The organism is Desulfatibacillum alkenivorans DSM 16219, from assembly GCF_900142135.1.
In the GTDB taxonomy this organism is placed as follows: Bacteria; Desulfobacterota; Desulfobacteria; order Desulfobacterales; family Desulfatibacillaceae; genus Desulfatibacillum; species Desulfatibacillum alkenivorans.
Genome location: NZ_FQZU01000001.1, coordinates 1 through 57,671 on the forward strand (window position 1 = coordinate 1; position 57,671 = coordinate 57,671).

Below are 57,671 nucleotides of genomic sequence, written 5' to 3' on the forward strand. Positions count from 1 at the left end.
TTTTGACAGCCATCGCTTTCGTTTTTTGCCGAAATTCTCAATTTGCTCGTATGTGTCAGCCCCGGATACCACGGCGCATATGGCCATGACGATGATGTCTATTAGTTTATGCAGCGCGTTATGATGCCGGGGATCTTGCACGGTCTCGAAATACTGGTCTATGGTGCGTTCTTCCATGAGCGCCTCCTTTGTTTAAGTCGCCCACAGACCTTACACCAGTGCTTTAAAAAAGTCTAGTTGAAAAATATTTATAAGTATTTCAAGTTATTATAGATGTGCTACCATATACTGCACCCTGAAGCCCGTCTTTTTTTACATGCGTATGCCCTGCAACGAAAATCGGTTTTGAGGGCCTTTGAGCCCCCTCGACTTTCTTAAGAAATTGGGCTGTTTGGAACAGGGCGGGTTCAAAATAACATTTAATTGCATGGCGTGGCGCCTAAAGCCGAAATATGTGTAACGGCCCATAAAACGCCCCCCAAAAAAAAAGGCGTGACATGAAGGGCGAATTATGACATATTCCACCCTTTCATCAACCGGTTTTCCGCCGCTTGTGAAAATCGATTTCTGAAAAGGCTTGAACTAAGGTTGCGTTGTTGACTAAGCTGCTGGGAGTAAGGCTTTCCGGCCTTAGCTGAATAATATGGACCCCCGTTTATTTCGGGGGCTGGATAAGGGAAAAAGGAGAAAGCATGTTATTCGGTGACAAACTGCTTACCGTGATTTTCTACGCCTCGTTGGCTGTGTTTGTCTTGGGGACTATTTATAAGGTCTACGGGTGGTTTAAAGCAAAGGTCGGCGCTCAGGCGCCGGACGCCGCCCCCGGGGAACGCATGGGCGCCGCCTTCAAGGGCGTTGTAGGAATGATTTTCAGCAAGAAGCTCTTCACCTTTCTGGAGGCCCTGTTCCTGGACGTGATTTTGGGCCGCCGTCAATTCCAGGTGGACAAATTGCGCTGGATCATGCACTCCATGATCTTATGGGGCTTCACCTTGCTGGTGATCTTCCACGCCTTTGGAAAGCTGGTCAACCCCTGGTTTGTGGGAGAGTATTATTCGACCCTCAATCCGTTCTGGGTGCTTAGGGACGTTTTCGCAGTCATGGTCTTTGCGGGAATCATCCTGGCCATCGTCCGCCGCGTCGCCAAAAAGAGCCCGCGCCTCAGCTCCAGCCCCATGGATATTTACGCCATCATCATCGTGGCTGTTATCATGTGCTCCGGCGTCTTGTATCAGGCCGCCCAGATGACTTCCTATTCCCTGTTTGTGGAAATGGTGGAATATTGGGCCGGCTTGGACATGTACGATGACGAGGAGGACGTCCAGGCCATTGAGGCGTTCTGGGTCGCCAACTACGGATTGGTCTCCCCCAATATTGAGGAGCCGGATCCGGACATGGTGGAAATGGGAATCGACGCCAATGACAGCTATTGCGCGTCCTGCCATACCGCTTCCCCCAAAGCCTTTTTGAGCTACGGCTTCGCCAAGATGCTCAGCCCCATGGCCGGCGTCTTGGACGGCTCCCGCAAAGCCTTGAAGTACTTCCATTTGCTGGCTTGCTTTTTGGGGCTGGCATATCTGCCTTTCTCCAAGATGTTCCACCTGATTTCCACGCCCATCAGCCTGATCGCCAGCCGCGTGATGGACGAGAATTCCCTGCCCGAGAACATCGCCACCAGGCAGGCCATGGAGTTGGACGCATGCGTCCACTGCTGCACATGCAGCAACACCTGTTCAGCCATGATGGCCAGCGTCACTTCCGGCAATAAGCTGGTGCTGCCTTCCGAAAAGATGCAGAGCCTCAAGAAATTGGCCAACGGCGGCGAGCTGAACGCCGATGAGCTGGAAGCCGTGAGCTACGGCGTATATATGTGCACCAACTGCAACCGCTGCACCGCGGTCTGTCCGTCGGGCATCATTCTTAAAGACCTGTGGATGTCCGTGCGCGAGTCCCTGATTCAGAAGCAAAAGGCCCAGCCCATGGTTCTGACGCCTTTGTCTTTCTTCCGCGGGTACAACCGCGCCAGGATCGCCCCGGAAACCTACGGCGCTCCGGCTCAAAAAGCCCAGGAAGCCGTGGCCGGCAAGTTCGAGCAACTGGCCGCCAAGGATGTCTCCATAGACATCACCCAGGCGTCTTCGGCAAAGGCCAATCCCATGTTTGCCTATTGCTTCGGGTGCCAGACCTGCACCACGGTTTGTCCTGTGGTGGGCGGGTTTGAGAATCCCGAAGAGGAGCTGGGTTTGGTTCCCCATCAGATCATGTGCTCTCTGGCCATGGGCCTGGAGGAAATGGCTTCCGGCTCCAAGATGATCTGGGACTGCCTGACCTGTTACCAGTGTCAGGAGCACTGCCCCCAAAAGGTTCCGGTTGCGGACATCCTTTATGATCTCAAAAATTTGGCTGCAGCGCGGGTGTTGCCCGAAAAGCAGGCCGAGAGCAGGAAGACCAAGTAGCAACAGGGCTTCCCGGGCGGACTCCGCCCGTATATATAAAAGTTTTTACGAACAACCAGGCAAAATAGGACATAGATTATGAACTACGCATTGTTCTTGGGATGCAATATTCCGGCGCGGGTCCCCCAATACGATCAGGCGGCTCGTGCAGTGCTGAACAGACTGGGCGTCGAGGTTCTGGATATACCGGATTTCAACTGCTGCGGATATCCCATGCGGGACACGGATTCTCAGGCCTTTTTGCTTTCCTCGGCCCGGAACCTGGCTTTGGCCGAACAGTCCGGCTTGGATATGATGGTGCTGTGCAAATGCTGTTTCGGCGCCCTCAAAGCCGCAAGCTACGCTCTGGCGCAGGACTCGGCCCTTAAAAATGAAATCAACGCCTTGCTGGAGCCGGAAAAACTGTCTTACCAGGGGAAGGTGAAAGTAAAGCACTTCTTTTCCGTACTCCAAGACTCCGTGGGCCTTGACGAAGTGAAAAAGAAGGTGGAACGGCCTTTCCAGGGCCTTCGCATAGCAACCCATTACGGGTGTCACGCCTTGCGCCCCAGCGCCGTCACGGAATTTGACGACCCCGTCAATCCCAGCTTGTTCGATAAACTGGTGGAGGCCACCGGCGCTGAAAGCGTGGATTGGGCGGAAAAAACCGATTGCTGCGGCGCTCCCCTGATGGGCGCTAATGACGAGTTGTCCCTGAAGATCACCGGGAAAAAGCTCAAGGGCGCACGCAAGGCGGGAGCCCACTTCCTGTGCGCAGGCTGCCCTTATTGCCAGATGCAATTTGACACGGTGCAGGCTTCCTTTATAAAATCGGAGCCGGGCAAAGGACCGATGGCGTCCATCCTGTATCCCCAACTCCTGGGCCTGTCCATGGGCATCGACGCCAAGGACCTGGGGTTGGATAATAATTGTTTGGACATCAGCAGCATCAAGCTGTTTCTAAAATAAGTAAAGGAGAAAACGATGGCTGACCAGACTGTAGGTTCGGTCCTGGTGGTGGGCGGCGGAATTTCCGGCATGCAGACCGCCCTGGACCTGGCCGATTCCGGCTATTACGTGTACTTGTTGGAAAAAAGTCCGTCCATTGGCGGGGTGATGTCTCAGTTGGACAAAACCTTCCCCACCAATGACTGCGCCATGTGAATCATCTCTCCGAAACTGGTCGAGGTCGGCCGGCATCTGAACATAGAGTTGATTACATATTCCGATCTGGAGTCCGTGGAAGGAGCTCCGGGAAAATTCAAAGTCAAGGTTCGCAAAAGAGCGCGCAGCATCAGCACGGACCTTTGCACGGGTTGCGGCGCCTGCCTGGATGCATGCCCGGTTACCAATATAGTCAATGCTCCGGCCTGATTCGACGCCGGACAAAGCCTAGGGTGCAACATGAAAAAAACAGATATTGACTGGCCCAAGATTACAAAGATCGTTCAAGACTATAATTCAGACCCCGAGTGCCTGCTTATGATTATGCAGGATATCAGCGACATATATAATTATGTGCCGCCTGAGGTCATTCCCGTTCTGGTGGAAAAGCTGGGCGTCAGCGAAAGCCTGATATACAGCGTGGCGACCTTCTATAAAACCATCAGCCTGGAGCCCAGGGGTAAATACATCATCAACGTGTGCACCGGAACCGCCTGCCACGTCCGCGGAGCCGAGAAGATCACCCATGCTCTGGCCGAGGAATTGGGCATTGAAGAAGGCCAGACCACGGCCGACGGCATGTTCACCCTGGATGCGGTGCGTTGCGTTGGCGCTTGCGCCTCCGGCCCGGTGGCCATGGTGAACCACGACACCCACGGCGCCCTGAACCGCTCCAGCGCCCTGGAAATGCTGGATCAGTACAGGAAGTAGTCCCTGTAAATTTGCAGCAACCAATTTGGTTTTGAAAAGGCCCGCGCTTGCGCGGGCCTTTCTTTTTTTTCAGGTTTGCTTGATTTCCAACCCCCGCCTATAGGATAATACGGCCATTAATTGTCCTGAAGCATCCCAAGGGGAGGGTAAATATGAAAATCGCCATTGTAGGAGGCGGAAGCCGCTGTTTGTTTTTCATCAACATTTTGGCGACCTACAGGTTTTCTTCGGAAGTCCAGCCTCAAATTGTAGCCATAGCGGATATTAACCCGGACGCGCCGGGCGTAAAGCATCTGGTTGAGCGCGGGGTTTATTACACCGATGACTATTCCGAGTTTTTGACCAGGGAGGACCTGGACGTCGTGCTGGACCTGACCGGGGACGAAGAAATTTTCACGTATCTTTGCAAGGAAAGAAACCTCCTCACCACCGTCCTCAACGACGAAACCGGCCTGATTTTCTTCGAAGGCTACCGGCCCAGGGAATGCGCGGGCAGCAGGCAGCTGAATTTCAAGCGCACCAAGCAGCTTTGCGATCTTTTTTTTACGGAGCTGGTCAATGAGGAAGTTTTTGTCATCGACACTTCGTTTACCATTATCGATGTCAATAATCTGCCCTTGCAAAAATACGGCCTGGAGCGCAAGGACGTCATAGGCAAGCATTGCTACGAGGTGACTCATCAGGTTAAGGAGCCATGCAGCAGCAAGGCCCATCCCTGCCCCATGGTGGAAATTCAAAAAACCAGGCAGCCATACCGCTGCACCCATATTCACTACGACAAGGAAGGCCACCGCATCCTCCACTCCATTTCGGCCTATCCCATATTCGAGGCCAACAAGATCGTGGGCATCGTGGAGCTGGCCCGGGACATCACCTGGGAAACCAGCCTCCAAAAATCCTTTGGAGACCAGGAGAAACTTTCCGCCATCGGCCGCCTGGCCGCCGGCGTGGCCCATGAACTGAACAATCCCCTGACTACGGTGCTCACCTCCACCATGCTCATTCAGGAGGACATGGACCCCAAACATCCGGATTACGAGGAACTGGACCTCATTAAAAACGAAACCCTCCGGTGCCGGAACATTGTGAACAACCTCCTGAACTTTGCACGCCAGTCCAAGCCCATCAAGCAGGAAGCGGACCTGAACGAGATCGTGCAAAGCAGCATGGCCCTTATCCGCAAACAGGCGGATTTCAAGAATATCGTCATGAAATGCGACACCTGCCCGGAAAGGCTCATGGTCTATTGCGACCGGGACCAGATCCAGCAATGCCTCATCAACCTGGGGCTGAACGCCATTGACGCCACAGCGCCCGGAGGCCGCATCACCTTCACCACGTCCCTGGTGGACGACGGCAAAATGGCGAAGATTTCCGTGGCTGACACGGGAGAGGGGTTGCCCCAAAACATCAAGGACAGCATTTTCGAGCCTTTTTTCACGACCAAGGAGACGGGCACCGGCCTGGGGCTTTCCATCACCCACGGCTTTGTCAAGCAGCATAAGGGATTCATCGACCTGGAAAGCACCCAGGGGCACGGCGCCACATTCTCCATAAGGCTGCCCTTTCAGAGGGAGGAGGCCCATGCCTGAACCCAAGGCCAAAATCCTCGTCATTGACGATGAAGAGGCCATCTGCAGGAATTGCGAAAAAATCCTCTCCCGCTCCGGCCATACCGTCAAATGGGCTTTGAACGGGTACAAGGCCATGGAGATGATGTACAAGGAGGCCTTTGACCTTGTCATCACGGACCTCAAAATGAATTCCATGGGCGGCCTGGAAGTCCTCTCCCGCGTCAAGGATGAGTGGCCCCAAACCCAGGTGATCGTCATCACGGGCTACGCCTCGGTGTCCTCGGCCGTGGAGGTCATGAAGACCGGCGCCTTTGACTACCTGCCCAAACCCTTCACCCCGGACGAACTCCGGGGCGCCGTGCGTCAGGCCCTGGCGCCGGAAGAGCTGTTCAACGACGCCAAGCCGGACGTCAAAAAAATCTCCCGAAAAATCACCACCCACCAGCTTGTGGGGGACAGCCCCCAGATGCAGGGCGTCATCCGCATGCTCGCCAAGGTGGCGCCCACGGATTCCAACGTGCTCATTTACGGAGAATCGGGCACGGGCAAGGAAGTGATCGCCCGGGCCATCCATGCCAACAGCAAGCGCAAAGGGGAGGTTTTTTTCGCCGTGGACTGCGGCGCCCTGGCCGAAAATCTTTTGCAAAGCGAGCTTTTCGGGCACACCAAGGGAGCTTTCACAGGCGCGGTCAAGGATAAAAAAGGCATATTCGAACTGGCCGACGGAGGCACGGTCTTCCTGGACGAGGTGAGCAGCATCAGCATGTCCATTCAAAGCAACCTGCTCCGGTTTTTGGAAACCAGGGAGGTGCTGCCCATAGGCGGAACCGCACCGGTCAAGGTGGACGTTAGACTGATCTTCGCCACCAACCAGGATCTTAAGGAGATGGTGAGCCAGGGGAAATTGCGGGAGGATTTTTACTACCGCATCATGGTGTATCCCATTTTCACCCCTCCGCTCAGGGAGCGCAGGGCCGACATCCTGCCCATCGCCTACCATTTTCTGGACTTGTTCTCCCACTCCATGAGCAAGGATATTCGGAGCTTTTCCCCGGACGCCGCGGAAATCCTCCTGGATCACTCCTGGCCCGGGAACGTGCGCCAGCTTCGCAACGCCATTGAAAGAGCGGTAATCCTGTGCGAAGGCCGCACCATCTCGGCCAGGGAGTTGGAGCATCTCCAGGACAGGCCCGGTCAGGAGCATCACCAGGGTGCGTACACCATCACCCATGACTATCAGGTTCCCGCAAACGCCGAAGAGCTTAAAGAGGCCAAAAAAATCATCCGGCAGTTGGCGGTGGAGCAGGTGGAGCGGGATTTTTTAACCCAGGCCCTGGAAAACGCCGGCGGCAATATCACCCGGGCCGCCGAGCAGGTGGGCATGCAGCGCAGCAATTTTTCCAACCTCATGAAAAAACACGGCGTCCGCGCCGTAAAAAAATAACTTTGGATTTGAAAAAGCGGATTTCTTTATAAATCCGGAACCATGCAGGGAGTTTTACAGAATGGCGAAGCAGGATGACAAAAAAAACCGGATTGTGGCCGACGCCCTGGCCTCCCAAAAGGAAAGGGAAAAAGGCTACCGGGAGAAGGCCCTCAAGATGTATCCCCACGTTTGCGGCAAGTGCGGCCGGTCCTTTGAAGGCAAGCGGATCCAGGAACTGACCGTCCACCACAGGGACCACAACCACGACAACAATCCCCCGGACGGCAGCAACTGGGAGCTTTTGTGCATCTATTGCCATGAGGACGAACACGCCCGCCACTCCGTGGCCGACGCCTACGGCGGCCGCAACACGGAGGAGGACGCGGCCGGCGGAGACATGGACAACAAGCCTTTCGCCAACCTGGCGGCCCTGCTGCAGAAGAAAAAAAGCAGATAGCCGGGATTCAAACCAGGGAAAAGGGGGCTTATGCAGGTCAATCCAAGGTTTTTCCCATAGGCTTGCGACGCTCTGGAAAGAATCCTACCGCTCGGTAAAAAAATCGCAAAAAAATATTTGACATAGTTTGGTATGCGAACTATATTTGCAGCCATGGAAACGAGATCAACATACACCGACATTCTTAAGCTCTTCAGAAGGGTGGTCAATAAATACCGCAGCCTGGAAAAAGCGCCCATCCTGTTCGGTACTGGCGACTCTCTTTTCAGACAGGAAGTCAGCGCCATTCAGGCCATCGGCGCAGACCCGGGCAGGAACGTGAGCGAACTGGCCCATATTCTGGGCGTCACCAAAGGAACCGCGTCGCCCATCGTGACGCGCCTGGCCAAGCGGGGTTTGGTGAATAAGTATAAGAACTTGGATAATAACAAGGAAGTGCTCCTGGAACTCACCGTTCGGGGCGAAAGCGTGTATCACGAGAATGAGCTTTTGCTGATTAAGCTGCGCCAAGCCCTTTTTGAACGCTATGAAAAGGAAAATCCTGAGTATTTGGAGTTCTTGAAGGATTTTTTAGTGCAGATGGAAGAGTTGATCGAAGAGCACTATGCCGAGCTTCGGAGCCAGTAGGCGGACCCCCTTTTTTTTGGGATATATGGTTTGGTATGCTAACAAAATCCTAACGGATTGGGGCGAAAGCAAACGTGGAACCCGCCGGAATAAGGCCCCCGGGCCGCCGGCTTTAACATACCGGAAAGAGATTTGTTCGGCCGGCAAATCTCAGCTCCGGGCAAAACATATTTAACCGTGCTTTATTTAAAGGAGTGGCAGCATGAAAAAGATGGTTTTTTTGTGTACATTGATCGTGGGATTTTGCGCAGCGCTGAGTCCCGCCATGGCTGGGGAGATCGCCTCCCTGCAGGTTGTTGATTTTCCCAAGGCCGACCTCATGATCGTATTCGCGGACAAGGACGCCGCTGTAGAAGCTCCCGCCCATGTGGATGTCAAGGGCTGCGGGGAATACTCTTTGGTCAGGCTGCTGGATTACTCGGCGGGAAAAGCCATGGTAGCCTCCATGCCTTGGGGCCACAAATCCGTCGCCAAGGAGGAATGGACCCAGTTGGAAGGTTGGTTTAAAAACGCCGTCATGGAAAAGAACGGTAAAGAGGGCTTCCTGGCCGCAGCCGTGCCTGAAGGCAGTTTTTACTCTGTGGACCAGGGCGCGGCCGGCGCCGTCGCCAAAGCGGGAACCGGAGAGGACGTTGCAGCGATCCTGGAAAACTCAAAGACCCCCGCAGTGGGCAAATACATCCTGGAAAAGGAGCATCACAGCTGGTGGCCGCCCAGGGCGCCGGAAGATGATATGATTCCCACCATCTAACGGCAGGATTTACCCGGAGTTGTAATTGCGGACCGGGAGATTCCCCCCTTTTCCCGGCCGCCCGGCGAATGCCGCCCCGGCTCCCCAGAGATCGCGCCCCTTCCGCGATCGTTGGCCGGCGCAATCATCCGCCTGACGGATACTGTTTCGGGTGTTTCACGGGCCTCTGATAATCAGAGGCCCGTGTTTATTTTAAGGAGGAGTCAAGGCGGCTGCTTGGGGCTTGGCCGCCGTCTATTCTGTAAGTTGAAAGCCTTGCCAAATCCCCGAAAATCCCAGGTCAAAAAACATAAAAGGGACTGTTTTCCTCAAAGACTTGTGATTGGCTTGCCAAAACGCTGCTTTTGTGATTAATGAAAGCCATTCCACTTCATCCCATCCACAATAAGACGGAACGCAGCTTTAGCCAGGGGAGGAAAAATGGACGGTTTAAACACCTTGGAGATCTTTTACCTGTTTTGCGCACTCTTGGGCGGAATTCTCGTCGTCTTCAGGATGATCATGCAAGTCCTGGGGGCGGCGGATGTGGATATGGATTCCGGCGGCGGCGTGGGCGGCGATATGGGCGGCGACGTGGGAGGAGACGTGGGCGGCGATGCTTCCGGCCATGACGACTCGGACGCGGGATTCAAGCTGCTGTCCATGCATGGGCTTTCCTCCTTCATGCTTATGTTCGGGCTGGTGGGTTACATTGTATATCATAATGAACGGGCCGGGGTCGCCCTGTCCCTGGTTGCAGGCTCGTTCGCCGGATATATCAGCGTATGGATTATCAAAAGAATTTTCGACTTCATGATCAAAATGCAGTCCAGCGGCACCTTGGAGATGTCAGCCGCCGTGGGCGCCGAAGGCGAGGTCTACCTGACCATTCCTAAAGGCGGGGCCGGCAAGGTGATGGTGAATTTCTGCGGGCGTCTGCGCGAGTTCGAAGCCATGTCCGAAAACGGCGAGGAAATGAAAACCGGAGTAAGAATCAAGGTGGTCCGCATCAGCGGGAGCACCTTAATGGTGGATCGAATGGTGTAATAGGTAAATCAATCCTTAATTAATAAGGGAGGTTTTTGAATTATGGGCGGAGAAGGGTTGTTGGGTTTCATAGGCTGGCCGCTTGTGGTGGTAGTGTTGGCGGTTTTTATAATCTCAACCTTGGTTTTTTTGGCGTCGCGCTATAAACGGTGCCCCTCGGACCAGATTTTAGTGATCTACGGCAAGGTCGGGGAAGGGCAGTCAGCCCGATGCATCCATGGCGGCGGCGCCCTGGTGTGGCCTTTGATTCAGGACTATTGCTACATGAGCCTCACGCCCATGACCATCAATATTCCTTTGAGCAAAGCCCTGTCCATGCAGAACATCCGCATCAACGTGCCCAGCACATTCACCGTGGGCATCAGCACGGAGCCGCAGATTATGACCAACGCGGCCGAGCGCCTTTTGAACCTCCCCAAAGAGGTCATCGAAGACATGGCCATGGAAATCATTTTCGGCCAATTGCGTCTTACGGTCGCCTCCCTGACCATCGAGGAGATCAACCAGGACCGGGAGCGCTTTTTGGAAGCCATCCGCCGAAACGTGGAGCCCGAGCTGAACAAGATCGGCTTATATCTCATCAACGTGAACATCACCGACATCACGGATGAGTCCGACTACATCGAAAGCATTGGGAAAAAAGCTGCGGCCGAGGCCATCAACCAGGCCAAGGTGGACGTGGCCGTCCAGGATAAGACCGGTTCCATCGGCGAGGCCGAAGCCTTCCGCGAAAAGGAAATCAAGGTGGCCGAAAACGTGGCCCAGGCGGAAAAAGGCAAGAAAGCCGCCGAAGCCGACCGCCGCGTTTACGTGCAGCAGCAGGAAAGCAAGGCCACCATCGGTGAGGCTGAAGCCAACAAGGAACTGAACATCAAGGTGGCTGAAAACGAAGCCCAGGCGGAAAAAGGCAAGAAAGCCGCCGAAGCCGACCGCCGCATCTACGTGCAGCAGCAGGAAGCCGAGGCCGTGGGCGGGGAAAACAAGGCCAAGGCCGACATCGCCGACGCCGACGCCCAACTGGCCATCAAGCAGGCTGAGGCCAAACGCCAGGGCGAAGTGGCCAAGCGCCAGGCCGAAGTGGAAATCCAAAAAGCCCAATACCTGGCGGAGCAGCAACGCTTGAACGCTGAGCAGATCGTCGTCCAGGAGACGGAAAAGCAAAAGATAGAAATCGCGGCCGAAGCCGAGGCGGAAAAAACCCGCCGCGAAGCCAAAGGCCAGGCCGACGCCGTCCTGTTCAAGTATCAGGCCGAAGCCCAGGGCGTCCGGCAGGTGCTCCAGAGCAAGGCCGAGGGCTACAACCTTTTGGTCAGAAGCTGCGCCGGAGACGCCAAGGCTGCAGCCACCTTCCTTTTGGTGGAAAAGCTGGAGGAGTTAGTCAAGGTCCAGGTGGAAGCCATCAAGAACCTCAAGATCGACAAGATCACGGTCTGGGACGGCGGCGGCCAGGACGGCGGAAAAACCGCCACGGCCGATTTTTTATCCGGCATGGTCAAAAGCCTGCCTCCCCTCCACGAAGTGGCGGGCATGGCCGGTGTGGATCTGCCCCAATACTTGGGGGATATGGCTGCGGAAAAGGAGCCTAAAGAGGAAAAGAAACCCGTGCAAAGTCCCAATACGGTCAGGGTTTCCGTTCCCAAGCCGGCGGCCGGGCTCAAAGCCCCGGAGCCGCCCAAAGAGCCGGAAGGCAAGGAATAGTACACCCGGTTTATCCAGTATGACGCATCGGGTTCAACGCCGGGCGAGGGCTGCTTTTAAGCCGCCCCGCCCGGCGAGTTGTTTTTGGCTTATGGATTCCTGTTGCAGTGCAGCGGCGCCTTCTTTGCGGGCGCCTTTCAAAAGAGCCCCTTATACACTCCCGTGGCCGTCCAAATCTTTTTTTCCCGGCGGCAAGAATTCCGTTTTGGATTTTTCACGGCCCCGTCAAAACCATTCCTGGGGAATGTTCTGCAATGTGTGGGAGTGGCTGCCGAAATCGCCGTTATAAGTGTCTATGGTTTCTATAATGACTTCCAGCAGCCTGTCCTTTTCCCGGTGAAAGAGGAGCGTGGGATCCTGGTAAAACATTTCGGCTCTTTGTATGTCCCGATTCAATCTTACGTTGTTCGCCAGGACGGCGGTGATTCCGTTTTCGTCCAAACTCTGAATGTGCCGCAGGGCCAAAATGTCGTCTTCCGCCTTTTCAAAAGAGAAAAACGCCAGGTCATTCAGGAAGCCGTAGCAGTGGCGGACCATATGCCATCCTTCGAACATGTCGTCCCAAAGGATCATTGCTCGCACCGTCTGGTAATCCGTGCCAAGCAGGTCGTCCTTGTGAATCCGCCCATCAATGGTGCAGCCGGATTGGATGCTGGCGATATCCAATAAGCGGGAGGTGTAGGCCACCAGATAATTCACGAAATTGTGCACCACGGAGCCAAGTTTCAGCACCGGATTCTTTCCGGGGGTGCACATGGTCGGTAAGGCGCCGTTGACGACCTTGGTTTCAGGGTTGATCCCAAAAGCAATCGCCATTCCCGCCAGAAATTCGGCAAAGGCCAGCAATGCAATGCCGTAAGGCGTCATGGGGCCGTTTTGTCCGCTAAAAGGCTGGGTGACAAGCATCACGGGTATTCGCCGCTGGACGCACTGGACGAACACATCGATATTTTCCTTAAAGGACAATGTCAGAGGGGAACTGAAAATCGTGTGATTCGTGATGATATACTGGCCCGACTGGATTTGTTCTTCAGCCTCTTGCACGCCGGAGTCCGTGGATATATTGAAAAACTTGGGGCCGCTGAATATATTGGATGTAACGCCGAATTGCTCCACTTCGTATTGGCTCAGCTGCCTGGCGCAGACAAATGAAAAGGGCATTTCATTGTCCCGGGCCAACATCGCCTGCTTGAGGATATGGTTCAACTGGGGATCCTTTAACTCATAATCCTCTTCCCCTTGTTTATGAATGAACGCCGCGACGCCGCCAGGCCCGAAAGCTCTGTCGACTATGGGAAAATCAAAGCGATACGCCTGATCAACGACGCTTTGTATATACGCGGGCTCAAAATGAATGCGGCTGGTCCCAGGGTCGTAAATCGCCCCGTAATCGGTTCCCTTGGTTGTACGACGGATGATTTCGGAGTAGTCGACAAAGGAGCCGTTTTGCTTTCTGTGGGGAATCTTGACTCCGCAATAGAGCAATACTTCCTTGGCGTCATATATCAGATTTCGAACCAGCCGGTTCCATAGGTTTTTATAATCATTGTAGCGTATTTTTTTTAGCAAGATTGTCCCCCCATTTGGATTCTCTTGTCGTTTTTCTTTTCCTCCGCATTCGATTTCGTTATGAGTTGTCCGCACGTCAACTTGTTCTGACTGAGCCGCAATCCGCCGCCGCCTGCTCAGGCGAAAACAGACCCCAGCATGGAACTACTTTAACATACGCAAAACGTTGCATCAAATTTTCGTTTTGTGGTTTTTTGAATGATAAATGGCGGGAAATGGATATTAATGCGATGCGGCCGCCCCCTTTGGGGACGGCTATGGAAGGAGGGTTGCGCGTCCTCGGCGTCCTCCCGGGGTCTGCTGCTTCCGTTAAATGTTACCCAGCGTTTTCGACAGTTCAAGCGCCTTCCATTTAACGCTTTGGGATTTCCAATAGAATCCGGTTGGCGCGCCTGTGCCTGGATTCGGCGTTTTACCCATTACCCAACCACTGCATCCCAGATCAGCTTAACAAGCGTTACGCCCACCACTGCAAGAAATACGCTCCGCACAAAGCTGACTTTACGCACGATCACCATTCGGGAACCCAAATAGGCGCCCGTCATCTGGCCTGTCCCCATGAGGACGCCAATGGTGAAAATGACGTTGCCGCCGATGATGAAGGCGATCAGGGCCACGATGTTGCTGGTGAAATTAACGATTTTGGTAAAGGCGGTGGCCTTTTTCAAATCCAGGCCGATAAGAAGGACAAGGCCGATGGTCCAGAACGATCCGGTTCCCGGGCCGAAGAAGCCGTCATAAAATCCAAGGAGCAAACCGGCCGCAACATAAAACGCGTGCTTTCCCATACGGGCTTTCCGGTCTTCCTGCCCTAGCTGGGGGGTGAGGAGGGTGTAAAAAAAGATGCCCGCCAACAAGAAAGGGATGATCACGCTCAGAAAGTCGGCCGACAGCATTTGAATGGACACGGTGCCGATGGTCGCTCCAATGGCGGTGAACAGCACCGGCATCCAGATTCCGGAAAGCGAAACCAATCCCTTGCGGCTGTAGTTCACCGCAGCCGTAAAGCTGCCGAAGCTCGCCTGGAGCTTGTTCGTCCCCAGGGCGAGATGCGGGGGAATCCCCATGGCGAGTAGAACGGGCATGGAAAGAATTCCGCCCCCGCCTGCAATGGAGTCCACAAATCCGGCGCAAAGGCCCGTCAATAAAAATACTGCGTAATGATATAGTTCAAAATCCAATGGCTACCGTTCCGACCTTTTATGATGCGCCGACAAAATCCCCGGCGCGCCCAATCCGTCCGCCGTCGCTAAGCCCCAAGGAATAACCTCGGGAAACAGACTTCTATGGGGCGCCGGGCAAAAAGTCAATAACTTAGAACCGTTCGGGCCTGCGCAAAAATTTTGGGGGACGTCTCTCAAAATTTTGGGGGACGTCTCTCAAAAACTCAATAACTCCAGCCCCAAAAGATTTTTACAGAGACAGCAGCCGGGCAGGGGGCCTTTTTTATGAGGCCCCCATCAGATCCCTTATTCTTCTTTTTTCAAATCCTCCATCAAATCGTCCAGCCATTGGGGGACCGTCACTTTTTCGTAATTGGGATAGCTTAAAGTGAAGGGCTTGATGTCCAGGATGGGGCTGCCGTCCACCGCGTCCAGGCCCTGGACTTTCAGGATGTTGTCCTTACGTTCCAGGAGGCGCACGGCCGAAACCAAAATAGGATTGGGCCTGGCCGGGCTGCATGTGGCGTAGATGCCTTTCAGGGGGATGTTCTTTCTTCCCATGGGGTGGACCTGACGCATGGACCGCCTGTCTTCGGGAATGAGGTGGGGCCAGTAAATCACCAAAATGTGGGAATATTCTTCGATGCCGTCCAGAATGCCTTCCAGGTTGGGATCGATTTCCAGTTCGCTTTCCAGGGAATTCAGTTTTTTCCGGGTCTTGCGTTGCTCCTTGATGCGGTTGTCATAATCCTCATCGCCCATATCAGGGCGAAACGCGGGCTTGTCCATGGAGGTATGCACCACGCCCACGGGGGTGACGGTGAATTCGTTCAGGCTTCTGTAATCCGGCATTGTTGCTCCTTTTCCGCTCTTCAAGCGCAGACAAAAAGGCCGCCAAGGCTCAACCATACAGGTTCGTGCGCCTTCACGGCGTGAGTGTGAATATTTAAATGCTTTATATGCGCCTTCATGGCGTGATTTTTTTAATACAATAAGGCTGGGGTATTAGAGTTGTCAATGACCGGTGAACCAAGAACTACAGCTAGCGCCTTTCCATTTCAGGCTTGACACATGATTTACAAGCCATTATCCTCGAACAAACTCCGTCCGAAGGCGGAACGTAAAAACAGCTCCAAACAATATAATTGAATATTTAAAGCCATGAAGGCCGATGCGAGGAACGCGTGTCGCCTTTTTGGCTTTTTTTATTTGGGGAGAAAATTTCATGAAAAAAGGCCTTGTATTGTTACTGGTTGGAACCCTTGTTTTTTCCTTGTTTTCAAGTGTTTGCTATGCAGAGCAAAAGATCGTGGACGCCATGGGACGCACCGTTTCCATCCCGGATAAAGTGGAGAAAGTCATCTGCTCCGGCCCCGGATGTTTGCGGCTGCTCACCTACCTCCAGGCTCAGGACCGCATTGTGGGCGTGGACGATATGGAAACCCGCCGGACCCAGTTTGACGCCCGGCCATATGCTTTGGCCAATCCTCAGTTCAAGGAGTATCCCGAGTTCGGCAGCTTTCGCGGCCACGATAATCCCGAGCAGATCCTGGTGCTGGAGCCTCAGCCCCAGGTGATTTTCAAAACCTACGCAACCATGGGGCATGACCCCATCGAGTTATCCCAAAAAACAGGCATTCCGGTCATCGTACTCAATTACGGAGACCTTGGCGGCAATAGGAGCCAGTTGTTCCAGGCCGTCCGCATCATGGGCCAGGCTTTGGGCCAGGATAAAAGGGCCGAGGAGGTTGTCGCTTTTTTTGAATCCGCCATCCAGGACTTGCACGACCGGACCAAGGACATTCCCGAGGACAAACGGCCTTCCTGTTATATTGGCGGCATCGCCTCCAAAGGGCCCCACGGCTATCAGTCCACGGAGCCGGGATATCCTCCTCTCGCCTTTATTCACGCCAACAACGTGGCGTACAGCACAGGCTTGAAAGGCAAGGCCCTGATGCACAGCAACGTGGCCAAGGAGAAAATCGTGGATTGGGATCCGGAAATCCTTTTTTTGGATCTTTCCACCCTGCAAATGGGCGATCAGGCCGGCGGCCTCTACGAGTTGAAAACCGATCCCGCCTATGCAGCCCTGACCGCGGTCCAAAAGGGCAAGGTCTACGGCGTGCTGCCTTATAACTGGTACTCCCGGAATTACGGCTCCATCCTGGCTAACGCCTATTACATGGGAAAACTCATTTATCCCGACCGCTTTGAAGACGTGGAGCCCCAGGCCAAAGCGGACGAAATATATTCATTTCTCATGGGCAAAGGCGTGTTCGACATTATGAATGAGAGCTTTCAGCACCTGGTTTTCAAGCCGGTCCCCGTCAAGTAGGGAGCGAAACATGCACCTGAATCACGGCGAAAAACACGAAGAATACTCCCGCTATGTGGGGCGCAAAGCCGCCTTGCTGGCGTTCTCCGGAATAGTATTGGTATTGATTTCCCTGGTGAGCATCTCCAAGGGCGCGGCCAGCCTGCCCATTGGAGAGGTGGCCAAAGCCCTGTTGGGATTTGACGCGGCCAAGCGCACGGAGTTGATCGTCTGGAACATCCGTCTGCCCCAGGTGCTGGCCGCCATCGTGGCCGGAGCCGGGTTGTCCCTTTCCGGAGCGGTCATGCAGTCGGTTTTGCGCAATCCCTTGGGCTCGCCCTTCACCTTGGGCATATCCCACGCCGCTGCCTTTGGAGCCGCCTTTGCAGTGATGATCATGGGCTCGGGAACCATGGCCAGCTCCCACGTGGGCGCGGTGACCATTTCCAATCCTTACGTGACCACCGGCATGGCCTTCCTTTTTTCCATGGGCGCTTCCGGGGTGATTGTGGGAATCTCCCGCATGCGGGGCGCTTCGCCGGAAATCATGGTGCTATCCGGCGTGGCTTTGGGCGCCTTGTTTACGGCCGGGACCATGTTTCTTCAGTTTTTCGCCGACGACGTGCAGCTTGCCGCCATGGTTTTCTGGACCTTCGGCGACGTGGGCCGGGCTTCCTGGTCCGAGCTGGGGGTGCTGTCCGTCATCACCCTGGCGGCGTCGGCCTATTTTCTTTTGAACGCCTGGAATTACAACGCCGTGGACGCCGGAGACGAAACCGCCCAGGGCCTGGGAGTCCGGGTGCAGCGGGTGCGCATATGGGGCATGATCATCGCCTCTCTGGTGACGGCCGTGGCCGTGGCCTTTCTGGGGATCATCGGCTTTGTGGGTTTGGTCTGCCCCCACATGGTCAGGCGCCTGATCGGCGGGGACAATCGATACCTCCTGCCGGCCTCCATGCTGCTGGGCGCCATTTTGCTTTTGGCTTCGGACACCGTGGCCCGGCTGATCCTGGCGCCGCATCTTTTGCCCGTCTCCATTCTTACGGCGTTTATGGGCGCGCCGGTTTTTCTGGCATTGATCATCAAAGGATACGCAAAATGATTCTGGAAGTGGACGGCGTAAAATTCGGATACAACGGCAAGGACATCCTGAAGAACGTCCAATTGAACGTGGACCGGGGTGAAATGCTGGTCATCCTGGGCCCCAACGGGGTGGGAAAAACCACCCTTTTGCGGTGCATCAACGCCATTTTAAAACCCAAGGCCGGAACCATCATGGTGGAAGGCGGGGACGTCCTGAAAATGGAGCCCGCCGCCATCGCCCGCAGGGTGGGGTACGTGGCCCAGTATCAGGCCAAAACCCGCATGACCGCCTTTGACGCCATCCTCATGGGCCGCAAGCCCCACATAAGGTTTCGCACCTCAGAGGACGACATCCGCATGGTGGACGGCGCCATCAAGGTTTTGGGCCTGGAAGACCTGGCCATGCGCCACATCGACGAAATGAGCGGCGGCGAATTGCAAAAGGTGGCCGTGGGCCGGGCCTTGGTTCAGGAGCCCCGCTTGATGCTTTTGGACGAGCCCACCAGCAGCCTGGACCTCAAGAACACCATGAACATCCTGTCCCTGATCCAAAGGGTGGTCAAGGAGCACAACGTGGGTGCGGTTATGACCATGCATAATCTGAATTCCGCTTTACGCTTCGCCGATAAATTCGTGTTTCTGAAAAACGGAGAAATCCATTCGGCCGGCGAAATCCAGGAAGTCTCCGAAGAAATGATAGAAGAGGTGTACGACATCCCCGTGGAAATCCTCCACCACAACGGCCGGCCTTTGGTGGTCCCGTTGAACTAACCCAAACGGTATCGGCGAGATTATGAAGACATCCGGGCCTTTGAACCCGGGAGATTTGGTCCGGCCGCCGAGTCGGCCTGCTTTCGCCGAAATGATCGGATCATTTCCTTTTCAGCTAATTACAAAAAATGTTTGACTTCTGTTAAACATGGGTATTAAGTGAGCCCGGATCGTTGTATCATATTTGGTATAAGGATGGCCTTCCGTTGTATCATATTTGATATATAGACCCGTTCGTTGAAAAACGATCTTTCTTTCCTTACATGAATTTACAAGTTGTGGAGTTCAAAGTGTCGGTAAAAAAAATGTTGCTGATGGTAGGCGTGGTGTTGTTGCTGGTCTCCGGGGCTTATGCGCAGGATTCTTTTAATAACAACTTATTGGAAATATTAGAAACCAAGGGGATTTTGTCCTCTCAGGAAGTGACGGCGCTTCAAAAAAAGGAGGCTGCAAACACGGAAGCCGGGGCGGCCGCCCAGGAAGCCCTGGTGCTGCTCCTGAAGAAAAAAGGGGTGCTCACCGAAGAGGATGCCGCGTTCATTTTGGGGGGCGAGGCCGCGCAGGATGACTCTCTGAATCTTTCTCAAGAGGCGTCTCCGGCTTTGGGCGGCAAGGAGTCCGGCAAGGAGCTTGTGGGCGTCCTGGATGACGGCTTTTGCCTGAAAACTCGGGACGGCTCCGCCCGGTTTCATCTGAAGGGCCTTTTGCAGACGGATTATAAGGCCTATGACTATGACCTGGAGCCCGAAGGAATCGGCACGGACCCGGGAACGGACGGTTTTGACATTCGCCGGGCCAGGCTGATCACCAAGGGCAAGCTCTCCCCTTTGTTTGACTTTGCCATGTCTTACGAGTTCCAGGGAGTCAACTCCCGGCGTTTGCTGGACGCCTATGTGAACGCCCGGATTCATGACGCGTTTTCCCTCCGTGCAGGCCAGTTCAAGGAGCCTTTTGGCCTGGAAGCCCTTTCTTCGGACAGCGACCTGTTTTTTACGGAGCGCTCCATGGGCTTTGGCCTGAATCCCGGCAGGGACGTGGGCGTCATGGCTTTCGGCGGTTTTTGGGACAACGCTTTGTATTACAGGCTGGGCGTGTTCAACGGCGACGGCATGGATGACGCCTCCGGAGGAAACGTGGACGAGCCCGAAGTGTGCGCCCGGATCGGCGCGGCCCCCTTCGCCCACGCAGGATTTCCCCTGTTACAAGGCTTTCATCTGGGCGCCAGCGGTTCTTATCAGCGGGCGGACGCCAACACGGTCAGCCTGGATATCAGCACGGCCGGCCGTACTGATTTCTTTTCCTTAGCCACCAATGCGAAGTTCAGCATCATCCGAAACTGCGACACCCTCATCCGCCACGGCGCGGACGCGGCCTGGACCTACGGCCCCGTGGCCCTGTTCGGCGAGTACATCCAGGCCCGGTACGATGACGTAGAAAGCAAGGCTCAAACCTTTGACGCCGAAATGACGGGCTATTACGGAGCGGGCGCCTGGATCATCACCGGCGAGCCCGTCCTTGCGTCCCGGGGCGCCATCCAGCCCGTCATTCCCGCGAACGCATTGGGAGACGGAGGCTATGGAGCCTTGGGCCTGGCTTTCCGGTACGATAATTTCGACGCCGGCGACAAGGTGTACGACACCTTGGTTTTTGTGGGCGATTCCGTGAGGGAAGCCGAGGCCATGACCTTTGGCCTGAATTGGTACTTGAACCAGTACGCCCGCCTGTCCCTGGAATTCACCCGCACCACATTCGATCAACCCCTCCTGATATACCGGGATTCCAGCACCGGCACATCCCTGTATAGCGACAAGGAGGATCTTATAATAAGCAGGTTCCAATTAGGTTTTTAAGCGCTTGATGAAGAAAGGGAGGAAAATGAAGAGACCGGTATTGTTGTTTGCCATTTTACTAATTGCCATTACAGGATCCACGGGCATGGCGGCTTATCACCATCAGGGGGAAATCGACTCGGACAATTTTACGGCGGTGTATCCCGCCGCCTCAGGCACCAAACTGGACCAATGCGCCTTGTGCCATTGCGGCGGGGAGTACGAAAAAAACGGCAAAACCGTCACCCTGGGAAGCTGCCAGTGGTGCCACGACAGTGAGCACGGATACGGGTACGACGAGTCCGGCAACATCTGGAACACCCTGAACCAGTACGGCAAGGATTACTTCACCGCCGGACGCAATCAGGCGGCGGTCGCGGCCATTGAAGACGATGATTCCGATGGAGACAATTACACCAACCTGGAGGAAATCACGGCTGTCTCCTATCCTGGCAACGCGAACGACGACCCCTCCAAAACCCCCGCGGCGTTCCGGGTCTATTCCATGGATCAGATCGAAGCCATGGATCAGCACACCCAGTTTCTGCTTATGAACACCAGCCGCTCCGGCGATTTTTACGCCGAGTACACGGGCGTGATTATGGAAGACCTTCTTGAAGACGCCGGCATTCTGGACTCCGCCACAGGCATCACCGTGTTCGCCCCCGACGGATGGTCCAATTACCATCCCATGGAAGCGGACGGCCAGGAAAACCATTACCATGTGAAGGGAGAATACGCTGAGGCCCAGTTCCAGTATGACGCCGAGGCCGACGAGGCCTTGAACGCCGATGGATGGTGCGATTACAGCGCGCCCTCCTGCAAGGGCCGCAACCACGGCGACGTCATTGCCGTGGACGGCGGACTGCACATGATCCTCGCCTACCAACGGGAGGGAAGCTATCTCGATACAGGCGTTCTGAACAATGACAATAAACTGGACGGCTCCGGGCCTTTCCGGGTGGTGCCCCCCCAGGTGACCCCTTGTCCGCCCGACCAGTCCAGCAAATCCGATGTGCAGGACGTGGTCTGGCCCTATGACTATGACTGGGATCATAACGCCGGCGCATCCAGCCGCTCGGCCACCATCATCCGCGTGGAGCCCCTGCCCGACGGCATTACGGATATCGACATCCTGGAAGCCGGCTGGAATTACGTGGACCAGGGCAAGATCATCATCTACGGCGCCATTGACGGCGCCGACTCCAACGGAAACGGCATTCTGGACAGCGAGGAAGGCGACTCCGCAGATCCTAAAAAAGCGCAGTTCCGGCCCATGACAGGCCTGGACAATATGACCGCGGAAGTGGATGCAGGGGAACTGAAAAAAGTGGAAGCCCTGTACTGCGACGATCCTTCCCTGAGCCAAACCAACAAGCCCGCCAGCATGAGCTATCCCTACGGCGCCTTTAAGCTGGAAGTCCACGGCCTGAACGCAGCCAGCGCGGACGGAGACATCGTCACCCTGACGCTTACCTTCCCCGACGCGGTTCCCACCAACGCCAAGTTCTATAAAATCGTGGCCGGCGGCTGGGTCAGCCTGCCTTTTGACGACAACGACGGCGACGAAACCATCGTGGTCACCCTCCAGGACGGAGACCCGGACACCGACGCTGACGGAACCATCAACGGCGTGATTGTGGACCCGGGCGTCCTGGCGACTCCGGCCGCCTCTTCCGGCTCCAGGTCTTCTTCAGACGACGGCGACTCCAGCTCCTGCTTTATCAAAGCCCTGCTGCAGTAACCTCGCCCCTGCATGAAAAAACACGGGAGGCCGCATTTGCGGCCTCCCTATTCCCTACAAACAACAGATAAAGAAAAAGGGTTTTTCGCCTCCGGCGGCCAACTGCCGCAGACGGAAAAGCATGCCTCCGGCGGTAAACTGCCACAGACGGAAAAGCATGCCTCCGGCGGCAAACTGCCAAAGACAGAAAAGCATGCCTCCGGCGGCAAACTTTTTGAAAAAAGTTTGATCAAAAACTATTCAATGGCGCTGCGCGCAAAAGCGTGGTCAGATTTGTCACTCCTGAATGGCCCTATCGGGAATCCAGCGCCCCCTGTCCTTGTCTTTGGGGGGCGCCGGCAGAGCAGTATCCTGCCAGTGTGCGGAGCATTTTTTGTTCGAGCAAGGCTGATTTCCAAGCTAAAAATGATTTGCTTCCCTTTTTCTCGGTCCCATGGTTCCCGTGGGAATGCATATCTCAAGCAACTGAATTCATGTTGCTTCCCCCTTGCCGAGGAGCGTTTGAGTCCGTCATTCCCGAATGCAGTAATCGGGAATCCGGCGCCATAGAGAAGAGGTCCTTGATAAGGGGATTTGTCATTTTATCGATAGTTGTGCATCCATAGTCAGAGCCTTGGCTTTATCCGCCGGCTGGGGCGCGCCGTAGCACCATGCCCTCAAAAAATCCACGTGCTGCAGCAGCAGGCGGATCATCCAGCCCACGGCAAAGGCGGCGATAAAGGTCCCTTCGCGCAGGCCGAGGATCTGCCGGGCGCCGATAAGGGAAATGGCCAGGGCCGTCACCACCAAAGACACATCCAGCCCCACCTTCACCAGGCCGAACTCCTTCTTTTTCGCGTAGCAAAAGGCCTGGGCGAATCCTTCTCCCGGTATATATATAAGGTCAGCCGTCAGTTCACAGGTGATCCCGGCAGCCAGGACAAAGCACCCCAAGAGCAACTCCACGATTTGCTTCCAATAGGCGTCCGGGATGTAAAACTCGGTCAAATACATGCCCACGTCAATGAAGACCCCAAAGATGGTTATGACAACCAGCTGAAAATACTGAATCCTTCGGAACTCCTTTTTAAGCAGGATCATCTGCCCTATTATAAACAGGATGTTGAAAATAAAGGTCCAGGTCCCGAAGCTCAGGGGCGACAAAAAGGTCAGGACGTAAGGCACGCTGGAAATAGGCGTGGTTCCCAGGCCGGCCTGCGTGCTTAATGCAACGCCCAGCCCGGCCAGCGCAAGGCCCACGCCCAGGCAGATCATCCGTCTTCGTAATTCCCGGCTAGGCATTGGCGCTCTCCTTGAGCAGGTTGCTCCGGAGCTTTTTCAAAAGGGGAATCAGGAATTCCTCCTCCTCCCTGCCGACTTCTTTCAAAGCCCTGGCCTCCACAATGGCGAAGGCCCGCTTGACCTTTTGAGCGGTTTCATAGCCCTTTTCAGACAGGGAAACCGTTACGGTCCGGCGGTTTTCGTGGTTTCTGACGCGTTCGATCAGGCCGGCGGCCTCCATTTTCGCGAGAATATTCGTCAGGGTGGGGGGCTCAATAAAGCAGCCTTCCGCAATCTCGCATTGGATGGAATGGGGCTCGGCCATGAGAAAGGCCAGGACCTTGGGCTGCCCCGGCGACAGGTCCGGGCAGGTCTTGGCGATTTCCTCCAGGATCGTTTTTTTGAACACGGATTGGGTGGCCATGAGTTCGTAATGCATTTCGTTGCGCATATAATTATCTTCCTAATAATTAGGTTTCGAATTATTAAGTTCCGAGGTTAATACGCCCATTGAATCTCCTTTGCAAGAAGAAAAAGGCATAAATAAAAAATACATGCAAAAAATATTTGTCCTATTATAATAATTTGAATTAATTATAAAATATCCTGATAAACCTTGTTCCGGGCCGGCGCATAGGCATGAAATCGCCTTCGGGCGGCATGGGGAAAGATATACGCCGTATATGAAATATATACATTAAAATATTCGGGTGTTTCACTAAACTATTTACTTTATATTCAAGAATTTATTTATAAATACCCTCCTGTGTTTAGGGGCGTGCGGGGAAAATCACCGATCAAGGCGGCGTATAATTTTTTGTGACGTTTTTAAGGCGGAGGTTTTGCCAAAACGAAAATAGTAAAATAAATCAATATGTTAAATAAAAATATTCTGGTTGGCACGATTGATGCTCTTAAGGAAAGCGACGATGTAACGTGAAACACCTCTTACGAAAGGAGGACCTTATGAGCCAAATCCAAAGAATCTTAGTGGTGGACGACGAGCCCGGCATCCTGCAGAACGTGACCAAAATTCTGTCCAAAGCCGAATATGAGGTCTTCCAGGCGTCCAGCGCCAAGGAAGCGCTGGAAGAGATGGCCAAGCGGTCATACTCCCTGTTGATTTCGGATATAGTCATGCCGGAAATGAATGGCCTGGAATTGCTCAAAATGGTCAAGAACCAATGGCCCCTGACCCAGGTGCTGATGATGACGGCTTACGCTTCCACGGAAACCGCCGTCAAGGCCATCCGCCTGGGCGCCCTGGATTATCTGCCCAAGCCTTTCACCCCGGACGAACTGCGCGAACTGGTGGACCGGTCCGTGGCCGGAGACCTGTACGAAGCCTCGGTGGGCGACGTGGAGCGGGAAGACATTGACGCCATGCACCTGAACCTGCCCCTGGACATGCTTTCGGAAGCGGACGTGGGGGAGGGCTTCTGCGACATCGGCAAGAAGGTTTGCAATGTTTTCCAGAAGTTGGGCCACACCTGCAAGGCCGGCGAGAAAAAGGGCCTGTGCCCCCAAGAGGCCAAAAAGGCCAAGGCCGAAGACGCCGCCCCTGCCATTCAGGAGTTGATCGGCGTGGATATGCCTTTTAACTACGAGGAAGTGGTGGAAGCCACAGGCCCGGAATACGTGGCCAACCTGGGGCGCGACGGCTTTGCGTTCATGCCCTACGAGGAGCTGAAGGCCAGCGCCGCGCGCATGGAGGCCCGTTTGAACCGGGCCAGGCTGGCGGCCATGTACAAGAAGAAGGAAAGTCATATCCCCGGGACCACCGACGCCCTGTCCGACATTACGGACGCCGTGGGAACCGAGTACGTCAAGCATTTGGATCGCGACGGGTTCTCCCGCATTCCCTTTGAGGAGCTGAGGGGAAGCGTCCGGAAGATGGAGGCGAAATTGAGCGGTAAGGAGATTGAACTGGCCCTGGCCTCGGATATTCTGGTGGTTGACGACGAGGTGGCGGTCAATAACAACATCCGAAAGATTCTGAAAAAAGGGCAGTACACCGTGGATCAGGCGACCACGCGGGACGAAGCCCTGGAAAAAGTCAGCAAGGGATTTTACCGGGTCATCATCCTGGATCTCAAGATGCCCGGCGTGGTCGGACTGGAGCTCCTGGAAGCGGTGCACAAAATGCAGCCTAACGCCAAGATTGTGATCATCACCGGGTACGCCAGCATCGAGACGGCCGTGGAGACTTCCCGACTCGGCGCCATGCTGTACGTTCCCAAGCCCTTCACCCCCGCAGAAATTCGCACGGCTGTGGAAAAGGCCTCCCGCCTTGCCGCATAGCCGAGTTGCGACCCCTCATAACAGGCCGCGGAACCCTTAGGGGTCCGCGGCCTTTTTTTATTGACAATGTTTTTCCTCATCAGTATTCTTTTGGTTTCTTGATAGTTTGCGCGGGGAGGTTCCGGCCTCATCCGCCGGACCTGGTTTGACCAAATCATGAATGTTACATTAAGCTGCGTGTTTCGGGCGATTTTTAATTCTCTATACGCGCCTGGGGCGCCGGAGGTAGATGGTGGACAGGTTAAAAAACAGAGACGAACTAATTACACTCCGTAAAAACCTTGTGGCCCAGCACAAGGATGGCAATAAAAAACTTATTTCCCTCTGCTCCGGATCGGGCTGCGGCGCTTACGGCACTGCCAGCGTTTACGACAGCCTTGTGGCCGAACTGAAGAAAGCCGGCCTTTCCGATCAAGTGGAGGTGCGTCTTACGGGCTGCCATGGCTTTTGTGAAAAAGGCCCTATCATGGTCATTCACCCGGAGGGAATTTTCTATCCCCAGGTGAAGCCCGACATGATTCCTGACATCGTGGAGATGACGCTGAAGAACGGGGAGATCGTGGAGAAGTTCCTGTTCAAGGACCCTGTCAGCAAAAAGAAAATCATCCACGAAAAGGACATCCCCTTTTACAAGCTCCAAAAGCGCGTCATTTTCGGCCGCAACCAGATGATCGATCCCACGAACGTCCTCCACTATATCGCCGAGGACGGTTACAAGGGCCTGGAAAAAGCCTTGTTCGAAATGGAGCCCCAACAGATCATCCAGGAAATCAAGGGCGCCGGCCTCAGAGGCCGGGGCGGCGGCGGCTTTCCCACGGGCATTAAGTGGGCCTCCTGCGCCAAGCATGACGGCGACCGCTACGTTATCTGCAACGCGGACGAAGGCGACCCCGGCGCATACATGGACCGCAGCCTTTTGGAAGGCAACCCCCACAGCATCATCGAGGGCATGCTCATCGCGGCCGTGGCCATGCAGTCCCACAACGGCTTCGTCTACGTGCGCCATGAGTATCCCCTGGCGGTCAAGAACCTGAACATCGCCCTGAAAAGCGCCCGGGAAATCGGTCTTTTGGGCAAGAACATCCTGGGTTCGGGCTTTGATTTCGACATCAAGGTCAGCCGGGGCGGCGGCTCCTTTGTCTGCGGCGAGTCCACGGCGCTCATGGCCTCCCTGGAAGGAAAACCCGGCAGGCCCCGCGCCAAATACGTCCATACCGTGGAAAAGGGATTCCGGGAAAGCCCCTCCTCCCTGAACAACGTGGAAACCTACGCCAACGTGCCCCATATCATCAACAACGGCGCCGAATGGTACGCCTCCATGGGAACCGAAGGCAGCAAGGGCACCAAGATCTTCTCCCTGGTGGGCAACGTGGTGAACACCGGCCTGGTGGAAGTGCCCATGGGAACCAACCTCCGCACCATCATCTACGACATCGGCGGCGGCATTCCCAAGAAAAAGAAATTCAAGGCGGTCCAGAGCGGCGGGCCTTCCGGCGGCTGCATCCCGGAGCAATTCCTGGACGTCCCCGTGGACTTTGACGAACTGGTCAAGATCGGGTCCATGATGGGCTCCGGCGGCATGATCGTCATGGACCAAGACACCTGCATGGTGGACGTGGCCCGGTACTTTCTGGACTTCCTCAAGGAAGAATCCTGCGGCCAGTGCAACCCCTGCCGCGAAGGCATCAAGCAGATGCTGGACGTATTGACCCGCATCTGCGCCGGCCACGGCAAGGAAGGCGACATCGAGCTCCTGGAGGAACTGGGCGCCATGGTCCAGAAATTCTCCCTGTGCGGCTTGGGAACCTCCTCGCCCAACCCGGTTTTGACCACCCTCATGTATTTCCGGCATGAGTACGAAGCGCATATCAAGGACAAAAAATGCCCCGCGGGCGTGTGCAAGCCCCTGTTCCACTACGAGATCGTGGACGGAACCTGCACAGGCTGCGGCCTTTGCGCCCGGAAATGTCCCCAGGACGCCATCACAGGGGCCAAAAAGGAAACCCATGTGCTGGACCAGGACAAATGCATCAAGTGCGGCATTTGCTACGATGCATGCAAGTTTAACGCAATTGCAATCCGATAACAGCGTCACGAGGCTAAACACATGATCACATTTAAGTTAAACGGCAAAAAAGTCCAGGGGGAAGACGGGCAAACCGTCCTGCAGGTTGCCGAAAAATACGGGGTGGAAATCCCTACCTTATGCCATCACAAGGCATTGGACCCGGCGGGCATGTGCCGCATGTGCACCGTGGAAATGTTTGACGGCAGAAGAACCAAGTTCGTCACGGCCTGTAACTATCCCATTTGGGAAGGCATGGAAATTTTCACGGATACGGACACGGTTCATGAAGGGCGCAAGCTCATCGTGGAAATGCTCCTTTCCCGCTGCACCTCCGTCCCGGAAATTCAGAACCTGGCCAAAAAATACGGCATTGAAAAATCCCGTTTCGGCGAAGATAACGAAAACGACTGCATCCTGTGCGGCCTGTGCGTGCGCGTTTGCGAGAAAATGGGCAACAGCGCCATCACCCTCACCGGACGCGGCCTGGAAATGAAGGTGGACACCCCCTTCAGCGTCCAGTCCGACATCTGCAAGGGATGCGGCGCCTGTGAGTTCATCTGCCCCACCGGCCACATCAAGTTGGAAAACATCAACAAAGGCGAAATTAAAAAGATTCCGTCCGAATACGAGCTGGGCCTTGCAGGCCGCAAGCCCGTTTACGTGCCCTACGCCCAGGCCGTGCCCAACACCCCGGCCATCGACCGGCGTTACTGCATGCATTTCAAGACCGGCGGCTGCCAGATTTGTACGGAAGTCTGCGGCGTCAACGCCATCGACCACACCATGCAGGACGAAATCGTGGAGCTGGAAGTGGGCTCCATCGTCCTGGCGCCCGGCGCCAAGGTGTATGATCCGGGCAAGCACGACACCTACAACTACAAGACCAACCCCAACGTGGTGACCTCCCTGGAATTCGAGCGCATCCTGTCCGCGTCCGGCCCCTACGGCGGACACCTTGTCAGGCCTTCGGACCACGTGGAGCCCAAGAAAATCGCCTGGATTCAGTGCGTGGGCTCCCGCGACGAGCACCTGGACGGCAAGGGATACTGCTCCGGCGTATGCTGCACCTACGCCGTCAAGGAAGCCATGCTGGCCAAGGATCACTGCGCCGAGGGCCCGGACGGCCTGGACGCGGCCATCTTCTACATAGACATCCGCACCAACGGCAAGGATTTCGAGCGATTCTACAATCGCGCCAAGGACGGCGGCGTGCGCTTCGTCAAATCCAAGGTCACCAAGGTGGATCACAACGACGAATCCGGCATGGAAATTCTGCGGTACGTGGACGCCGCGGGCAAGCTCCAGGAAGAGGAGTTTGACATCGTGGTCCTTTCCGTGGGCTTTGAAGTCGCCGAAGAGACCAAGGAAATGGCCAAAAAACTGGGCCTGGAAGTGGACAAGAACGGCTTTGCCGTGTCCTCCAGCTTCAACCCGGTTCAGACCTCCAGGGACGGCGTGTTCGTATGCGGCGCTTTCTCCGCGCCCAAGGACATCCCCACCTCGGTCATCGATTCCTCGGCGGCCGCGGGCGTCACCGGCGGACTCCTGGCCGATTCCCGCTTCACCCTGACCAAGACCGCGGAAATTCCGCCGGAAAGGGCCATCAAAGGCGACCCCACCCGCATCGGCGTGTTCCTGTGCTGCTGCGGCTCCAACATTGCAGGCGTTGTGGATATGCCCAAGCTGGAGGCCTTCGCCAAGACCCTGCCCAACGTGGCTCACGTGGAAGTCAACATGTACTCCTGCTCCCAGGACACCCAGGAAAAAATGTCCGAGGTTATCCGGGACCAGAACCTGAACAGGGTGGTGGTGGCCGCTTGTACGCCCAAGACCCACGAACCCCTGTTCCAGGAAACCCTGATCAACGCCAGCCTGAACAAATACCTGTTCGAAATGGCCAATATCCGCAACCATTGCTCCTGGGTCCATAAGGACGCTCCGGACAAGGCCACCTTAAAAGCCATGGAAACCGTCCGCATGTCCGTCCAGAAAGCGGCCCTGGCTCAGCCCCTTACCGAGCCCAAGCTCAGCATTGTGGAAAAGGGCCTGGTTATCGGCGGCGGCGTGGCCGGCATGGAAGCGGCCAAAAACCTGGCGGCCCAGGGATACGAAACCCATATCCTGGAACGCACGGATCAACTGGGCGGACAGGCGCGCTCTTTGCACAAAACGTGGAAGGGCGAGGACGTCCAGAAATACCTGGCCAAGCTGATCAGCGATATCGAATCCAACGAACTCATCACCGTGCATAAAAACGCCGAAATCACCAACGTGGAAGGCTTTGTGGGCGACTTCAAAACCACCTTCAAAGTGGGTGAGGAAGAAACCACCTGCAACCACGGCGTGACCATTTTCGCCTGCGGCGCAACGGAATACAAGCCCACGGAATACCTGTACGGACAGGATCCCAGGGTGGTCACCAACCTGGAACTGGAGAAGAAGCTCATCGAAGGCGACGCCGCCTTAAAGAGCGCCGGCGCGGCCGTGTTCATCCAGTGCGTGGGATCGCGCATCCCGTCCAGACCGTACTGCTCCAAGCTGTGCTGCACCCAGTCCATCAAGAACGCTTTGGCCCTCAAAAAGGCCAATCCCAAAAAGCCCGTGTTCGTGCTTTATCGGGACATGCGTCCTTACGGACTCCGGGAGAACCTGTACCGCGAAGCCCGCGAACAAGGCGTGACCTTCATCCGGTACAATAACGACCAGCCCCTGGAAGTGACCGGCGGCGACAAGGCGCTGACCGTGTCCTTTACGGATTACGTGCTTGGCAAAAAGCTCCGGATCAGCCCGGAAATGGTGGTTCTGGCGGCGGCCATCACGCCTGAGGAAAGAAACCCCCTGGCCCAGGCCTTCAAGGTCTCCCAGAACCAGGACGGGTTCTTCGCGGAAGCCCACGTCAAACTCCGTCCCAACGATTTCGCCACGGACGGGGTGTTCCTGTGCGGCCTCACCCACGGCCCCAAGCCCATTGACGAGTCCATCGCCCAGGCTCAGGCCGCAGCGGCGAGAGCGGTTACGCTCCTTTCCCGCAAGGAAATCTCCGTGGCCGGAACCGTTGCCAGCGTGGATTCCGCATCATGCAGCGCATGCAAGGTGTGCGTGTCCATCTGCCCGTACTCCGCGCCTTTGTTCAACGAAAAAACCGGCAAGGCAGAAATCCAGTCCACCCTGTGCAAGGGCTGCGGACTGTGCGTGGCCTCCTGCCGCAGCGGCGCCATCCATCTGGCGGGATTCGACACCTCCCAGATTTTCAGCATGATCGACGCCCTGTAATAGTTTCAGGTAAATAAAACCCAAAAAAGGGGAAGCTCCGTTTGGAGCTTCCCCTTTTTTGCGTCAGGCTGTTTAGGCCTTTTCGCCCTTGGAAAACATTCTCAATTCCACCCAACCTGATATTCTTACAGGAAATAGCGTAGGCTGGGCGGAGCTTCCGAAACCCTAAATAATTGATCGGTTATCCTTGATAGAAGGCAAGTTGGAATTTGCGAAACCCAACAAAAAACAATGTCGGGTTTGAAGTCCTCCAACGTTTTCGCCCGTGTGAACCGCCAAGCCGGACTACGCAACCCGACCTACGGCTCTGCATGGAGCGGCGTAGGTTGGGTAGAGCTTGCGAAACCCAACAAAATTGATCGGTTATCCTTGATAGAAGGCAAGTTGGAATTTGTGAAATCCAACAAGAAAATTATTGTCGGGTTTGAAGTCCTCCAACGTTTTCGCCCATATAAATCGCAAAGACGGATTTAGTAATCCGATGACTCCACGGGGGGATGATGGCGACCGACGGCGGTTGCTGCATGGGTGGCCCTGGCAGAGCGGTATCCTGCCAGGGTGCGGAGCACACTTGGTTTTTTGTAGTGAACAGGATATTTTTGGGAGATTTTACGCGCCTCTTTAATTCGCATTTACCCAATAAATCCGTCATCCCCGCAAGGACGACCCGCATTTCAGGATTGTCCGCAAGCGGGGACCCAGCGTCGTACATTTCTGAAAGCCCATTCATCCTAAGGATCACAAGATATCCCCAATAATGTGCAAGTCATTTTGCATGAGAGAACCACTGACTTTGCTACAAGTATTGACAGCCCTCACATAGAACACTATTTAATAACCATAGCCTTGCACTCAAAAATCCAACTGGCTTTATTCGTAGCGAACGGACGGAATATGGATAAAAATACCCTGGTTATCCGACACGTGTCCTCAGATCCTAATTGTTTTATGGTGATTGCGGGCGTTAAAACATCCCAACCCGTTGAAATAGGTCCACCCGAATCCTTTAAGGTGGAAGGGAGGCCCAACTCCAACCTTACCCTGGACTTGCGGTGGTATCTTGAGGACTTTCTCACCTATCCTTTTCATCCGGACACGGACAAGGCCCATAACGTGCAGGATTGCCTGGCCCAATGGGGCGAAAGCGCCTTCAAAGCACTTTTTGATAACCTGGAAGGCGGGGGCATGCTTAGGCAAGCCATGGATGGGCATTACAAAAACCTGAACCTGATCATATCTTCGGACGATCCCGGGGTTCTGTCCTGGCCGTGGGAGGCTTTGCGAGACCCTCAGATAGGGTATCTGGTCCATGCCTGCCAGATGGGACGGCGCATCGACTCCGCCGCCGATCCTGCGCCCATTTCCGAAAAACTGCCCAAGGACCGCCTGAACATCCTCATGGTCACGGCCCGGCCCTATGAAAATGATGTCCGGTACCGCTCCATTTCCAGGCTGGTGGTGGATCAGGTGGAGAAGCAGGGTCTGCCCGCGGAGGTGCACATATTGCGTCCCCCCACCTTTGACAATCTGCGGAATACCCTGCGCGCCAACCCGGATTTTTTTCACGTGGTGCATTTTGACGGCCATGGCGCCTATGGAAGTTTAGATGGCCCGGTGGATATCTCGGGCGGATATCAGTTTAAAAGCAAAAACCAGGGCTGCCTGATTTTTGAAAATGAAAAAGGAGAGGCGGAGCCTATAAAGGCGGGTCTTTTGAGCGACCTGCTGCGGGAATACTCCATCCCCATGGTGGTGCTAAACGCCTGCCAGTCCGCCATGATAGATGAAAACGCGGGGGATCAGTTTGCTTCCGTGGCTTCGGCCCTGGTCCGGGCCGGGTGCTCCGGGGTGACGGCCATGGCTTGGTCTTTGTATGTGTCCGGCGCCCATCAGTTTTTGCCCGCCTTCTACTCCCGATTGTTCGAAACCGGCAGCTTGGCCCATGGGGTGCGGGCGGGCCGCAGACAGATGCTCGCCAAACCGGACAGGGTGTGCTCCAGGGGAGAATTCCCTCTGGATGACTGGCTGGTTCCCGTGGTCTACCAGCAGCAGGACCTGGATTTTTCCTTTAAGAATCAGGGCAAAGAACAGCGCGAAAAAGCGCCCCTGCCCCAGGAGATCAACGACGCATCCAACCCCTTCGGCTTTGTGGGAAGGGACGCCGCCATCCTGGAGATGGAGCGGCGCCTGCATAAAGAGATTCCGGCCATTCTCATCCACGGCATTGGCGGGGCGGGCAAGACCACCCTGGCCAAGGGCTTTGTCAAATGGCTGGCCGATACCCACGGCCTGGGCGCGGGGTGCTTCTGGTTCGCCTTCAATGACATCCGCAGCGCGGAATACGTCATCAACGACATGGGCGAAAAACTGTTTGGAGGCAATTTTCGCGCAGCGTCCCTGGAAGACCGCATCAAAGCCCTTTGGCAAGAATTTAAGAAGCATCGGTATATCATTGTATGGGACAACTTTGAAAGTGTCTGCGGCATACCGGGTACGGAAGTGAAGCCCATGTTGCCGGAACAGGACAGGCAGCTATTGAAAGACTTTTTGCAAGGACTTCGCGGCGCCCCAACCAAGGTCATCATCACCAGCCGAAGCACGGAGGACTGGCTTAAGGCGGACCGGAAGAAGTTGGGCATCCGGGGCCTTGCGGGAGAAGAGCTTTGGGAACTGGTGAACGCCGTCCAGGATCACCTGGGCCTGAAAATCGACCGGAAGGATGAGGATATACAAAAGCTCATGGACCTATTGGGCGGCCACCCCCTGGCCATGCGGGTGACCCTGCCCCTCTTGGAGGACCATACGCCCGGCCAGTTGATGGAGGCCATTAACCAGGGCCGGAATATTTATGGGCGGGATGCTGACGAAGCTACTGCCAAATTTTACTCCACCATGGAAATGGCGGTTCAAACCCTTCCTAAAGATTTGCAGCCCTTGCTTATTCCTCTGGGGCTTCATGAAAAATATTTTATGATTAAGCAGTTAGAGGCTATAGCCCAAAGGGTGGATTCTGCATGGACAAGGGAAAGGCTGGATGCCTTTTGCCGGGCCATGGTGCACCTGGGCATGCTTTCTCCTCTGATCGGACCGTTTTATGAGCTTCATCCGGCCCTGACCGGTTACTTAAGGTGCGTAACTCAAGATAGGAAACTTAACGAGGAGTGGCAAAGAGCTTTTGTGGATATATTAGCAAGAATAGCAGATGCTTTTGCCTCGAAACCCTTGCCTGATCAGAGGATGGTTTTTAACATAAACAAGGCCAACTTTTACCATGCCATGGCCCTGGCTCAACAACTGGAAACAGATTTGGCTTATTTGGCACTTGTGCAGGCTCTTGCCCTCCATGCCCAAAATATAAGGAATTTTGGTGAAGGAAAGACTCTTTTTGAACAACTGGCAAGTGCTTATCATGCACGAGGTACTATAGAGGGCGAGGCAGTAGCCTACCACCAACTGGGGTTAATTGCCCAGGAAGCAAGGAATTTTTCGGCAGCTATAGAATGGTACGAAAAATCTCTGGATATTAAAGAAAAACAATGTGATGAACATGGTGCGGCAATATCGTATCACCAGTTGGGTATAATTGCCCAGGAACAAAGAGTTTTTTTAGAAGCAGAAAAATGGCTAAAAAAGGCTTTGGGAATCTTTGAAATAGCAGGCAATGAGTTATCCTTTGCGGCATCCTGTCACCAGTTGGGAATAGTCGCTCAGGAACAAAGGGATTTTCAGGCAGCTAAAACATGGTATATGAAATCCCTAAAGATTGAAGAAAAACAAGGCGTCGAGCATAGTGCAGCAATCACTTATCACCAGTTAGGGATAATAGCTCAAAAAGAAGGGGATTTTCAGGAAGCTGTTAAATGGTGTAAAAAAGCATTGGGGATTCAGGAAAGGAAAGGTAATAATAGTGAAATATCAAATTGTTATCATCTGTTAGGGACTGTTCTCCTGGAGCAAGGTGATTTTTCAGAAGCTGAAAAATGTTATAAGAGGTGCCTCAATATCGATGAAAAGATAGGAAACGAGTTGGGCTTAGCAAGTAGTTATCATCAGTTGGGAGTAGTCTCCCAAGCGGAAGGAGATTTTGAAGCAGCCGAAAAATGGTATAAAAAAGCAGTGGACATATTGGAAAAATATTACAATGAACATGACGCGGCACAATCTTATGGCCAGTTGGGTGTTTTACATGGACTCCAAAAGAAGTTTGAATCTTCTGGCAGATGGTTCATAAAAAGTATTAAAGTCTTTGTCAGAACCAATGATTTGCATGAGGCGCAAAAGCATTCCCGAAATTTTATGATTACATATCTTAGCGCCCCGGCCGCCATGCGAGAAAAACTGGAGGCCCTCTGGAAAGAGGCCGGGCTGCCTGACTTGTCTGAAAAGCCTGAGGAAGGGGATGACTGATGCAGGATAAAATGCTGGCCCTGGAAGACAGGGACGCTGTACGCATATTTACAGCCATGGCAAAAATGATTGCAGACGGCCAAGAGCAGGACGCCGCCCAAGGCCTTAGCCCGGAAATGGCCCGCGCCCTGACCGTCCATTTTGGAGAGCCGGACGGTAAGGCCGCAGCCGGGGATCTCGCCCGTCGGGGCCTGTTGGTGTTGGCGCAATCTCCCGAATACAAAGACCGCCTTGAGCATCTTGTGAAAGGTCCGCCGCCCCAGGCCTTTGACATGGGCCTGGGTGCGACCGCCGCCATCCTCACCGCCGCCATTGTGGTCCTGCAGACGGAAGTGGCGTTCGTAAAGGACAAAAAAGGCAAGACCACCCTAAAAATCAAGAAGAAGGCCCTTTCGGAAAACTTTCTCACGGATTTTGTGAAAAAACTTTTGTCTGTTGCAAAGGGCGGATGAGCACAAGTTAGTGCAACAAACTGGACGTTCTTGGAGGCGATGAAAAAATAAAGACGCTGGGTCCCCGTTTCCGCCATTACGGCATGATGATTGCCAAACCGCAGGCAATCATCCCGCCTCCATGGCTCCACGGGGATGACGGAGAGCGGCGGCTGTTCCCCTATGGGGGGTACAGGCAGCGCAGTTTGCCGCCGGGCGCGGAGCACACAAGGCGCGGCCGGGAAAGATTGGAGAAACCAAGTAAGTTCGGCGGGCGGATAGGGGAGTAAAACTGTTGTCGGGTTTGAAGTCCTCCAACGTTTTCGCCCGTGTGAACCGCCAAGCCGGACTACGCAACCCGACCTACGGCTCTGCATGGAGCGGCGTAGGTTGGGTAGAGCCTGCGAAACCCAACAAAATTGCGTGGTTATTCTTAGGAAATAGAACGAATGCCGGCGAAAAGAGCGGTTATGTCTTGGGCGTGCTTGGCGAGGAAATTCAGGTAATCGGTTTCTAAAGAAATCATGGCGTCCTCTTGGCCTCGAAGCCATTCGGACAGCCAGGCAAAGCGAACTAAAAGCATCAAAGGAAACAACTTTTCCCAACTTTCCCTCTCATAAATCCCGGACTTCCATAGCTCGATTAAAAATGCGCCCACATAATCTCCTGATATAGCCGGAGGATATTCAAAGCCGGCGCATCCGATCATCAAGGCGGCGTCGTACAACTCGGGCCGCATGCCGCAGAATTCCCAGTCAATGACCGCCCGGATGGATTTCTCCCCCCAGATGACGTTCACGGGATGAAAATCTCCGTGGCAGAATCCCAGAGGCAAGTCCTTAAATACCGGCAGAAAACTTTCGGCCAGGGACAGGGCCGGGGATATGCGCTTCAATAATCGAGGATCGCGGGCCGAAATTTTCCGGACAAGATCCGGCACAAAATCCTGCAGGGAAAAATCATCCGATTCTTCCGGCGGCATTTCAGCCTTTGTCCAGGCCTGTCTTAACATAACCAGAAAGTCGGCCATGGCCCGGCCCCGCCAAGCCTGATCCAAATATTCCGGCCGGGGCAGGGGAGAGCCTTCAATATAGGGGCTGAGCTGATAATAGCCGTCTTCCAGGGAAATGATGCGGCGACCGGGTTCGTAGGATAAATACGGCGCAATGCCCCCCAAATCCGCCCGGGAAAGAGCCTCTATGGCTGCGGCTATGGTTTGCTTTCGATTCACCGTCTCGGGCTTGAGGGCTTCCAGAAGAAACAGGCCGCCTTGGTCGTCTTCAACCGCCATTCTTTCCAGGGAGCGTTCCGGGCTGCCTTCCAGGGGAAGGTCCGGCCTTATCCGAAAGAATTGGAGCTCGTAGGCTTTTAATATAATTTCAATGGTTTGATTTTTTAATGTCAAGTTGCAGCCATTCGTACAAATGAAAAGATTGGAGTTTCGGGGGCGCGATCCTTATCTCATTATGCGTTAAGCTGGTTTGGATGGCCATGCCTGAGATAAGGTCATGTCCCCCAAACTCTTCCCGCCGCCTCTATCATGGGGATGACGGATAGGGACGGCGTCAGCACATGATGTTGGGCCTCCACATGCTATAGAGTCCCTATATTGTTTTTAAACAATGCTTATTCCGAATAACAGGATGCAAACCGGAAAAAATACCAATTTCGGAAAAAAAAGCCCGGTCTGACTGCAACATGCAATAGGACCGGGCTTGGAATAACAAATTGGGGCCGGATTATTCCACTTTTTCGAAGTATTGCTTTTCCGCGCCGCACAGGGGGCAGACCCAATCGTCGGGAAGGTCTTCAAACGCGGTTTCGGGCGGAACATGCCGTTCCGGGTCTCCCAGTTCAGGGTCGTAGACATAGCCGCAGGGGCATTCGTACTTATCCATGCAAATCCTCCTATTTTAAATTGTCCAAGGCGCCGTGCCAACTGCACCGATCGCAAAAAACATCCGTATCTTCCTCCAGATCGCACTGGCCGGATACCTCTTTGTCGAAAACGGGTTTTCCGGTGGAGCAATCAAAGCAATACACTTCGAATTCGTCCTCAGCATCCTTCACATAAAACCGCTGGCATTTACATACGGGGCATTTCATGGAAATCTCCTGTTTACGCGACCTGTTGGTATATGAATATAGGAACGATTATCATTAGGTCAATCCTATTTTGGCTCAAACGACAAAATAGCCTTGGCGACGGCTTCCTGATCCTCCTCGTTGATATAAGGGTGCATGGGCAGGGAGAAGACCCTGGCGGCGCAATCGTCGCTCACGGGAAAGTCTCCCCGGGCATGGCCCAGGTCCGCAAAGGCGTCCTGGCGGTGCAGGGGCTTGGGATAGTACACGGCCGTGGGGACGCCTTGCTCCTGAAGATGCTTCAAAAGCGGATCCCTCCACTCCGGCTTTGCAGCCTTGAGGGTGTATTGGGCCCAGGCGCTTTGGTTTCCCTCTTCAACAAAGGGCGTGACCACCTTGTCCGAACCGGCCAGCAGGCTGTTATATCGCTCGGCCGCTTTTTGGCGCAGATCCAGCTCTTCGGGGAAGATGGAAAACTTGCTGATGAGCACCGCCGCCTGGAACGAGTCGATGCGGCCGTTGATTCCAATGCGCACGTTGTCGTACCGGTCGTCGCCCTGGCCGTGCATGCGCAGGGAGCGCATAATTTTGTCCAGTTCCTCATCGTCCGTGAAGCACATGCCGCCGTCGCCGTAGCATCCCAAAGGCTTGGCCGGAAAAAAGGAGGTGCAGGCGATATGGCCGAAGGAGCAGGCTCTTTTTCCGTTCTGCAGTGCGCCGAAGGACTGGGCCGCGTCTTCGACGACAAACAACCCGTGCTTTTCGGCGACAGCCTCGATGCGTGCATAATCCGCAACCTGCCCGAACAGGTCTACGGCGATAATTCCCTTGGGTTTGGGGAGACTGTCCGTCTTGGGCAGGGGGAGGTCTCCGGCGCCGGACTCCATGGCCAGGATGGTCTTTTCCAGGGCCTCGGGATCCATATTAAAGGTCTTGGGGTCGATGTCCACAAAGACCGGTACGGCGTTCAACAGGCTGACCACTTCCGCTGTGGCGATGAAGGTGAATGGCGTGGTCAGGATGGCGTCTCCAGGGCCGATTCCCTTGGCCAGCAGAGCCAGGAGGAGCGCGTCGGTTCCCGAGGCGCAGCCCAGCCCGAATTTCGCGCCGGAAAAATTAGCCAAACTTTCTTCAATTTCGTCGATTTCAGGCCCCATCACATAGCGGCCGTGATCCAAAACTACTTTTAACCGGGCCTCGACGTCCTCCCGGATTCTTGCTTGTTGCGCTTTTAAGTCTATGAATTGCATGCCATCTCCCTTGGGTGCAGGTTATTATGAATTCATAGATGTCACAGTCCGCGCCGCAGGGTCAAGGCTAAACGAACAAAGCGGATTGACGGGATGCGAAAAAGCCGGTATTGTTCTTATATAACTGATGAAAATAACCATTATGGGAGGATGATATGGCAGTAAATGTAGTGGACCGGGCCGATGACCCCGTACAAATCAAACACGTGCTCATGAGCGTCTCCGACAAAGCGGGCCTGGAAATCTTTGTTCCCGGCCTGTTGGAGGCCTGTCCAGGGGTGAAGATTTTCTCCACCGGAGGAACTTACAATAAAATCGCGGAAATCCTGGGCGGCAAAGCCAAGGGCTGCCTGGAAGCCGTTTCCGACTACACCGGCCAGCCCGAAACCCAGGGCGGTTTGGTTAAGACCCTGGATTTCAAGATTTATCTGGGCCTTTTGACCGAAACCTACAACGACTCCCACCAGTCCGACCTGAAGCGCACCAACGGCGTGCCCATCGACATGGTGGTGGTCAACCTCTACCCCTTCCGGGAAACCATCGCCCAGCCCAAGGTCACCCCGGAAATGGCCCGGGGCCAGATCGACATCGGCGGGCCCTGCATGATCCGGGCGTCAGCCAAGAATTTTCTCCGGGTGTCTTCCGTGGTGGATCCGGACGACTATCCCATGATTCTGGACGAACTCAAGGCCAACAACGGCTCCACGACCATGCGGACCCGCTACCGTTTGGCCCGCAAGGCTTTCCGCCATACGGCCTCTTACGACAAGGCCATTGCAGACTACCTGCAGGAAACGCCTTTTGATAATGCACGGCCTTGTTACAAATTTGAGGATTAGTTTTTTAAACAGCCATGTTTTGGAGGGGGAGTCCGGATCTGACAGGTCCGGCTCCCCTTTTTTATGGCCTGGCGCGTCTAAAAAGGGAAATATTTTCCAAAGCGCAATACAAAAGTGTATTTTTTATAGGAGCAAAAATACAAAAATGTACTATCGGATGATATAATTGCTTTTGGTTTGAAAGAGGTAACTATCTAGATTTAAATAAAAAAATAATCATTAATCCATTGTGGCACGTCCTTTGCTCTCTAAGCAGGTCAGTTGAAACGTACGGTAAAATAAACGAATCAAAACACCGGCCCCCAAAAGGACGTATGAATAACCCTGAAGCCATTACGAATCTGACCAAAAGCCTGGAAGAACTCCAAACCCTGGACGAGCCCCGGGAGTTGGACAATCTCCATGCCAGGGCTGTCGCAATCGACGATTATTTTCGGGCCACCTTTGAAAACAGCTCCGTGGGCCCCCGCATGCGGGTGGACAAAAACCCCTACGCCCTCATTGCTCTGGGAGGGTACGGCCGCCGGGAGCAGTGCATCGGCTCCGACGTAGACATCCTGTTTTTATTTGAAAAGAAAATGCCGGACCAGGCCACGGAACTGGTCCAGGAAGCCATTTATCCCCTGTGGGATCTGGGTATGGATGTGGGCCACGCCACCCGCACCCTGAAGGAATGCATCAGCCTGGCCTCCAAGGATTTCGATGTGTTGACCCCCTTGCTGGACGCCCGCTTCATTTGCGGCATGTCCCCCCTGTACACCCGCTTGATGGAGATGGTCCACGACAAGGTCTTGAAAGGCAAGACCCGGACCGCCTTTTTGAAGTGGCTGGCCTCCACCAAGCAGGATCGCCACGACCGCTATGGAGACTCCAGCTATCTCCTGGAGCCCAACCTGAAGGAAGGGCGGGGAGGCTTGCGGGACTACCATGCCATGTTGTGGATCGGCAGGATCGCCCATGGCGTTCGGGACCCCCGGGACCTGGAGTATTTGGGCCTTTTATCCCACGGCGAGTACGCCACCCTGACCCAGGCCCTGGATTTTATCTGGAAGGTGAGGAACCACCTGCACCACATCGCCAAGCGCAAATGCGACCAGCTTTTCTTTGAGTATCAGCCGCTGGTGGCCCAGGCTTTGGGATTCGGCGGAGACCAGGATCTTCAGGGCATCGAGCAGTTTTTGAAAACCCTGCACCGGGCCATGGAGCAGGTCAAGCAGCGCCACAAGATGTTCATGCTTTCGGCTTTGCCCAGGAGCAGGCCGGGCAGGCCTTTCAAGGCCGTGCGCCCCACCAGGACCCCCGGCATTATCGTGGAAAAAGGCGCCATGGTTTTTGAGGATCCCAGCGCCCTGGCCAAGGACCCTGCGCTGCTCATGGAAATTTTTGCGGAAAGCGCCCGGGAAAGCCTTCCTTTGAGTCTGGACGCCAACCGCCTTGTGCGGGATTTCGCCCAGGTGGTGGACGACTCCTTCCGGAGCGATCCCCGGGTTGTGAAGGCCTTTGAAAAGGTCCTTTCCACGCCCGCGCCTGATTTCAATCCCATGGAGGAGATGTTCGCCACGCGCTTTATCACGGCCTTCATTCCCGAAATGGGCGCCATCATGGACCGGATTCAGTACACGCATTACCACGTGTTTCCGGTGGACAAGCACTCCATCAAGGCTTTGCAGATCGTCAAGTCCTTCGCCTCGAGGGCGGAGGATCGCAGGAACCACGACCTGTACAACGCCCTGTATCAGGAAATTCCCAACAAAAAGACCCTGCACTGGGCCGTTTTACTGCACGATGTGGGCAAAGGCAGCCCGGAAGGCGGCCATTCCGGCAGGGGCGCCAGAACCGCCCGGGAGATTTTAAGCCGCATGGGCTACGGCGAGGCCATGATCAAGGACGTGGAATTCCTGATCAGGGAGCATTTGCTCCTGGCCAAGACGGCCACCCGCCGCGATTTGCACGATGAAAACACCTCCCTTGCCTGCGCCCGAAAGATCAAGGATCCCGACCGCTTGAAAATGCTCTATCTGCTCACGGTTGCGGACTCCCAGGCCACAGGCCCCAAGGCTTGGAACGACTGGACCTCCGTGCTTCTTCAAAGTTTGTTCATCAAGACCCACCAGATTCTCACGAAAGGGGAACTGGCCACGGAAGAAGCCACCCGGATGGTCAAGGACAAAAGAAAGCAAGTGCTGGCCGCCGCGCCGGAAAGCATGAAGCGGGAATGGTACAACCTGTTTACGCTCATGTCTCCTCGTTATTTGCAATACACCCAGCCCAAGGAAATCGTGGATCACATCCGGCTTTACGAAAGATTGCAGGATGCGGACGCAGTCATAGAAGCCGCCCCCTCCCGGGACGCCAACCTGCGCACCGTCACGGTGTGCGCCAAGGACCGCCCCGGCCTGTTTTCCAAGATCGCCGGCGTATTGACCCTTAACAATTTGAATATTTTTGACGCGCAGATCTTTACATGGCGCAACCATACGGCCATGGACATTTTTCAGGTTACGCCGCCTCTGGATTCCCTGTTTGAAAAACGCACCTGGCAACGGGTGGAGAGGGATCTGGGCAAAGTGCTTTCCGGTGAAATGGATTTGAGCAAGGCCCTGGAGGACAAACCCGTAGCAAAAAGCGATGACAACAGCGCCAGCGCTTTGCGCCGGGAGAGGGTTTCCGTGGACAACGGCAGTTCCGGGTTTTTCACCATTGTAGAGGTGATCGCCTACGACCAGTTGGGGCTCTTGTACAAGATTACGGATGCACTGTACCGCTGCGGTTTGGACATCTGGGTCGCAAAGATTGCAACCAAGGCGGATCAGGTGGTGGACGTTTTTTACGTGCGCGATTTTGATGGACAAAAAGTTGATTCCCCGGAAAGCGTGGATGCCATCAAGCAAACCATATTGGAGACGCTGCACGGGGAGCGGGATAACAAGGGCGTTCAGCCTGCAGGCCTGGGCGAGACTGGGGACGAACCCAGTCCATCAAATCCAATCCATTAAAAAAAAAGAAGGAGAGACTTAAATGAATTCCGGCGACATTGCATGGATGTTATGCGCATCAGCCATGGTCCTTTTCATGACACCAGGACTGGCGATCTTTTACGGCGGCTTGGTCAGGTCCAAGAACGTGCTTGGAACCATCATGCACAGCTTCATCATAATGGGCGTGGTTTCCATCATGTGGGTCCTTTACGGCTATACCATGGCCTTTGGCCCGGACCTTGGGGGCGGACTTTTAGGCGGCGCAAAATACCTGGGGCTCAGCGGCGTGGGCGCGGATATTGGCCCCTACTCCGACACCATTCCGCACATTTTGTTTTGCGCTTTTCAATTGATGTTTGCAGTCATCACCCCGGCGCTCATCACCGGAGCTTTCGCCGAACGCATGAAGTTTTCCGCCTTTTTGGCTTTTACGATCCTGTGGACCACCTTGGTCTACTTCCCGGTTTGCCACTGGGTGTGGGGCGATGGCGGATGGCTGGGCGCCATGGGCGCTTTGGATTTTGCAGGCGGCACGGTCATTCACATTAATTCGGGCGCCGCAGCTCTGGTTTGCGCCCTGTTCCTGGGCAAACGCAAAGGATACGGCACCGATCAGATGCATCCCCACAACCTGCCCCTGACCATTTTCGGGGCCGGCGTGCTGTGGTTCGGCTGGTTCGGCTTCAATGCAGGCAGCGCTCTGGCCGCTGACGGAACCGCTTCCATGGCCCTGTTCGTGACCCAGGTTGCAGCCGGAACCGGCGCTGTGCTGTGGATCATCGCGGAATGGATTTACCAGGGCAAGCCCACGACGCTGGGCGCCGCTTCCGGCGCTGTGGCCGGTCTGGTCGCCATCACCCCGGCAGCCGGATTTGTCGGCCCGGTCGCCTCTATCATAATTGGAGGCGTTGCGGGAGTTTTGTGCTACGGCGCTGTTGTTGTGAAGGGCAAATTGGGTTATGACGACGCCCTGGACGTTGTGGGCATCCATGGCGTGGGCGGCCTGTGGGGCGCTTTGGCCACCGGCCTTTTTGCAGCCGAAGTATACGGCGGCGTGAACGGCCTTTTTTACGGAAATGCGAACCAATTCGTTATCCAGGGCATCGGCGCGGTGGCGGCCATAGCCTACTCCCTCATTTTGACCGCAATCATCCTTAAGATTGTGGACGCCGTCTTCGGACTTCGGGTTGATGATGAAGAAGAACACCAGGGCCTGGACGTCTCCCAGCACAGTGAGGTAGGATACCGTATCGTTTAAACAAGTTGGACGGATATATACAACAGACCGAATTAACCCAAGGAGGAAAGCATGAAAAAAATCGAGGCCATAATCAAGCCCTTCAAGGTGGATGATATCAAGGAAGCCTTGAATGAGATCGGCATCAAGGGAATGACCCTGACCGAAGTCAAGGGTTACGGACGCCAGAAGGGGCATAAGGAAATTTACCGCGGCGCTGAGTACGTGGTGGATTTTATCCCCAAGGTTCGGATTGAAGTGGTTGTGGAAGACGAGCAGGCCGAACAAGTGGTCGGCACCATTCGCGATGCCGCCAACACCGGAAAAATCGGCGACGGCAAGATTTTCGTCATCCCCGTGGAAGACGTGGTTCGGGTGCGCACCGGCGAGAGAGGCCCCGAAGCCGTGTAAAGCCCATGCCGCAAAAAACAGTGCGGCAGGCCGGAACAAACAGTTTACATCAGCACATGCATACGATACATAGGCGCGCGGCTTAAGCCGTATAAACAAACAAGGAGGAACACCATGACACCCAAAGAAGTATTAGAGTTTGCAAAAGAACAAGGCGCAAAGGAAGTTGATATCCGTTTTATGGACTATCCCGGCCTTTGGCAGCATTTCAGCGTACCCCTTTGCGAGCTCTCCGAAGATAGCTTTGAAGAAGGCTTTGGCTTTGACGGCTCCAGCATCCGCGGCTGGCAGCCCATCAACGCCAGCGATATGCTGGTCGTGCCCGACGCCTCCACCGCTTTGATGGATCCCTTCTTCGCCAGCCCCACTCTGGTTCTCATCGGCGACATCAAGGACCCCATCACCGGCGAACCCTACTCCAGGGATCCCCGCAACGTGGCCAAGAAAGCCGAAGCATACCTGAAGAGCACCGGCATAGGCGACACCGCTTTCATCGGCCCCGAAGCTGAATTCTTCATCTTCGACAACGTGCAGTTTGAATCCGCCTCCAACGTGAGCTACTACGAAGTGGACTCCGTGGAAGGCATCTGGAACACCGCCCGTCCCGAAGAGCCCAACCTGGGCTACAAGCCCCGCCACAAACAAGGCTACTTTCCCGTACCGCCCATGGATAAGTTCCAGGACCTTCGCTCCGAGATGATGTTGACCCTGGAGCAGCTGGGCATCGCCGTGGAATGCCAGCATCACGAAGTGGCCACCGCAGGCCAGGCTGAAATCGACATGCGCTTCGCTCCCTTGCTGAAAATGGCCGACCAGCTCATGTGGTTCAAATACGTCCTGAAAAACGTGGCTTACAAGGCAGGCCACACCGTGACCTTCATGCCCAAGCCCCTTTACGGCGACAACGGCACCGGCATGCACACCCACGTCAGCATCTGGAAAGACGGCCAGCCCCTGTTCGCAGGCGACAAGTACGCCGGCGTTTCCGATACCGCCCTGTACGCCATCGGCGGCATCCTGAAGCATTGCAAGGCTCTGTGCGCTTTCACCAACCCCACCACCAACTCCTACAAGAGACTGGTGCCCGGGTACGAAGCCCCCGTGAACCTGGCTTACTCCAGCCGGAACCGCTCCGCGTCCGTGCGCATCCCCATGTACTCCTCTTCGCCCAAGGCCAAGAGAATCGAGTTCCGTACGCCCGACCCGTCCTGCAACGGCTACCTGGCCTTCTCCGCCATCCTCATGGCAGTGCTGGACGGCATCCAGAACAAGATCGACCCGGGCCAGCCCCTGGACAAAGACATTTACTCCCTGCCCCCCGAAGAGCTGGCAAACATTCCGTCCGCTCCGGGCTCCCTGCAGGAAGCTCTGGCAGCCCTCAAGGAAGACCATGACTTCCTGCTGAAAGGCGACGTGTTCACCCAGGACGCCATTGAAATGTGGATCAACTACAAGACCGAAAACGAAGTCGACGCCGTCAACCTGCGTCCCCATCCGCATGAATTCATGCTGTACTACGACATTTAATCCGGCTTCGGCATCCAGGGATTTTTCGGATGTCCTTGCGGCAGTAAAAACGGGGGAGGCGCCTGAAAAGGGGCCTCCCCCGTCCTTTATCATCCAACGGCGTGGGCGCGGCCGACGGTATAGGGCGCGCGCATTGCGGCGGTTTAACTAGAAAACGTTTTGTTAAGTTATTCTAAATGCAGGATAACAGAATACCTCACCATTCAATTTTTATGGACATGGATTTTGACAAGAATAGTGAATGGAGTTAATATTTAGCAGGGAAAACGCGTTTTATGAGCTAGATGGCATAAGGGTTCGTGTGTCGAAAAACCAGCGGTGATCTGATAAGGGGGCGTATGGGAAATAGCACTCAAAGCAACGGAAAGACTTCCCCTACCCATTATGTAGGCATTGGGGCTTCGGCGGGCGGACTGGAGGCCATAGATTCCTTTTTTGCCAACATGCGGCCCCAGAACAATCTTGCTTTTATAGTGATCCAGCACCTTTCGCCGGATCATAAAAGCCTGATGGTGGAATTACTCTCCAAAAAGACCGAAATGCCTGTGCACCGGGCTGAGGAGGGAATGCGGGTGCAGGCCAACCACGTCTACCTGATCCCTCCCAAAAAAAATCTGACCATATTCCATGGGGAACTGATGTTGACGGACCAGGATTCCTGCCGCGGCATCAACCTGCCGATCGACGTGTTTTTTCGCTCCTTGGCTGATGATGCGGCTGACAAGGCCGTGGCTGTGGTCCTTTCCGGCACGGGCAGCGACGGCACCCGGGGAGTGCGGGCTGTGAAGGAGGCCGGGGGGATGGTGATGGTCCAGTCCCCGGAGAGCGCCAAGTTTGACGGCATGCCCAGGGCGGCTATTTCCACGGGGGTGGCGGATTTTGTGCTGCCGCCGGAGGAAATGCCGGAGCAGCTGCTGGCTTTCGCCAGCCACTCATCAATCAACCGCACCGCCGCCTCCAATATCTTGCTGGGGGATGAGGATGGCCTGACCAGGATATTTGCGGAATTGCGCGAGAAAACCAAGGTTGATTTCACCTACTACAAGCCCAGCACCATCACCCGCCGGCTGGAGCGCCGCATGACGGTAAACCAGATTGACGAAATCAGTGATTATGTGCGGTATATCCGGACCTATCCCGGGGAGCTTATGACCCTTTACCGGGAGTTGCTTATTGGGGTCACCAGTTTTTTTCGGGATCCTGAAGCGATGGAGTTTTTGCGCAGCGAATGTTTGCCCGAGTTGCTCATGCGGGTCAAGGATCGTGAAGTCCGCTTTTGGGTGGCGGGATGCTCCACCGGGGAAGAAGCCTATACCTTCGCCATTTTAGCGAAAGAAGCCATGGAGCGTCAGCGCATAAGCCGCGACATCAAAATTTTTGCCACGGATATAGACCGGGACGCCATCTTGCAGGCCAGCACCGGGGCCTATCCGGAAAGCATCGCCGCTGACTTGGATCCGGGGGTGCTGGCCAAGTATTTCTACAATAAGGAAGGGGTGTATCAGATTGCCCGGCATATCCGGGAGATGGTGGTGTTTGCCCAGCACAACTTGGTCAAGGATCCTCCGTTCACCAATATCGACCTGATAAGCTGCCGTAATCTTCTCATTTACTTTCAGCCTGTTCTGCAGCAAAAGGCCCTGGAAATGTTCAATTTTTCGCTGAATCCCCAAGGGGTGCTCTTTTTGGGAACCAGTGAAAGCATAGGGGATATGGCCGCCTGTTTTGAAACCGTGCATCAGAAGTACAAGATCTATCGGTCGCAGGGGAAGGCCATCCCTGGCGGGCAGGGTAAGGGCGTGGGGGATATGGAGGAGAAAACCCGCCGGATCCAGCCTTTTTTCGTCCGGGAAAAAGGGCGGCAGCTGGCGCAGCCTGACGACAGCCGTCTTCTGTCGCGTCTGATGGATGTCGCTTCCAACGGCTATATGCCCCTCTCTGTAATAGTGAACGAACAATTGGAAATCATTCATATCGTAGGAGATCCTTCTCCTTATTTCAAAGTTCCCACCGGCCGGACTGCGTTTGACATCACCAAAATGGCCTCCAAGGATTTGGCCATTCCATTGGCCACAGGCATTCAAAAGGTCTTTCGCACCCGGGATAAAGTCACTTATAACAATGTGCTGCTGCATTTTGGACAGGAAGTCCAGACCCTGCGCCTGAATATCCTTCCCCTGCCGGAGCAAAAAGGCGCTGATTCGCTGGCGGCCGTCTTTATTGAGGAGGTGGACAAAAAGTCTGTTCCGGAGACCCCCGGGGAAGGGGAGTATGACCTGGGAAAGGAAACGGAGCAACGCATCCGGGACTTGGAGCAGGAACTCCAGTTTGCAAGGGAAAACCTGCAGGCCACCATTGAGGAGTTGGAAACCTCCAATGAGGAGTTGCAAGCCACCAACGAGGAACTGCTTGCCAGCAATGAGGAGCTGCAAAGCACCAACGAGGAGTTGCAGTCCACCAATGAGGAGCTTTACACGGTCAATGCCGAATATCAAAAAAAGATCATGGAGCTGACCGAGTTGCACAACGATGTGGACAACTTGCTCACGTCTTCGGGCATCGGCACCCTGTTGCTGGACGAAGATCTGGAAATTCGGCGGTTTTCGCCGGAAATCAACCGGTTATTCAATATTATGGAATCGGATGTGGGACGTCCCTTGACCCACCTTTCCCACCGGCTTAAAGACTTTGACCCCTTGAAGATCGTCCGCAAGGTGCAGGTGGATAATAAGCCCCGCCAGTTGGAGGTCAAGTCCGAAGAAGGAAAAGCCTACCTGGCCCGGGTCATCCCTTACACTATCGGGGTGGGCGCTTTTTCCGGCCTTGTCATGACCTTTGTGGACATCTCCACGTTGACTTCCATGCGGAGACGGCTGAATCAGGCTGAGAAGACCTCCCAGGAAATTCAGCAATTTATGCCGGCGGGGCTTTATGTCTACTCCCTGAATGACGCCGGACAACTGATTTTGGAGGAAAGCAATCCCGAAGCGGAAAAGCTCACGGGCGTGTCCGCGGATCAATGGAAAGGCGAACCTTTTGAGGCCATCTGGCCCCGGGCGGGCGCAATGGATCTTAGCAAGTCGTTTTTGGAGGTGATAAAAACAGGACAATCCTATGCCATGGACGATTTGGTTTATGCCGACGACCGCATCAAGGGGGCCTATTCCATCCAGGCGTTCCGCTTGCCTGAAAACCGGTTGGCGGTCATGTTTCAGGATGTGACCGAGCAAAAGAAAATGGAAGCTGATCTGGTAGCCAGTGAGTCCAAATACCGCAAGCTTTTTGAAACCATGGCCCAGGGAGTGGTGTATCAGGATAAGGACGGCAACATCATTTCCGCCAACCCTTCCGCCGAACGCATCCTGGGGCTGACTCTGGATCAGATGATTGGCAGGACATCCATGGACCCCAGGTGGCAGGCCGTCAAGGAGAACGGAGAGCCTCTTCCCGGCCAGGAGCATCCTGCCATGGCGGCCCTGGCCACCGGAAAGCCGGTCACGGGTTATATCATGGGCGTGAACAACTCCCAGCACAACCAAACCCGCTGGATCATGGTCAACTCCACTCCCGAATTCCTGGACGGCGAAACCAAGCCCTGCCAGGTTTTTTCCACCTTTGACGACGTCACGGACAAGATTAATTTGCAAAGAGGACAGTATGACCGGTAAAACCTTTCCCAGTGCCGACGCATTGCGTGCCAGGGCCGAGAATATAGCCAAGTCCAAACCCCGGCAGCCGGAGTCCATGAATCCGGAACAGATGCGTGACTTGTTGGAAGAGTTCCAGATTCACGAGATTGAACTGGAGTTGCAAAACGAGGAACTGCGGCGCTCTCATATTAAGGAAGAAGAGACAAGGCAGCATTATTTCAATCTTTTTCATCATGCCCCTGTGGGATACGCCGTGCTGGATTCCGCCGGGATCATCAAACAGGCCAATGCCGCCTTGGGAAAAATGATTGGCAAGGAGTCCGCCGAATTGCACCATAAGGCTTTTGCCGATTTCTTGCGCCCGGAAGACAGCCATGTATTTCGCTCCCGCTTTAAGTCCTTGCTGAATTATCCCGATGGCAAGTCTCTTGAAGTCCAGATTGCCTCCAAAGGGCTTTCCACCATCCACGCCTCCATCCATGCGGTTCCCCACCCGCGGAAAGCCTCTAAGGAAGGGAGCGCGGCCGAGGAGCTGCTGCTTAGTATCACGGACATCACGGTTCAAAAGAAAGCAGAGGCGCAGCTGCAGGAGGCCTTGGACTCCAGCCGGCAGCATGTCCGGGAAATCTCCGGTCTTTTAAAGGGCGCCCGGGCCGTATTGGAACAAAAGGACTTCGCCCAAACAGCCCGCCTTATTTTTGACGTATGCCGGGAATTGACCGGCGCAGCCTCCGGGTATGTGGCGCTTCTTTCAGATGACGGGGAGGAAAATGAGTTGCTATTTCTCGAGGCCGGGGGACTGCCGTGCTCGGTGGATCCCAATCTGCCCATGCCGGTCAGAGGGCTTCGGGCCGAAGCCTACAATCTAAACACGGTAGTGTACGACAACGATTTCATGGAAAGTCAATGGGTGAAATACATGCCGCCCGGACACGTGGTCCTGAATAACGTGCTTTTCGCCCCCCTGGTGATCAACGGCGTCACGGTCGGCATCATCGGCCTGGCCAACAAAGACGGCGATTTTAACGAAAACGACATCAAAATGGCCGCCGGTCTTGGAGAACTGGCCGCCATAGCCTTGCAAAACAGCCGCAACCTGGAAAAACGGCAGGAGGCGGAAAAAGCCCGGGAGCGCACGATTCAGGAACTGGAAACGGCCTTGTCGGAAGTCAAAAAATTGAGCGGCCTCCTTCCCATCTGCGCCCACTGCAAGAAAATCCGGGATGACCAAGGATACTGGAAGCAACTAGAGGCTTATATTACAAGCCATTCCGAAGTATGGTTCAGTCACAGCGTTTGTCCAACATGCGCCAAAATTCACTATCCTGATATTGATATTTACGAAGAAGAACCCTGATATTCTGAATTTGTGAAGGATAGCGGTTGTTGGCGATTGACTGCCAAATCGCAAAAGAAGTCAGCCTGCGTCCCCATCCGCGCGAATTCATGGTGTACTACGACATTTAATCCGGCTTCGGCGTCCAGGGATTTTTCCGATGTCCTTGCGGCAATAAAGACGGGGGGGCGCCTGAAAAGGGGCCTCCCCCGGTTTTTTTTAGAGGAGTCTTTTAATGATAGATTTTTGCCAAAATTTCCGGGATTTTCATTAGCAAGACAGATTCCCTAACGAATCGTATAGCCGTCTGTATGACAAAGAAATTGTTCGCGGGCGCCCCTGGCAGAGCAGCATCCCGCCGGGATGCCTAAACATCCTTTACTTACTTGACGGCATAGCAGAGCTGATGGACGCGCTTGTGGACGGTGCACTCCACTTGGGTGAATCCCGCCACCAAGGCCATGTCCTGCATCTGCTCGTTGGAGTACAGGCGCATGCCAAAGCGTTCGGCGATCCAGCGGCCCCGGCCCGCCGGGTGGGTTATGACGGCCATGCGGCCTCCCGGCGCCAGGACCCTGCAAAACTCCCGGAGGGCGGCCTCCGGCATGGGAAGGAAGAAAAACACATTGGCGGCGGCGAGGCAGGTGAAGCTCTCGTCGTCCCAGGGCAGGTTTTCGGCGTCTCCCTCCAGGACTTCCAGACGGCCGGACTCCACGGCTTCCTGGTTCTGCTCCATGGCCAGGGCGGCCATGTCGGGGCTCAAGTCGACGCCCGCGGCCCTGGAGGCCGTCTCCAACGCCATTTTCAAGAGCGCTCCGCCTCCGCAGCCCACCTCGCAAAAAACGTCGTCCGGACCGATCTCCAACTTCTCCAGGACAAGCCGAAAGCCCGGAATGTGCCCTTTGGGATTTTTGTACATCAGTCTGCCGACCCGTCCGCTGGGAATTCTGGCCATTGCATCCCACATTTTGGAAAAAGGGCCTGACATAGCGTTCCCTCTTGAGGCGCCTTTAAAATGCCCCCAACTGGCAGGGCTTGATCCTGATTTCCAGGGTTTCGCAGGTTGAGCTTACGGACATTTTGGAAATGTGCAGCCGCTTGGCGATCTCCCAGCATGCAAAGCAGGGGATTCTGCCGTCCCGCGTCTGCTCTTTGATGGCGGCTTCCAGGTTCGGCTCCACAATGGAGGCGGGCTTGATGATTTTTTTATTGGGCTTGTACCCAAACAGGCCCATCTGGCATTTGGCAAGGCGAAAGCCCAAAAGGTCCGTGGCTTTTCCTATGTCGGCGGGGGAATAACCGGATTCCTCTGCCAGGGCGAAGGCCACGGCGCAGGCAAGGGTTCCGTCCTTCACCACTTTTTTTAAGGCTTTTTCCAGGTCCGGTTCCACTACGGCGTCCGGGGAGTGCTTTTCTCTAAAGTCCGTTCCCATTCGATTTCTCCTGTCCTTTGTTAAGATGCGAGAATATCATACTTAAAAACAGGCCTATGGGCAAGCGCGGGGACGCAATAACCCGTGGAGTAAGGCGCTAAAACGTGCTATACTCAGAATGAACAATTGTTGGCCTTACATTTTGGTAGCAAAGGTTGATATGCCCCTTCAAATTAATAGAAAAACAACCCGGCCCATCCGGGTGGGAGATGTTCCGGTGGGCGGCGGCGCCATGGTGTCCGTGCAGTCCATGACCAATACCTTCACCCAGGACGTGGAAGCGACTGTCGCCCAGATCAAGAGGCTGGAGGCCGCCGGATGCGAGATCATCCGGTGCGCGGTTCCGGACATGGAGGCCGCCCGGGCCGTCCGATCCATCAAGGAGAAAATCTCCATTCCCTTGATCGCGGACATCCATTTTGACCACAAACTGGCCATCGCCAGTGCGGAAAAGGGCGCGGACGGCCTGCGGATCAACCCAGGAAACATCGGCAGCGAGGATAAGGTCCGGCAAGTGGTGCAGGCGGCCAAGGACCACGGCATGGTCATCCGTATTGGGGTGAACGCGGGATCCTTGGAAAAGGATCTGCTGAAAAAATACGGAGCGCCCACGGCCGAAGCCATGGTGGAAAGCGCCGTGAACCATATCGACATGGTGCGTTCCTGGGATTTCCACGACATCAAGGTTTCCATCAAAGCCTCGGACGTTTTCAAGACCATCGAGGCTTACCGGGCCTTGTCGGAAAAGACCGACCTGCCCCTGCATTTGGGCATCACCGAGGCGGGCGCGCGGTACGCCGGTACGGTGAAAAGCTCCCTGGGCATCGGCCTGCTCTTGTTTGACGGCATCGGCGACACCATCCGGGTGTCCCTGACCGGCGATCCGGTCACGGAGGTTCGGGTGGCCTACGAAATTCTTCGCAGCCTGAAAATACGGGAGCGGGGGCCGGAGATCATATCATGCCCTACCTGCGGCAGGACGGAAATCGACGTGTTAGCCATCGTGGATCAGGTGGAAAAACGCCTGCAGAATATGACCAAGCCCATGAAAATCGCCATTATGGGGTGCGTGGTGAACGGTCCTGGAGAAGCCCGGGAAGCGGACGTGGGCATAGCCGGCGGCCGGGGCGTGGGCATTGTATTCCGGCGCGGACAAGTAATCAGGAAGGTCAAGGAAGCCGAATTGGTGGAAGCCCTTCTGGAAGAAATAGGAAAGGATGAATAAATGGGAAAGCAAATGAAAACGGCGATTACGCCGACGCGGGAGGAAGATTATCCTGAGTGGTATCAACAAGTGGTCAAGGCTTCGGATCTGGCGGAAAACTCGCCCGTCCGGGGGTGCATGGTCATCAAACCCTGGGGCTATGCAGTCTGGGAGAAGATTGTCGCCAACCTGGACCGCATGTTTAAGGAAACCGGGGTGAAAAACGCTTATTTTCCCTTGTTCATCCCCTTGCGGTTTCTCCAAAAGGAAGCCAAGCACGTGGAAGGTTTCGCCACGGAATGCGCCGTAGTCACTCATCATCGTCTGGAAAAAGGCCCGGACGGAAACCTGGTTCCCGCGGGGGAGCTGACCGAACCCTTGATTGTGCGCCCCACCTCCGAAACCATTATCGGCGATTCCTTTTCCCGCTGGGTGTCATCCTACCGGGATCTCCCCATCCTGCTTAACCAGTGGGCCAACGTGGTGCGGTGGGAAATGCGGCCCCGGGTGTTTTTGCGCACTGCGGAATTTCTGTGGCAGGAAGGCCATACGGTGCACGCCACCTCCGAGGAAGCCTACGAGCGCACGGAAATGATGTTGAACGTCTACGCCGATTTTGTGGAGGAGTTCCTGGCCATGCCCGTGCTCAGGGGCGCCAAAAGCCCGGCAGAACGCTTCCCCGGGGCTGTGGACACCCTGTGCATCGAAGCCATGATGCAGGACCGCAAGGCTCTTCAGGCGGGCACCTCCCACTTTTTGGGCCAGAACTTCGCCATAGCGTCGGAAATCAAGTTTCAGTCCGCCGAAGGCAAGGAGGAATACGCCTGGACCACCAGTTGGGGCGCCTCCACCAGGCTCATGGGCGGCTTGATCATGGTTCATTCCGACGACGATGGTTTGGTTCTGCCTCCGCGTATCGCACCGGCCCAGGTGGTGTTGATGCCCATCATCAAAAAAGAGGAAACCCGGCAGGCGGTCATGGATTACACCAATTCCCTGGCGGACGAACTCCGCGCCCTGGATTTTCACGGCGAGAAGCTGTCCGTGGAAATCGACGACAAGGACAAACCCGGCCGCGCCTGGGACTGGATCAAAAAAGGCGTGCCCATCCGGGTGGAAATCGGCCCCCGGGACATGGAAAAGAACGCTGTCTTCATGGGCAGGCGCGACACGCCGGGTCACAAAAAAGAGTCCATGGACCGGAACGATTTCGTCGCCAAGACAGTGGACATGCTGGACGATATGACTCAAAAGCTCTTCCAAAAAGCCCTGGACCACAGAGCCGAGTTCACCGAAAAAGTGGACGGCAAAGACGCTTTTTATAAGTACTTCACGCCCAAGAACGCCGAAAAGCCGGAAATGCACGGCGGCTTCGCCTTATCCCACTGGTGCGGCGGGATGGAATGCGAAGAGAAAATCAAGCAGGACCTGGCAGTGACCATCCGCCTGATTCCCTTTGATGCGGAGGAAGAGGCGGGCGAATGCATTTGCTGCGGCAAGCCCAGCAAAAAGCGCGTTGTCTTCGCCAAGTCCTATTAAAAAAACAATGGGGTCAAGTCTACGTTTGACGTTTGAGACTTAAAGCACGGGCTCAAACGTCAAACGTAGACTTGACCCCCTAACTCCCCTAACCTGGGTTGAACTTGCGAAACCCATCAATATTGGTTTTTGAGGCGCCCATTATGCACGCGTTTTATGTGAAATGGGGTTATAGCCAAATTTTTATAATGACGGCGTTATGATTCGAATTCAGGACATAATTGACAAGGTCATGGATTATAATCCGGATGCGGATTTTGACCTCATAGAACGGGCCTACATTTTTTCCGCCCGGGTTCACGACGGGCAGGTGCGCCTGTCCGGGGAGCCTTATCTTTCCCATCCATTGGAAGTGGCGGGAATTCTGGCGGACATGCACCTGGACGTCACCAGCATTGGGGCCGGCCTGCTTCATGACGTGGTGGAGGACACCCACGCCACCCCGGAGCAGATTGATTCCATGTTCGGCGCTGACATGGCCCACATCGTCAAAGGCGTGACCAAACTGTCCAAGCTCAGCTTTCGCAGCAGCCAGGAGAGGCAGGCGGAAAGCATCCGCAAGATGATCCTGGCCATGGCCGACGACATCCGTGTGGTTTTAATCAAACTGGCTGACAGGGTGCACAACATGCGCACCTTGCAGTTTCAAAAGGAGAACAAGCAGGTCCGCATCGCCCAGGAAACCCTGGACATCTACGCGCCCATCGCCGGACGTTTGGGCATCTACTGGATCAAGCAGGAGTTGGAGGACCGCTCCTCCATGTATTTATATCCCGAGCAGTACCGGGAGATCGAAAATCTTCAGAATCAAAAGAAGCACGAACGCGACGCCTACGTGGAAAAGGTCAAGGGCATCCTGCACGACAAATTGGGGGAAGCGGGCCTGAAAGGCCAGATTTTAGGCCGTTATAAGAGCTTCTACAGCATTTACAATAAGATGCTTCAGCAAAACCTGGAGTTTGAAGAAGTCTATGACATCATCGCCTTCCGCGTGATTCTGGACACCATCCCCCAATGCTACGAAGCCTTGGGCCTGGTGCACAACATCTGGAAGCCCATCGCCAAAAAATTCAAGGACTATATCGGCAATCCCAAGCCCAACATGTACCAATCCCTGCACACCACGGTGATCGGCCCCTTTGGGGAGCGCATGGAAATCCAGATTCGCACCCAGGAAATGGACGCCGTGGCCAAGTCGGGCATTGCCGCGCACTGGAGCTATAAGGAAGGCAAGCAGGCGGATGAGAAAACCCGTCAGGCCTTCGCCTGGATTCAGGATATTGTGGAGCATCAGAAAAATGTAAAAGATCCCCAGGAGTTTCTGGAAAACGTCCGCATCGAGTTGTTTCCGGACGAAGTGTACGTGTTCACCCCGGCCGGCGACGTCAAAGCCCTGCCCCGGGGCGCCACTCCCTTGGATTTCGCCTACGCCATTCACTCGGAGGTCGGAAACCATTGCACCGGCGCCAAGGTGAACGGCCGCATGGTTCCGTTGCGCACGGAGTTGAAGACCGGAGACAGCGTGGAGATTCGGACCCAGAAGAAAGGGCATCCCAGCAAGGACTGGCTGCTGCACGTCAAGACGGTGAAGGCCAGGACCCGCATCCGCCAATGGATTAAAACCGAAGAGCGGGAAAGAAGCCTGGCCCTTGGCAGGGAAATGTGCGAAAAAACCTTTCGGCGCAACCGCATGGCTTTATCCACCATGCTGAACAGCCCGGAAGTGGAGAAAATATACAAGGATTTCGGATACAAGGATGCAGACAGCATGCTGGCGGCCGTGGGCTACGGCAAGCTGACCCCGCTGCAAATCCTCAAGAAATGGGCCCCTCAACCGGATTCCGACGAAGAAAGCAAACTCCCGACTCACGCTCCCCCTCCCCCCAGGAAAAAGAAAGATGCCACGGGAATCCTGGTTAAAGGCATGGATGACATGCTCATCCGTTTCGGCAAGTGCTGCAACCCCCTGCCGGGAGATCCCGTCGTGGGCTATATCACCCGGGGACATGGGGTGACCGTGCATTTGAAAGGGTGCGTCAACGCCATGCAAATGGACCCGGAAAGGGCCATTGACGTGGAATGGGCCGAAGACGTGACCCA

43 protein-coding genes and 1 pseudogene (1 of these 44 running past the window's edge) are annotated in these 57,671 nt (G+C 54.9%); 32 read left to right on the forward strand and 12 right to left on the reverse strand.

All coding sequences use genetic code 11. From position 1 onward, the window contains the following. On the reverse strand, positions 1–177 hold a 177-nt coding region (locus tag BUE18_RS28725; RefSeq protein ID WP_139264556.1), incomplete at its 3' end, for a transposase family protein. A gap of 515 nt (positions 178–692) precedes the next feature. On the opposite strand from BUE18_RS28725, the gene BUE18_RS00010 reads away from it, so the two are divergent. The 11 genes and pseudogenes from BUE18_RS00010 to BUE18_RS00065 all read left to right on the forward strand — a co-directional run bounded on the left by BUE18_RS00010 (position 693) and on the right by BUE18_RS00065 (position 11,869). Beyond that, positions 693–2,456 (forward strand): 4Fe-4S dicluster domain-containing protein, encoded by a 1,764-nt coding sequence (locus BUE18_RS00010; RefSeq protein WP_073471680.1) that lies wholly within the window; start codon positions 693–695, stop codon positions 2,454–2,456. Positions 2,457–2,534: 78 nt separating this feature from the next. Then, positions 2,535–3,404: a CoB--CoM heterodisulfide reductase iron-sulfur subunit B family protein gene (locus BUE18_RS00015; RefSeq protein WP_073471682.1), complete on the forward strand. Its 870-nt coding sequence runs from the start codon at positions 2,535–2,537 to the stop codon at positions 3,402–3,404. Between the two features lie 15 nt (positions 3,405–3,419). Further along, a pseudogene (locus tag BUE18_RS27775) lies at positions 3,420–3,785 on the forward strand (FAD-dependent oxidoreductase); the annotation flags it as partial. A gap of 54 nt (positions 3,786–3,839) precedes the next feature. Beyond that, a complete protein-coding gene (locus BUE18_RS00030; protein ID WP_073471684.1) occupies positions 3,840–4,310 on the forward strand; it encodes an NADH-quinone oxidoreductase subunit NuoE family protein in 471 nt (156 codons plus the stop codon). A gap of 152 nt (positions 4,311–4,462) precedes the next feature. After that, positions 4,463–5,902, forward strand: a complete 1,440-nt coding sequence (locus BUE18_RS00035; protein WP_073471685.1) for an ATP-binding protein — start codon at positions 4,463–4,465, stop codon at positions 5,900–5,902. Continuing rightward, on the forward strand, positions 5,895–7,328 hold the full coding sequence (locus BUE18_RS00040; RefSeq protein WP_073471687.1) for a sigma-54-dependent transcriptional regulator: 1,434 nt from the start codon (positions 5,895–5,897) through the stop codon (positions 7,326–7,328). Before BUE18_RS00035 ends, BUE18_RS00040 begins: the two co-directional genes overlap by 8 nt. A gap of 61 nt (positions 7,329–7,389) precedes the next feature. Continuing rightward, positions 7,390–7,767 (forward strand): YajD family HNH nuclease, encoded by a 378-nt coding sequence (locus tag BUE18_RS00045; RefSeq protein WP_073471689.1) that lies wholly within the window; start codon positions 7,390–7,392, stop codon positions 7,765–7,767. A gap of 153 nt (positions 7,768–7,920) precedes the next feature. Then, complete coding sequence (locus BUE18_RS00050; protein WP_073471691.1) at positions 7,921–8,394, forward strand: MarR family winged helix-turn-helix transcriptional regulator; 474 nt, start codon at positions 7,921–7,923, stop codon at positions 8,392–8,394. Between the two features lie 202 nt (positions 8,395–8,596). Further along, a complete protein-coding gene (locus tag BUE18_RS00055; RefSeq protein WP_073471693.1) occupies positions 8,597–9,145 on the forward strand; it encodes a hypothetical protein in 549 nt (182 codons plus the stop codon). A 420-nt stretch (positions 9,146–9,565) separates the two neighbouring features. Further along, positions 9,566–10,171, forward strand: a complete 606-nt coding sequence (locus tag BUE18_RS00060; protein WP_073471695.1) for an NfeD family protein — start codon at positions 9,566–9,568, stop codon at positions 10,169–10,171. Positions 10,172–10,213: 42 nt separating this feature from the next. Then, positions 10,214–11,869, forward strand: a complete 1,656-nt coding sequence (locus tag BUE18_RS00065; protein WP_073471696.1) for a flotillin family protein — start codon at positions 10,214–10,216, stop codon at positions 11,867–11,869. Positions 11,870–12,094: 225 nt separating this feature from the next. Here BUE18_RS00065 and BUE18_RS00070 read toward each other — a convergent pair whose 3' ends face one another. From BUE18_RS00070 to tsaA, 3 genes are all read right to left on the reverse strand, one after another. Further along, entirely contained in the window at positions 12,095–13,438 is a 1,344-nt protein-coding gene (locus BUE18_RS00070) for a trimethylamine methyltransferase family protein (protein ID WP_073471698.1), read from the reverse strand. A gap of 419 nt (positions 13,439–13,857) precedes the next feature. After that, positions 13,858–14,619: a TSUP family transporter gene (locus BUE18_RS00075; RefSeq protein WP_073471700.1), complete on the reverse strand. Its 762-nt coding sequence runs from the start codon at positions 14,617–14,619 to the stop codon at positions 13,858–13,860. A 288-nt stretch (positions 14,620–14,907) separates the two neighbouring features. Beyond that, positions 14,908–15,453 (reverse strand): tRNA (N6-threonylcarbamoyladenosine(37)-N6)-methyltransferase TrmO, encoded by a 546-nt coding sequence (tsaA, locus tag BUE18_RS00080; RefSeq protein ID WP_073471701.1) that lies wholly within the window; start codon positions 15,451–15,453, stop codon positions 14,908–14,910. Between the two features lie 373 nt (positions 15,454–15,826). Between tsaA and BUE18_RS00085 the strand changes: the two genes are divergently transcribed. From BUE18_RS00085 to BUE18_RS27390, 6 genes are all read left to right on the forward strand, one after another. Then, on the forward strand, positions 15,827–16,936 hold the full coding sequence (locus BUE18_RS00085) for an iron ABC transporter substrate-binding protein (RefSeq protein WP_073472311.1): 1,110 nt from the start codon (positions 15,827–15,829) through the stop codon (positions 16,934–16,936). Between the two features lie 10 nt (positions 16,937–16,946). Beyond that, positions 16,947–18,017, forward strand: a complete 1,071-nt coding sequence (locus BUE18_RS00090) for a FecCD family ABC transporter permease (RefSeq protein ID WP_073471703.1) — start codon at positions 16,947–16,949, stop codon at positions 18,015–18,017. Then, positions 18,014–18,769, forward strand: coding sequence for an ABC transporter ATP-binding protein (locus BUE18_RS00095; RefSeq protein ID WP_073471705.1), 756 nt, complete (start codon positions 18,014–18,016; stop codon positions 18,767–18,769). The genes BUE18_RS00090 and BUE18_RS00095 overlap by 4 nt, the downstream gene beginning before the upstream one ends. Before the next feature lie 290 nt (positions 18,770–19,059). Next, positions 19,060–20,619, forward strand: coding sequence for an OprO/OprP family phosphate-selective porin (locus BUE18_RS00100; RefSeq protein WP_073471707.1), 1,560 nt, complete (start codon positions 19,060–19,062; stop codon positions 20,617–20,619). A 25-nt stretch (positions 20,620–20,644) separates the two neighbouring features. Continuing rightward, positions 20,645–22,342 carry a GEGP motif-containing diheme protein gene (locus BUE18_RS00105; RefSeq protein WP_073471708.1) on the forward strand — a complete coding sequence of 566 codons (1,698 nt, stop codon included), beginning with the start codon at positions 20,645–20,647 and terminating at the stop codon, positions 22,340–22,342. 36 nt (positions 22,343–22,378) lie between these two features. Further along, positions 22,379–22,891: a hypothetical protein gene (locus tag BUE18_RS27390; protein WP_170868220.1), complete on the forward strand. Its 513-nt coding sequence runs from the start codon at positions 22,379–22,381 to the stop codon at positions 22,889–22,891. A 27-nt stretch (positions 22,892–22,918) separates the two neighbouring features. Here the strand turns inward: BUE18_RS27390 and BUE18_RS00110 are convergent, their stop codons facing one another. Together BUE18_RS00110 and BUE18_RS00115 are read right to left on the reverse strand one after the other, a co-directional pair. Then, positions 22,919–23,623 (reverse strand): YczE/YyaS/YitT family protein, encoded by a 705-nt coding sequence (locus BUE18_RS00110; protein ID WP_139264558.1) that lies wholly within the window; start codon positions 23,621–23,623, stop codon positions 22,919–22,921. Beyond that, a complete protein-coding gene (locus BUE18_RS00115) occupies positions 23,616–24,053 on the reverse strand; it encodes a MarR family winged helix-turn-helix transcriptional regulator (RefSeq protein ID WP_073471712.1) in 438 nt (145 codons plus the stop codon). Before BUE18_RS00115 ends, BUE18_RS00110 begins: the two co-directional genes overlap by 8 nt. A gap of 515 nt (positions 24,054–24,568) precedes the next feature. Between BUE18_RS00115 and BUE18_RS00120 the strand changes: the two genes are divergently transcribed. The 5 genes from BUE18_RS00120 (at position 24,569) to BUE18_RS00145 (ending at position 36,103) form a co-directional block, all read left to right on the forward strand. After that, positions 24,569–25,903: a response regulator gene (locus BUE18_RS00120; RefSeq protein WP_073471714.1), complete on the forward strand. Its 1,335-nt coding sequence runs from the start codon at positions 24,569–24,571 to the stop codon at positions 25,901–25,903. 229 nt (positions 25,904–26,132) lie between these two features. Then, entirely contained in the window at positions 26,133–27,989 is a 1,857-nt protein-coding gene (locus tag BUE18_RS00125; protein ID WP_073471715.1) for an NADH-ubiquinone oxidoreductase-F iron-sulfur binding region domain-containing protein, read from the forward strand. A 21-nt stretch (positions 27,990–28,010) separates the two neighbouring features. Beyond that, positions 28,011–31,244, forward strand: coding sequence for an FAD-dependent oxidoreductase (locus BUE18_RS00130; RefSeq protein ID WP_073471717.1), 3,234 nt, complete (start codon positions 28,011–28,013; stop codon positions 31,242–31,244). An 894-nt stretch (positions 31,245–32,138) separates the two neighbouring features. Beyond that, on the forward strand, positions 32,139–35,651 hold the full coding sequence (locus tag BUE18_RS00140; protein ID WP_073471721.1) for a tetratricopeptide repeat protein: 3,513 nt from the start codon (positions 32,139–32,141) through the stop codon (positions 35,649–35,651). Beyond that, positions 35,651–36,103, forward strand: coding sequence for a hypothetical protein (locus tag BUE18_RS00145; protein ID WP_073471722.1), 453 nt, complete (start codon positions 35,651–35,653; stop codon positions 36,101–36,103). Before BUE18_RS00140 ends, BUE18_RS00145 begins: the two co-directional genes overlap by 1 nt. 412 nt (positions 36,104–36,515) lie before the next feature. Here the strand turns inward: BUE18_RS00145 and BUE18_RS00150 are convergent, their stop codons facing one another. From BUE18_RS00150 to BUE18_RS00165, 4 genes are all read right to left on the reverse strand, one after another. Further along, complete coding sequence (locus BUE18_RS00150; RefSeq protein WP_073471724.1) at positions 36,516–37,487, reverse strand: phosphotransferase enzyme family protein; 972 nt, start codon at positions 37,485–37,487, stop codon at positions 36,516–36,518. 334 nt (positions 37,488–37,821) lie between these two features. Then, the gene (locus BUE18_RS00155) at positions 37,822–37,980 is read right to left on the reverse strand and encodes a rubredoxin (protein ID WP_015949801.1); all 159 of its coding nucleotides are present in this window, start codon (positions 37,978–37,980) and stop codon (positions 37,822–37,824) included. A gap of 10 nt (positions 37,981–37,990) precedes the next feature. Next, positions 37,991–38,188 (reverse strand): hypothetical protein, encoded by a 198-nt coding sequence (locus BUE18_RS00160; RefSeq protein ID WP_073471726.1) that lies wholly within the window; start codon positions 38,186–38,188, stop codon positions 37,991–37,993. A 65-nt stretch (positions 38,189–38,253) separates the two neighbouring features. Then, positions 38,254–39,417 carry a DegT/DnrJ/EryC1/StrS family aminotransferase gene (locus tag BUE18_RS00165; protein ID WP_073471728.1) on the reverse strand — a complete coding sequence of 388 codons (1,164 nt, stop codon included), beginning with the start codon at positions 39,415–39,417 and terminating at the stop codon, positions 38,254–38,256. A 155-nt stretch (positions 39,418–39,572) separates the two neighbouring features. Here BUE18_RS00165 and BUE18_RS00170 point away from each other — a divergent pair, with 155 nt between their 5' ends. The 7 genes from BUE18_RS00170 (at position 39,573) to BUE18_RS00200 (ending at position 51,416) form a co-directional block, all read left to right on the forward strand. Then, the gene (locus BUE18_RS00170) at positions 39,573–40,256 is read left to right on the forward strand and encodes a hypothetical protein (protein WP_073471730.1); all 684 of its coding nucleotides are present in this window, start codon (positions 39,573–39,575) and stop codon (positions 40,254–40,256) included. A 314-nt stretch (positions 40,257–40,570) separates the two neighbouring features. Next, positions 40,571–43,252: a [protein-PII] uridylyltransferase gene (gene glnD / locus BUE18_RS00175; RefSeq protein ID WP_073471732.1), complete on the forward strand. Its 2,682-nt coding sequence runs from the start codon at positions 40,571–40,573 to the stop codon at positions 43,250–43,252. A 22-nt stretch (positions 43,253–43,274) separates the two neighbouring features. After that, a complete protein-coding gene (locus tag BUE18_RS00180) occupies positions 43,275–44,492 on the forward strand; it encodes an ammonium transporter (protein WP_073471734.1) in 1,218 nt (405 codons plus the stop codon). A gap of 51 nt (positions 44,493–44,543) precedes the next feature. Further along, positions 44,544–44,882, forward strand: coding sequence for a P-II family nitrogen regulator (locus BUE18_RS00185; RefSeq protein WP_073471736.1), 339 nt, complete (start codon positions 44,544–44,546; stop codon positions 44,880–44,882). Between the two features lie 114 nt (positions 44,883–44,996). After that, the gene (gene glnA / locus BUE18_RS00190; protein ID WP_073471738.1) at positions 44,997–46,409 is read left to right on the forward strand and encodes a type I glutamate--ammonia ligase; all 1,413 of its coding nucleotides are present in this window, start codon (positions 44,997–44,999) and stop codon (positions 46,407–46,409) included. A gap of 338 nt (positions 46,410–46,747) precedes the next feature. Then, positions 46,748–50,077, forward strand: a complete 3,330-nt coding sequence (locus tag BUE18_RS00195) for a chemotaxis protein CheB (RefSeq protein ID WP_073471740.1) — start codon at positions 46,748–46,750, stop codon at positions 50,075–50,077. Further along, on the forward strand, positions 50,067–51,416 hold the full coding sequence (locus tag BUE18_RS00200; protein ID WP_073471742.1) for a GAF domain-containing protein: 1,350 nt from the start codon (positions 50,067–50,069) through the stop codon (positions 51,414–51,416). Before BUE18_RS00195 ends, BUE18_RS00200 begins: the two co-directional genes overlap by 11 nt. 361 nt (positions 51,417–51,777) lie before the next feature. Here the strand turns inward: BUE18_RS00200 and BUE18_RS00205 are convergent, their stop codons facing one another. Together BUE18_RS00205 and BUE18_RS00210 are read right to left on the reverse strand one after the other, a co-directional pair. After that, the gene (locus BUE18_RS00205; RefSeq protein ID WP_073471744.1) at positions 51,778–52,383 is read right to left on the reverse strand and encodes a class I SAM-dependent methyltransferase; all 606 of its coding nucleotides are present in this window, start codon (positions 52,381–52,383) and stop codon (positions 51,778–51,780) included. Between the two features lie 22 nt (positions 52,384–52,405). Further along, entirely contained in the window at positions 52,406–52,828 is a 423-nt protein-coding gene (locus BUE18_RS00210) for a hypothetical protein (protein WP_073471745.1), read from the reverse strand. A gap of 160 nt (positions 52,829–52,988) precedes the next feature. On the opposite strand from BUE18_RS00210, the gene ispG reads away from it, so the two are divergent. The 3 genes from ispG to BUE18_RS00225 form a co-directional block, all read left to right on the forward strand. Beyond that, positions 52,989–54,053, forward strand: a complete 1,065-nt coding sequence (ispG, locus tag BUE18_RS00215; RefSeq protein ID WP_073472313.1) for a flavodoxin-dependent (E)-4-hydroxy-3-methylbut-2-enyl-diphosphate synthase — start codon at positions 52,989–52,991, stop codon at positions 54,051–54,053. Continuing rightward, a complete protein-coding gene (gene proS / locus BUE18_RS00220) occupies positions 54,054–55,571 on the forward strand; it encodes a proline--tRNA ligase (protein ID WP_073471747.1) in 1,518 nt (505 codons plus the stop codon). Positions 55,572–55,770: 199 nt separating this feature from the next. Further along, a protein-coding gene (locus tag BUE18_RS00225; protein ID WP_073471748.1) for a RelA/SpoT family protein crosses the window boundary here: on the forward strand, positions 55,771–57,671 show its 5' portion. 241 nt of this gene lie beyond the right edge of the window; only the first 1,901 of its 2,142 coding nucleotides appear in the window; the start codon lies at positions 55,771–55,773; its stop codon lies off the right edge, out of view.

Coding starts and splice junctions, on each gene's coding strand:
- BUE18_RS00065 (WP_073471696.1), top strand. CDS start 10,214: ATGGGCGGAGAAGGGTTGTTGGGTTTCATAGGCTGGCCGCTTGTGGTG.
- BUE18_RS00130 (WP_073471717.1), top strand. CDS start 28,011: ATGATCACATTTAAGTTAAACGGCAAAAAAGTCCAGGGGGAAGACGGG.
- BUE18_RS00010 (WP_073471680.1), top strand. CDS start 693: ATGTTATTCGGTGACAAACTGCTTACCGTGATTTTCTACGCCTCGTTG.
- BUE18_RS00160 (WP_073471726.1), bottom strand. CDS start 38,188: ATGAAATGCCCCGTATGTAAATGCCAGCGGTTTTATGTGAAGGATGCT.
- BUE18_RS00165 (WP_073471728.1), bottom strand. CDS start 39,417: ATGCAATTCATAGACTTAAAAGCGCAACAAGCAAGAATCCGGGAGGAC.
- proS (WP_073471747.1), top strand. CDS start 54,054: ATGGGAAAGCAAATGAAAACGGCGATTACGCCGACGCGGGAGGAAGAT.
- BUE18_RS00030 (WP_073471684.1), top strand. CDS start 3,840: ATGAAAAAAACAGATATTGACTGGCCCAAGATTACAAAGATCGTTCAA.
- BUE18_RS00115 (WP_073471712.1), bottom strand. CDS start 24,053: ATGCGCAACGAAATGCATTACGAACTCATGGCCACCCAATCCGTGTTC.
- BUE18_RS00185 (WP_073471736.1), top strand. CDS start 44,544: ATGAAAAAAATCGAGGCCATAATCAAGCCCTTCAAGGTGGATGATATC.
- BUE18_RS00110 (WP_139264558.1), bottom strand. CDS start 23,623: ATGCCTAGCCGGGAATTACGAAGACGGATGATCTGCCTGGGCGTGGGC.
- BUE18_RS00085 (WP_073472311.1), top strand. CDS start 15,827: ATGAAAAAAGGCCTTGTATTGTTACTGGTTGGAACCCTTGTTTTTTCC.
- BUE18_RS00205 (WP_073471744.1), bottom strand. CDS start 52,383: ATGTCAGGCCCTTTTTCCAAAATGTGGGATGCAATGGCCAGAATTCCC.
- BUE18_RS00120 (WP_073471714.1), top strand. CDS start 24,569: ATGAGCCAAATCCAAAGAATCTTAGTGGTGGACGACGAGCCCGGCATC.
- BUE18_RS00045 (WP_073471689.1), top strand. CDS start 7,390: ATGGCGAAGCAGGATGACAAAAAAAACCGGATTGTGGCCGACGCCCTG.
- BUE18_RS00140 (WP_073471721.1), top strand. CDS start 32,139: ATGGATAAAAATACCCTGGTTATCCGACACGTGTCCTCAGATCCTAAT.
- BUE18_RS00145 (WP_073471722.1), top strand. CDS start 35,651: ATGCAGGATAAAATGCTGGCCCTGGAAGACAGGGACGCTGTACGCATA.
- BUE18_RS00180 (WP_073471734.1), top strand. CDS start 43,275: ATGAATTCCGGCGACATTGCATGGATGTTATGCGCATCAGCCATGGTC.
- BUE18_RS00035 (WP_073471685.1), top strand. CDS start 4,463: ATGAAAATCGCCATTGTAGGAGGCGGAAGCCGCTGTTTGTTTTTCATC.
- BUE18_RS00090 (WP_073471703.1), top strand. CDS start 16,947: ATGCACCTGAATCACGGCGAAAAACACGAAGAATACTCCCGCTATGTG.
- BUE18_RS00060 (WP_073471695.1), top strand. CDS start 9,566: ATGGACGGTTTAAACACCTTGGAGATCTTTTACCTGTTTTGCGCACTC.
- BUE18_RS00050 (WP_073471691.1), top strand. CDS start 7,921: ATGGAAACGAGATCAACATACACCGACATTCTTAAGCTCTTCAGAAGG.
- BUE18_RS00095 (WP_073471705.1), top strand. CDS start 18,014: ATGATTCTGGAAGTGGACGGCGTAAAATTCGGATACAACGGCAAGGAC.
- BUE18_RS00055 (WP_073471693.1), top strand. CDS start 8,597: ATGAAAAAGATGGTTTTTTTGTGTACATTGATCGTGGGATTTTGCGCA.
- BUE18_RS00125 (WP_073471715.1), top strand. CDS start 26,133: ATGGTGGACAGGTTAAAAAACAGAGACGAACTAATTACACTCCGTAAA.
- BUE18_RS00195 (WP_073471740.1), top strand. CDS start 46,748: ATGGGAAATAGCACTCAAAGCAACGGAAAGACTTCCCCTACCCATTAT.
- glnA (WP_073471738.1), top strand. CDS start 44,997: ATGACACCCAAAGAAGTATTAGAGTTTGCAAAAGAACAAGGCGCAAAG.
- BUE18_RS00105 (WP_073471708.1), top strand. CDS start 20,645: ATGAAGAGACCGGTATTGTTGTTTGCCATTTTACTAATTGCCATTACA.
- BUE18_RS00040 (WP_073471687.1), top strand. CDS start 5,895: ATGCCTGAACCCAAGGCCAAAATCCTCGTCATTGACGATGAAGAGGCC.
- BUE18_RS00210 (WP_073471745.1), bottom strand. CDS start 52,828: ATGGGAACGGACTTTAGAGAAAAGCACTCCCCGGACGCCGTAGTGGAA.
- BUE18_RS00170 (WP_073471730.1), top strand. CDS start 39,573: ATGGCAGTAAATGTAGTGGACCGGGCCGATGACCCCGTACAAATCAAA.
- tsaA (WP_073471701.1), bottom strand. CDS start 15,453: ATGCCGGATTACAGAAGCCTGAACGAATTCACCGTCACCCCCGTGGGC.
- BUE18_RS00015 (WP_073471682.1), top strand. CDS start 2,535: ATGAACTACGCATTGTTCTTGGGATGCAATATTCCGGCGCGGGTCCCC.
- BUE18_RS00200 (WP_073471742.1), top strand. CDS start 50,067: ATGACCGGTAAAACCTTTCCCAGTGCCGACGCATTGCGTGCCAGGGCC.
- glnD (WP_073471732.1), top strand. CDS start 40,571: ATGAATAACCCTGAAGCCATTACGAATCTGACCAAAAGCCTGGAAGAA.
- BUE18_RS00155 (WP_015949801.1), bottom strand. CDS start 37,980: ATGGATAAGTACGAATGCCCCTGCGGCTATGTCTACGACCCTGAACTG.
- ispG (WP_073472313.1), top strand. CDS start 52,989: ATGCCCCTTCAAATTAATAGAAAAACAACCCGGCCCATCCGGGTGGGA.